General features: G+C 66.6%; 53 protein-coding genes (1 of these 53 cut by a window edge). 26 read left to right on the top strand and 27 right to left on the bottom strand.

Translation table 11 applies throughout. The annotated features are described in order from the left end of the window. The first annotated feature begins 228 nt into the window (after positions 1-228). The 5 genes from HMPREF3014_RS07175 (at position 229) to HMPREF3014_RS07155 (ending at position 7,925) form a co-directional block, all read left to right on the top strand. Positions 229-2,757: a type VI secretion system spike protein VgrG2a gene (locus HMPREF3014_RS07175; RefSeq protein ID WP_023087608.1), complete on the top strand. Its 2,529-nt coding sequence runs from the start codon at positions 229-231 to the stop codon at positions 2,755-2,757. Beyond that, entirely contained in the window at positions 2,754-4,463 is a 1,710-nt protein-coding gene (locus tag HMPREF3014_RS07170) for an esterase/lipase family protein (RefSeq protein ID WP_003159955.1), read from the top strand. The genes HMPREF3014_RS07175 and HMPREF3014_RS07170 overlap by 4 nt, the downstream gene beginning before the upstream one ends. Further along, positions 4,460-5,602, top strand: coding sequence for a T6SS immunity protein Tli4 family protein (locus tag HMPREF3014_RS07165; protein WP_031633397.1), 1,143 nt, complete (start codon positions 4,460-4,462; stop codon positions 5,600-5,602). Before HMPREF3014_RS07170 ends, HMPREF3014_RS07165 begins: the two co-directional genes overlap by 4 nt. 12 nt (positions 5,603-5,614) lie before the next feature. Beyond that, complete coding sequence (locus tag HMPREF3014_RS07160) at positions 5,615-5,875, top strand: PAAR domain-containing protein (RefSeq protein ID WP_003122926.1); 261 nt, start codon at positions 5,615-5,617, stop codon at positions 5,873-5,875. A 682-nt stretch (positions 5,876-6,557) separates the two neighbouring features. Then, positions 6,558-7,925, top strand: a complete 1,368-nt coding sequence (locus tag HMPREF3014_RS07155) for a nucleobase:cation symporter-2 family protein (RefSeq protein WP_003083208.1) — start codon at positions 6,558-6,560, stop codon at positions 7,923-7,925. Between the two features lie 91 nt (positions 7,926-8,016). Here the strand turns inward: HMPREF3014_RS07155 and HMPREF3014_RS07150 are convergent, their stop codons facing one another. Then, complete coding sequence (locus tag HMPREF3014_RS07150) at positions 8,017-8,346, bottom strand: low molecular weight protein tyrosine phosphatase family protein (protein ID WP_003087185.1); 330 nt, start codon at positions 8,344-8,346, stop codon at positions 8,017-8,019. A gap of 184 nt (positions 8,347-8,530) precedes the next feature. Next, positions 8,531-9,526, bottom strand: coding sequence for a GTP 3',8-cyclase MoaA (gene moaA / locus HMPREF3014_RS07145; protein WP_003083204.1), 996 nt, complete (start codon positions 9,524-9,526; stop codon positions 8,531-8,533). 234 nt (positions 9,527-9,760) lie between these two features. Here moaA and HMPREF3014_RS07140 point away from each other — a divergent pair, with 234 nt between their 5' ends. Beyond that, the gene (locus tag HMPREF3014_RS07140; RefSeq protein WP_003087183.1) at positions 9,761-10,411 is read left to right on the top strand and encodes a TetR/AcrR family transcriptional regulator; all 651 of its coding nucleotides are present in this window, start codon (positions 9,761-9,763) and stop codon (positions 10,409-10,411) included. Positions 10,412-10,478: 67 nt separating this feature from the next. Continuing rightward, positions 10,479-10,742: an SDR family oxidoreductase gene (locus HMPREF3014_RS35370; protein WP_223719866.1), complete on the top strand. Its 264-nt coding sequence runs from the start codon at positions 10,479-10,481 to the stop codon at positions 10,740-10,742. 42 nt (positions 10,743-10,784) lie between these two features. On the opposite strand, the gene HMPREF3014_RS07135 is transcribed toward HMPREF3014_RS35370, so the two are convergent. Continuing rightward, complete coding sequence (locus HMPREF3014_RS07135) at positions 10,785-11,216, bottom strand: GlcG/HbpS family heme-binding protein (RefSeq protein ID WP_003083199.1); 432 nt, start codon at positions 11,214-11,216, stop codon at positions 10,785-10,787. 328 nt (positions 11,217-11,544) lie between these two features. On the opposite strand from HMPREF3014_RS07135, the gene gcl reads away from it, so the two are divergent. From gcl to HMPREF3014_RS07085, 10 genes are all read left to right on the top strand, one after another. After that, entirely contained in the window at positions 11,545-13,320 is a 1,776-nt protein-coding gene (gcl, locus tag HMPREF3014_RS07130) for a glyoxylate carboligase (protein ID WP_003114301.1), read from the top strand. A gap of 95 nt (positions 13,321-13,415) precedes the next feature. Continuing rightward, entirely contained in the window at positions 13,416-14,198 is a 783-nt protein-coding gene (hyi, locus tag HMPREF3014_RS07125) for a hydroxypyruvate isomerase (RefSeq protein ID WP_003087181.1), read from the top strand. Between the two features lie 74 nt (positions 14,199-14,272). Continuing rightward, positions 14,273-15,163, top strand: a complete 891-nt coding sequence (locus tag HMPREF3014_RS07120; RefSeq protein WP_003087180.1) for a 2-hydroxy-3-oxopropionate reductase — start codon at positions 14,273-14,275, stop codon at positions 15,161-15,163. 296 nt (positions 15,164-15,459) lie between these two features. Beyond that, on the top strand, positions 15,460-16,725 hold the full coding sequence (locus HMPREF3014_RS07115; RefSeq protein WP_015503184.1) for a glycerate kinase type-2 family protein: 1,266 nt from the start codon (positions 15,460-15,462) through the stop codon (positions 16,723-16,725). A 1-nt stretch (position 16,726) separates the two neighbouring features. Beyond that, a complete protein-coding gene (gene pyk / locus HMPREF3014_RS07110; RefSeq protein WP_003159951.1) occupies positions 16,727-18,160 on the top strand; it encodes a pyruvate kinase in 1,434 nt (477 codons plus the stop codon). A gap of 366 nt (positions 18,161-18,526) precedes the next feature. Continuing rightward, positions 18,527-19,441, top strand: coding sequence for an urea transporter (locus tag HMPREF3014_RS07105; protein WP_023087610.1), 915 nt, complete (start codon positions 18,527-18,529; stop codon positions 19,439-19,441). Between the two features lie 65 nt (positions 19,442-19,506). Then, on the top strand, positions 19,507-20,358 hold the full coding sequence (locus tag HMPREF3014_RS07100) for an ion transporter (RefSeq protein ID WP_009876171.1): 852 nt from the start codon (positions 19,507-19,509) through the stop codon (positions 20,356-20,358). Further along, the gene (locus tag HMPREF3014_RS07095; RefSeq protein ID WP_003122930.1) at positions 20,345-20,971 is read left to right on the top strand and encodes an HD domain-containing protein; all 627 of its coding nucleotides are present in this window, start codon (positions 20,345-20,347) and stop codon (positions 20,969-20,971) included. Before HMPREF3014_RS07100 ends, HMPREF3014_RS07095 begins: the two co-directional genes overlap by 14 nt. Before the next feature lie 123 nt (positions 20,972-21,094). After that, positions 21,095-22,750, top strand: a complete 1,656-nt coding sequence (muiA, locus tag HMPREF3014_RS07090; protein ID WP_023087611.1) for a mucoidy inhibitor MuiA — start codon at positions 21,095-21,097, stop codon at positions 22,748-22,750. Between the two features lie 128 nt (positions 22,751-22,878). After that, positions 22,879-23,877: a sulfate ABC transporter substrate-binding protein gene (locus HMPREF3014_RS07085; RefSeq protein ID WP_003087175.1), complete on the top strand. Its 999-nt coding sequence runs from the start codon at positions 22,879-22,881 to the stop codon at positions 23,875-23,877. Positions 23,878-23,958: 81 nt separating this feature from the next. Here HMPREF3014_RS07085 and HMPREF3014_RS07080 read toward each other — a convergent pair whose 3' ends face one another. Beyond that, positions 23,959-24,315 carry a DUF1937 family protein gene (locus HMPREF3014_RS07080; RefSeq protein WP_003083172.1) on the bottom strand — a complete coding sequence of 119 codons (357 nt, stop codon included), beginning with the start codon at positions 24,313-24,315 and terminating at the stop codon, positions 23,959-23,961. A 59-nt stretch (positions 24,316-24,374) separates the two neighbouring features. Further along, on the bottom strand, positions 24,375-25,610 hold the full coding sequence (eutH, locus tag HMPREF3014_RS07075; RefSeq protein WP_003083171.1) for an ethanolamine utilization protein EutH: 1,236 nt from the start codon (positions 25,608-25,610) through the stop codon (positions 24,375-24,377). Between the two features lie 346 nt (positions 25,611-25,956). On the opposite strand from eutH, the gene HMPREF3014_RS07070 reads away from it, so the two are divergent. From HMPREF3014_RS07070 to HMPREF3014_RS07055, 4 genes are all read left to right on the top strand, one after another. Then, positions 25,957-26,733, top strand: a complete 777-nt coding sequence (locus tag HMPREF3014_RS07070; protein ID WP_003083169.1) for a DeoR/GlpR family DNA-binding transcription regulator — start codon at positions 25,957-25,959, stop codon at positions 26,731-26,733. A 184-nt stretch (positions 26,734-26,917) separates the two neighbouring features. Beyond that, positions 26,918-28,327 (top strand): NAD(P)/FAD-dependent oxidoreductase, encoded by a 1,410-nt coding sequence (locus HMPREF3014_RS07065; protein WP_023087612.1) that lies wholly within the window; start codon positions 26,918-26,920, stop codon positions 28,325-28,327. Further along, positions 28,314-29,552 (top strand): NAD(P)/FAD-dependent oxidoreductase, encoded by a 1,239-nt coding sequence (locus tag HMPREF3014_RS07060; protein WP_023087613.1) that lies wholly within the window; start codon positions 28,314-28,316, stop codon positions 29,550-29,552. The genes HMPREF3014_RS07065 and HMPREF3014_RS07060 overlap by 14 nt, the downstream gene beginning before the upstream one ends. Before the next feature lie 20 nt (positions 29,553-29,572). Continuing rightward, positions 29,573-30,988 (top strand): glycerol kinase, encoded by a 1,416-nt coding sequence (locus HMPREF3014_RS07055; protein ID WP_003114294.1) that lies wholly within the window; start codon positions 29,573-29,575, stop codon positions 30,986-30,988. Between the two features lie 7 nt (positions 30,989-30,995). On the opposite strand, the gene HMPREF3014_RS07050 is transcribed toward HMPREF3014_RS07055, so the two are convergent. Beyond that, positions 30,996-32,096 carry a DmpA family aminopeptidase gene (locus HMPREF3014_RS07050; protein ID WP_003145095.1) on the bottom strand — a complete coding sequence of 367 codons (1,101 nt, stop codon included), beginning with the start codon at positions 32,094-32,096 and terminating at the stop codon, positions 30,996-30,998. A 13-nt stretch (positions 32,097-32,109) separates the two neighbouring features. Then, positions 32,110-33,477: an APC family permease gene (locus HMPREF3014_RS07045; protein ID WP_003110692.1), complete on the bottom strand. Its 1,368-nt coding sequence runs from the start codon at positions 33,475-33,477 to the stop codon at positions 32,110-32,112. Between the two features lie 200 nt (positions 33,478-33,677). Here HMPREF3014_RS07045 and HMPREF3014_RS07040 point away from each other — a divergent pair, with 200 nt between their 5' ends. Then, the gene (locus HMPREF3014_RS07040) at positions 33,678-34,484 is read left to right on the top strand and encodes a helix-turn-helix transcriptional regulator (RefSeq protein WP_003083150.1); all 807 of its coding nucleotides are present in this window, start codon (positions 33,678-33,680) and stop codon (positions 34,482-34,484) included. Positions 34,485-34,487: 3 nt separating this feature from the next. On the opposite strand, the gene HMPREF3014_RS07035 is transcribed toward HMPREF3014_RS07040, so the two are convergent. The 10 genes from HMPREF3014_RS07035 to ccmA all read right to left on the bottom strand — a co-directional run bounded on the left by HMPREF3014_RS07035 (position 34,488) and on the right by ccmA (position 42,043). Beyond that, entirely contained in the window at positions 34,488-34,904 is a 417-nt protein-coding gene (locus HMPREF3014_RS07035) for a hypothetical protein (protein ID WP_003087156.1), read from the bottom strand. A 26-nt stretch (positions 34,905-34,930) separates the two neighbouring features. Continuing rightward, entirely contained in the window at positions 34,931-36,154 is a 1,224-nt protein-coding gene (ccmI, locus tag HMPREF3014_RS07030; RefSeq protein WP_003083145.1) for a c-type cytochrome biogenesis protein CcmI, read from the bottom strand. After that, positions 36,151-36,618: a cytochrome c maturation protein CcmH gene (ccmH, locus tag HMPREF3014_RS07025; RefSeq protein ID WP_003083144.1), complete on the bottom strand. Its 468-nt coding sequence runs from the start codon at positions 36,616-36,618 to the stop codon at positions 36,151-36,153. Before ccmH ends, ccmI begins: the two co-directional genes overlap by 4 nt. Next, positions 36,615-37,157 (bottom strand): thiol:disulfide interchange protein DsbE, encoded by a 543-nt coding sequence (gene dsbE, locus HMPREF3014_RS07020; protein ID WP_003083138.1) that lies wholly within the window; start codon positions 37,155-37,157, stop codon positions 36,615-36,617. Before dsbE ends, ccmH begins: the two co-directional genes overlap by 4 nt. Before the next feature lie 3 nt (positions 37,158-37,160). Next, a complete protein-coding gene (locus tag HMPREF3014_RS07015) occupies positions 37,161-39,134 on the bottom strand; it encodes a heme lyase CcmF/NrfE family subunit (protein ID WP_003107324.1) in 1,974 nt (657 codons plus the stop codon). Further along, positions 39,135-39,623, bottom strand: a complete 489-nt coding sequence (gene ccmE, locus HMPREF3014_RS07010) for a cytochrome c maturation protein CcmE (protein WP_003083137.1) — start codon at positions 39,621-39,623, stop codon at positions 39,135-39,137. It lies immediately after the preceding gene. Continuing rightward, positions 39,620-39,796 carry a heme exporter protein CcmD gene (ccmD, locus tag HMPREF3014_RS07005; protein WP_003083136.1) on the bottom strand — a complete coding sequence of 59 codons (177 nt, stop codon included), beginning with the start codon at positions 39,794-39,796 and terminating at the stop codon, positions 39,620-39,622. The genes ccmE and ccmD overlap by 4 nt, the downstream gene beginning before the upstream one ends. Further along, the gene (locus HMPREF3014_RS07000; RefSeq protein ID WP_003083135.1) at positions 39,793-40,551 is read right to left on the bottom strand and encodes a heme ABC transporter permease; all 759 of its coding nucleotides are present in this window, start codon (positions 40,549-40,551) and stop codon (positions 39,793-39,795) included. Before HMPREF3014_RS07000 ends, ccmD begins: the two co-directional genes overlap by 4 nt. Before the next feature lie 122 nt (positions 40,552-40,673). Next, positions 40,674-41,345, bottom strand: coding sequence for a heme exporter protein CcmB (ccmB, locus tag HMPREF3014_RS06995; protein WP_003083130.1), 672 nt, complete (start codon positions 41,343-41,345; stop codon positions 40,674-40,676). Next, on the bottom strand, positions 41,342-42,043 hold the full coding sequence (gene ccmA / locus HMPREF3014_RS06990; RefSeq protein ID WP_003083126.1) for a cytochrome c biogenesis heme-transporting ATPase CcmA: 702 nt from the start codon (positions 42,041-42,043) through the stop codon (positions 41,342-41,344). The genes ccmB and ccmA overlap by 4 nt, the downstream gene beginning before the upstream one ends. 285 nt (positions 42,044-42,328) lie before the next feature. Between ccmA and HMPREF3014_RS06985 the strand changes: the two genes are divergently transcribed. From HMPREF3014_RS06985 to HMPREF3014_RS06975, 3 genes are all read left to right on the top strand, one after another. After that, positions 42,329-43,807, top strand: a complete 1,479-nt coding sequence (locus HMPREF3014_RS06985) for a flagellar hook-length control protein FliK (RefSeq protein ID WP_003083123.1) — start codon at positions 42,329-42,331, stop codon at positions 43,805-43,807. Next, positions 43,804-44,139 carry an EscU/YscU/HrcU family type III secretion system export apparatus switch protein gene (locus tag HMPREF3014_RS06980; RefSeq protein ID WP_003083121.1) on the top strand — a complete coding sequence of 112 codons (336 nt, stop codon included), beginning with the start codon at positions 43,804-43,806 and terminating at the stop codon, positions 44,137-44,139. The genes HMPREF3014_RS06985 and HMPREF3014_RS06980 overlap by 4 nt, the downstream gene beginning before the upstream one ends. A gap of 92 nt (positions 44,140-44,231) precedes the next feature. Further along, positions 44,232-44,618 (top strand): hypothetical protein, encoded by a 387-nt coding sequence (locus tag HMPREF3014_RS06975; protein WP_023087614.1) that lies wholly within the window; start codon positions 44,232-44,234, stop codon positions 44,616-44,618. 44 nt (positions 44,619-44,662) lie between these two features. On the opposite strand, the gene HMPREF3014_RS06970 is transcribed toward HMPREF3014_RS06975, so the two are convergent. The 4 genes from HMPREF3014_RS06970 to HMPREF3014_RS06955 all read right to left on the bottom strand — a co-directional run bounded on the left by HMPREF3014_RS06970 (position 44,663) and on the right by HMPREF3014_RS06955 (position 47,794). Then, a complete protein-coding gene (locus HMPREF3014_RS06970) occupies positions 44,663-45,400 on the bottom strand; it encodes an SDR family oxidoreductase (protein ID WP_009876166.1) in 738 nt (245 codons plus the stop codon). 133 nt (positions 45,401-45,533) lie between these two features. Continuing rightward, complete coding sequence (locus tag HMPREF3014_RS06965) at positions 45,534-46,256, bottom strand: purine nucleoside phosphorylase YfiH/LACC1 family protein (RefSeq protein ID WP_003087130.1); 723 nt, start codon at positions 46,254-46,256, stop codon at positions 45,534-45,536. A 59-nt stretch (positions 46,257-46,315) separates the two neighbouring features. Beyond that, positions 46,316-46,732 (bottom strand): hypothetical protein, encoded by a 417-nt coding sequence (locus tag HMPREF3014_RS06960; protein ID WP_003087127.1) that lies wholly within the window; start codon positions 46,730-46,732, stop codon positions 46,316-46,318. Between the two features lie 90 nt (positions 46,733-46,822). Next, positions 46,823-47,794 (bottom strand): helix-turn-helix transcriptional regulator, encoded by a 972-nt coding sequence (locus HMPREF3014_RS06955; protein WP_003083105.1) that lies wholly within the window; start codon positions 47,792-47,794, stop codon positions 46,823-46,825. Between the two features lie 108 nt (positions 47,795-47,902). Here HMPREF3014_RS06955 and HMPREF3014_RS06950 point away from each other — a divergent pair, with 108 nt between their 5' ends. Then, positions 47,903-48,589: a glutathione S-transferase family protein gene (locus HMPREF3014_RS06950; protein ID WP_003083103.1), complete on the top strand. Its 687-nt coding sequence runs from the start codon at positions 47,903-47,905 to the stop codon at positions 48,587-48,589. A 33-nt stretch (positions 48,590-48,622) separates the two neighbouring features. Here the strand turns inward: HMPREF3014_RS06950 and HMPREF3014_RS06945 are convergent, their stop codons facing one another. From HMPREF3014_RS06945 to HMPREF3014_RS06920, 6 genes are all read right to left on the bottom strand, one after another. Beyond that, a complete protein-coding gene (locus HMPREF3014_RS06945; RefSeq protein WP_003083101.1) occupies positions 48,623-49,030 on the bottom strand; it encodes a DUF2802 domain-containing protein in 408 nt (135 codons plus the stop codon). Between the two features lie 30 nt (positions 49,031-49,060). Then, complete coding sequence (locus HMPREF3014_RS06940) at positions 49,061-49,540, bottom strand: chemotaxis protein CheW (RefSeq protein ID WP_003083098.1); 480 nt, start codon at positions 49,538-49,540, stop codon at positions 49,061-49,063. 45 nt (positions 49,541-49,585) lie between these two features. Continuing rightward, positions 49,586-50,476, bottom strand: a complete 891-nt coding sequence (locus HMPREF3014_RS06935) for a CheW domain-containing protein (RefSeq protein WP_003083094.1) — start codon at positions 50,474-50,476, stop codon at positions 49,586-49,588. A 91-nt stretch (positions 50,477-50,567) separates the two neighbouring features. Then, a complete protein-coding gene (locus tag HMPREF3014_RS06930) occupies positions 50,568-51,356 on the bottom strand; it encodes a ParA family protein (RefSeq protein ID WP_003083092.1) in 789 nt (262 codons plus the stop codon). A 94-nt stretch (positions 51,357-51,450) separates the two neighbouring features. Beyond that, positions 51,451-52,341, bottom strand: a complete 891-nt coding sequence (motD, locus tag HMPREF3014_RS06925; RefSeq protein ID WP_003083090.1) for a flagellar motor protein MotD — start codon at positions 52,339-52,341, stop codon at positions 51,451-51,453. A 12-nt stretch (positions 52,342-52,353) separates the two neighbouring features. After that, positions 52,354-52,866, bottom strand: the 3' portion of a protein-coding gene (locus HMPREF3014_RS06920; RefSeq protein ID WP_003083089.1) for a flagellar motor protein. Its footprint extends 228 nt past the window's final position; 513 of the gene's 741 nt are visible here — the last part of the coding sequence; the start codon falls outside the window, past its right edge; its stop codon occupies positions 52,354-52,356.

Raw genomic sequence — 52,866 nt, 5'->3', positions numbered from 1 at the left:
TCCGGCACCTCCGGCTCCGACGACTGGCGCTCGCCGGTGGCAGGGTGAGTTGACAGGCACACCGGTCGTACACCTGTGCGGCCGGTTCTCCGTCGAGCCGAAAATGTCCGCGACTTCGCGAAATCGACACAGAGCCAAAGACTTTCGGCGCCGGCTGAGCAAGAGTAACGTGGCTTGCTCCTCCAATGGATTGGAAAGGAACTGCCCACCCGGAACAGGGAACGATCCATGCGTCAAAGAGACCTGAAATTCACCTTCGTCGTCGGCGAAGGGAACCTTGCGTTCGATGTCGTCGAGTTCGAACTGGAAGAAGCGCTCTGCGAGCCTTTCCGCCTGAGCCTGAAGCTGGCCAGCGACAAGAACGCCATCGATTTCAAGCAGGTACTCGACCAGCCGGGCACCTTCACCCTCTGGCAGGACGGCCGTCCGGCCCGCTACGTCCATGGCATCGTCAGCCACTTCACCCAGGGCAGCTCGGGTTTTCGCCGGACCCGCTACGAACTGCTGCTGGAACCGCAGTTGGCGCGCCTGGAGCTGTGCTGCAACTGGCGGATCTTCCAGGAGAAGAGTGTTCCGGAGATTCTCCAGGCGCTGCTCAAGGAGCACCGGGTGCTCGACTACGAACAGCGTATCTACCACGAGCACCTGCCACGCGAATACTGCGTGCAGGCCGGCGACAGCGATCACTACCTGCACGACCGGCTGGCCTTCGAGGAAGGCCTGGTCTACTACTTCCGCTTCGACGAACACCGCCACACCCTGGTCTGCAGCGACCGGCTCTACGTCCAGGAGCGTATCGCCGGCGGCCCGGTACTGTTCAGCGCCCAGCCGGAGGGCGACAACCCGCAGCCGGTGCTTCATTCTTTCCGCTACAGCGAAAATGTTCGTACGGCTCGACAGACCCAGCGGGACTACAGCTTCAAGCGCCCGACCTACGACCAGGAGCATCATCTCGCTGGCGAGGCGCTCGAGCATCAGGACTCGTCCTACGAGCGCTACGACTACCCCGGTCGCTACAAGCGGAGCGGCGCGGGCCGGCCTTTCAGCGAAAGCCGCCTCAGAGGACATCGGCGCGATGCACGGGTGGCATCGGTCAGCGGCGACGACCCGCGGCTGATCCCGGGCCACGCCTTTGCCCTGGAAGGTCATCCGCGTGCCGACTTCAACGCCTGGTGGCGGCCGGTACGGGTGGTCCATCGCGGCACCCAGTATGCCGGCCAGGAGGAAGAGTCCGCCGACGCCCCTCTGGGGGTGAGCTACGACCTGCGCGCCGAACTGGTACCCGAGGACGTCGAATGGCGTCCCGCACCGCTACCTCGGCCACGTATCGATGGTCCGCAGATCGCGACGGTAGTCGGCCCGGCAGGGGAAGAGATCCATTGCGACGAGTGGGGACGGGTGAAAGTCCAGTTCCCCTGGGATCGCGAGGGACGTCACGATGAATTCAGTACCTGCTGGATACGGGTCGCGCAGAACTGGGCAGGTGCCGATTGGGGGCACATGGCGATCCCGCGGATTGGCCAGGAGGTGATCGTCGATTACCTGGACGGCGACTGCGACCAGCCGATCGTCACCGGGCGTACCTACCGGGCGACCAACCGGCCGCCCTACGCGCTGCCCGACCACAAGATCCTCAGCACCATCAAGAGCAAGGAGTACAAGGGCAGTCGGGCCAACGAGCTGCGCATCGACGACACCACGGCGCAGATCAGTGCGGCGCTGATGAGCGACCACGGTGCCAGCGCGCTGCACCTGGGCTACCTGACCCATCCTCGGCCCGAAGGCGGCAAGCCGCGCGGCGAGGGCTTCGAACTGCGCACCGACGAACATGGCGCGGTGCGTGCGGCCAAGGGGCTGCTGCTGAGCACCGAGGAGCAGCTCAGGGCCGGCGCCGGCCATCTCGACCGAGGCGTCGTGGTGCAGGTGCTGGAGGCGGCGCTGGAGCTGGCCCGCGAGCTGGGCGACTACGCCGGGGAGCACCAGGGCGTGGGGCACGACGCGGCGCCGCAGCAAACCCTCCAGGAAGCCGTGCGCGACCTCGGCCACGGTGCCAACGACGAGTCCGGCAAGAGCAACGGAGGCAAGCCGGCGATCGCCTTGAGCGGTCTGGCAGGGATCGCCGCGGCGACGCCGGCGAGCCTGATCCTGGCCGCCGGCGAGCACGTCGACAGCGTGGCCCGGCAGAACCAGCAGGTGACCGCCGGGCAGAAGGTGGTGATCAACGCCGGCAGCGACATCGGCCTGTTCGCCCAGGGCGGCGAGCTGCGCCAGATCACCCACCAGGGGCCGATGCTGCTGCAGGCGCAGAAGAACGACATCCGCCTGGAAGCCGAGCAGAGCGTGGAGGTCAGCGCCAGCCAGCAGCACGTGCTGGTCACCGCGAAGGAGCACATCACCCTGATGTGCGGCGGCGCCTACCTGACCCTCAAGGGCGGCAACATCGAGCTGGGCATGCCCGGCAACTTCGTGGTCAAGGCGGCGAAGCACAGTCATGTCGGTCCCGCTCATGCATCGACCAGCTTCAACGCCTGGGATTCGACACCGTTCGATGACCGGTATGTCCTGCGCGACGAAGCCACGCTGGAGCCGTTACCCAATATCGCCGTTGAAGTGATACGAGGCGATGGTGGTGTGGTGAAACTGATGACCGACAGCCAGGGCCGTTTACCCAAGCAACAACACCTGGCCATGGACCCGGTGCAGATACGCATCCTGGGCAAGGGCAGTCACAACAGCGACACGGAGTCCAACACATGAGCAGCGAACCGCTCGAGCCGAATCAGGATGTGATCATCCCTCGCTCTCGCGACAGGCTGGGACGGCCTGTCTACAAGGCGCAGTTGACCCGTACCGACAACCAGAGCGAAAAGGTGGCACTGGTTCGGCAGACCGCTCCCCTGCCGGTGATCTTCATTCCGGGGATCATGGGAACCAACCTGCGCAACAAGGCAGACAAGAGCAAGATCTGGAGGCCGCCGAACGGTCTCTGGCCCATGGATGACCTGTTTGCCTCAATCGGAGCGTTATGGACCTGGTATTGGCGAGATGCAAAGGCTCGTCAAAGATTGCTGAAAGCGGAGAGAGTGGAAGTCGATGACCAGGGTACGATCGATGTCGGTCAATCTGGTTTGTCCGAAGAAGCTGCCCGCCTGCGCGGCTGGGGCAAGGTCATGCGCAGTGCGTATAACCCGGTCATGGGATTAATGGAGAGGCGACTGGAAAACATCGTCAGCCGCCGGGAACTCCAGGCATGGTGGAATGACGAAGCCCTCTCTCCTCCTGCAGATCAGGGTGAGGAGCAGGGAAAGGTTGGGCCGATCGATGAAGAGGAATTGCTCAAGGCCAGCCGATACCAGTTCGACGTCTGGTGCGCCGGTTATAACTGGCTACAGTCCAACCGGCAGTCGGCGCTGGATGTACGCGACTACATCGAGAACACGGTGTTGCCTTTCTACCAGAAGGAGCATGGTCTCGATCCCGAGCAAGTGAGTCGTATGAAAGTCATTCTGGTCACCCACTCGATGGGAGGGCTGGTGGCGCGGGCCTTGACGCAGTTGCACGGCTATGAGCGCGTATTGGGGGTGGTACATGGCGTACAACCTGCGACGGGTTCCTCGACCATCTACCATCATATGCGCTGTGGCTATGAAGGTATCGCACAGGTCGTGCTGGGACGAAATGCCGGTGAAGTGACAGCCGTTGTCGCCAATTCGGCCGGCGCGCTGGAGTTGGCCCCTAGCGCCGAATACCGGGAAGGACGTCCCTGGCTGTTTCTGTGCGACGCGCAAGGCCAGGTACTCAAGGATATCGATGGAAAGCCTCGGGCTTATCCGCAGAATCAGGACCCTTATGAAGAGATATACAAGAGCTCTACGTGGTATGGATTGGTGCCTGAGCAAAATGCACAATATCTGGACATGTCAGACAAAAAAGAAAGTTTAAGAGTTGGCCCCCGTGATAACTTTGAAGACTTGATAGATAGCATTGCTAAGTTTCATGGTGAATTGTCAGCAGCAGGCTATCACTCAGAGACCTATGCCCATTACGGAGCTGACGATAGCCGCCATAGTTGGCGCGACCTGATCTGGAAGGGTGACCCTACCCCTCTGGAGACCCCTGGTGCCACACTCAACGACGATGAGAACGGCACTTACAACAGTTGGTTCCGTCGGGGCTTGCCCACCATAGTGCAGGGTCCGCTGGAGGCGGGAAATCCACTGGACGCTTCCGGCAGCGGAGGTGACGAAACGGTACCGACCGACTCCGGCCAGGCGCCTGCCCTGGCGGGCGTCAAGGCCAGCTTTCGGCATGGCAGCAAGGGCAAGGGACAGGCCAATACCAAACGGGGCTATGAGCACCAGGAGAGTTACAACGATGCTCGTGCTCAATGGGCAGCGCTATATGGGGTGATCAAAATCACCCAGTTGGCGGATTGGCATCCTAATGACAAAGGAGGGACATGATGCATCCCCGTCGGTTGCTTGCTGTACTTGGGTTGGTGGTCTTGACCAGCATGACCAGTTGCACTTCGTTTTCTTCTTCTCGGAGCTCTTCCATGGACAAGACCGGATGGATCACTCATTGCTTTGGTCGCTTTCTGATTGATCTGCCACCTGACGCGGTAGTCAATGCCGGATACTACCTATGGGGAGACAGAATTGAGTACTTAGATGATAAACCTACCGAACTGGCAGCCAGGGTTGATCGTCTTGAACAAGAGTGGAGGACTCAGAAGCATAAATCCAAAGGTAACATGTTTCTTCGTAAAATTGACTTTGGCAATGAATCAGTAGGCTTATTGTCTTGGTCTTCAGAGGTTGCCTCTAAAACCTATTTATTGGATACCTATGTTACATCTAAGCCTACGTGGCATGCCTATCGTTGGAAAGGGAAAGTTTCGGTAGACAGAGAGCAACGTGCTGTAGAGATGTCTAGGACTTTAGCTCGAAATCTACGCTCGCGCGCGCCCAAAGAAATCCCCAGCGGGCCGGGCTTTTGCATCGACCAAGCTTATATTGCAGGGGATAATTTTCAAGATGAAGAGTTTGGGGTTGGCGTTACGTTCCCCAACCACCCCGGCGTAGACTTCGAGTTTCGTTCCTTAACGGGGGCTGCGCAAAAAAAACTGCTTGAGCGCGTTGGTGGCCTCATGCAGGAATTGCTCTCCACGTTTGCAGGTATGGAAACATTAAGAAAAGGAAAGCATCCTGTCGGGAGCCTTCCCGGAGAGGAGTATCTGGTTGCGGGAAGCGATAAGGGACAGCGCGCCTACACATTCATGTGGGAGGTTCAAGGCAAGGAGGAATCGCTAACCGAGCCCCATCTTACTGCGGGACTGGCGGTACTGGAACGCAGCAATGAAAACGGTAAACCACCGCCCCCTGCCTTCAAATCGGATAAAGAAGCATTGGAACTGTGGGACACCATTGTCGATTCGATTCGCGTGCGCCCGACTTCTTCATCACCGCGAGGTGGAAATGCCGGTCCTTCCCCTGCTCCGAAACCCGCTACGCCTGGCGGCCAAACGCTCGGTGATGACTATGTCTACGAGGAATTCCTCTCCAGCCTGAAGCCCAAAGACAACTGGCTGGACGACCTATAGGAGCGACCCGCGATGGACATCATTCGCCTTGGCGACACCACCAGCCATGGAGGCACGGTGATTGAGGCGTTCGCCCAGACCGACCTCAACGGCAAGCCGATGGCCGGTGTAGGCCACCAAGTGGTTTGCCCCTTGTGCAAGGGAACCTTCCCCATTACCGAAGGTAGCGCCCTGCTGGATGTGAATGGGGTCCCGGTCGCGCTACATGGGATGAAAACAGCTTGTGGTGCCAGCCTGATTGCCAGTGGCCCGTTGGGCGCTGCCGAAAACTGAAAAAGGGGGACGTTCGATATGCCGAAAGACTTCGGCGACCTCCTTCGTGCCTCTCCTGTAGAACGCTCAGGAAAACTCCGCCGGCTTCTTGTCCAGCATGACCTGCCCCGAGCCTTGGCACGTTGGCCAGTCTGCCGTTGTGCACTCCAGCAAGCGCTGGCGGCATTCTCTTTGCTCGTTGAGCGTCTCCATTGCCGCCAGGATCTACTGGCGCTCAGATAGCCGGTTGCTCTCGCGCACGTCGCTGCTTGTAGTCGCCAATGCAAGCAGGCGTTCCGCAAAGACCCATGGCTGATCCCGGGCGACAGGGTTCAAGGCCTTGCTGCACCGTGCTTGTGCTCACTGAGGTAGGGGTCGCTGAAAACTCCCAGCGGCTAGAGCACGTCGGCTATCCGACCAATGTCGTACACCGCCGGGCGTCCCGGGGGTAGCCGGCGCCAGTTCTATGGATACAGTGGAAGCAGCTCTGGAAAGCCTGTAGTAGACCGATTGGTCAACTACAAAAAATTACTTTGTATACAAAAAATCGATTGAATCGAGCACACAACGGGGATATAAAACACCCCACCGCATCGCCCTGAAGCCTGGGGTGGATGTTCGGCCAGAAATACCCGGCCGCCGGAACCTGCCTTTTCCGGTGTCCGCCTGCGACTGACAACAATAAAAACGCCTGAGGTGTTGCATGTCCGTGGTAACTGATCGCCGCATCCCCGACTCGCCCGTAGACCAGCGCCTGCCGCTGACGCAGCTGCTGCTGGTGGGCTTCCAGCATGTGCTGCTGATGTACGGTGGCGCCGTCGCCGTGCCTCTGATCGTCGGCCAGGCGGCCGGCCTCTCGCGCGAGGAAATCGCCTTCCTGATCAACGCCGACCTGCTGGTCGCCGGCATCGCCACCCTGGTCCAGTCGCTGGGCATCGGCCCGATGGGCATCCGCATGCCGGTGATGATGGGCGCCAGCTTCGCCGCCGTCGGCAGCATGGTGGCGATGGCCGGGATGCCCGGCGTGGGCATCACCGGGATCTTCGGCGCGACCATCGCCGCCGGTTTCTTCGGCATGCTCATCGCCCCCTTCATGTCGCGCATCGTGCGTTTCTTCCCACCGCTGGTGACCGGCACGGTGATCACCTCGATCGGCATGTGCCTGTTCCCGGTGGCGATCAACTGGGCCGGCGGCGGCAAGGGCGCGGAAGACTTCGGCTCCCTGCACTTCCTGTTCCTCTCCAGCCTGGTGCTCTGCACCATCCTCCTGATCAACCGCTTCATGCGCGGCTTCTGGGTCAACATCTCGGTGCTGATGGGCATGGGCCTGGGCTACGCGATCGCCGGCGGCATGGGCATGGTCGACCTCGGTGGTCTGGCCGAGCGCCCCTGGTTCGACATCGTCACCCCGCTGCACTTCGGCGCGCCGACCTTCGACCTGGCGCCGATCCTGTCGATGTGCCTGGTGGTAGTGATCATCTTCGTCGAGTCCACCGGCATGTTCCTCGCCCTGGGCAAGATCACCGGCCGCGAGATCACCCCGACCGAACTGCGCCGCGGCCTGCTCTGCGACGCCGGCGCCTCGTTCTTCGCCGGTTTCCTGAACACCTTCACCCATTCCTCGTTCGCCCAGAACATCGGCCTGGTGCAGATGACCGGGGTGCGCAGCCGCTACGTCACGGTGGCCGCCGCCGGTTTCCTGATCCTCCTCAGCATGCTGCCCAAGGCCGCCTTCCTGGTCGCCTCGATCCCGCCGGCGGTACTCGGCGGCGCCGGCATCGCCATGTTCGGCATGGTCGCCGCCAGCGGCATCCAGATCCTCCACGAGGCCAACATCACCGACCGCCGCAACCAGTTGCTGGTGGCGGTAAGCATCGGCATGGGCATGGTGCCGGTGGTGCGCCCGGACTTCTTCGCCCGCCTGCCGGTCTGGATGGAGCCGATCACCCATAGCGGCATCGCCATGACCGCGATCTGGGCGGTGGTGCTGAACCTGCTGTTCAACATCCTCAGCCGCAACGACCGCAGCCACTTGTGCGGCAGCCACGCGCCGGCGCCCAAGCACTCCTGACTCCCTGGCGGACCGGCGACACTCCCGGTCCGCCCTTCCCTCGGGCCGGACTTCGTCCGGCTTCTTTTTTTCCGCTCGCGGTCCGCACCACTCAGTCCCGCCGAAGGAAAGGCCCCGCCTTGCGCTCCAGCAGATGCAGCAATTCCGCCTGCATGTAGGCGTAGTCGTCCGGGATATCCAGGCAGACCAGGCGCTTGCCTTTCATCGCCGCGGCGTGCCGGCGCAGCAGCGCCTGCCGGTGGCGGCGCTCCATGACGACGACCAGCGTCGCCCACTCCAGTTGCTCCCGCTCCAGGGGCGTCTCGGCGTCCGCCGCCAGCCCGGCGGAATCGGTCTCGACGCCCGGCCAGTCGGCGAACAGCCGTTCGGCGCTGGGACTACGCAGGCGGTTGCGGCTGCAGATGAACAGGACCCGGTGCATGGGAGGCTTTCCTTTGCTGGCGCGGCAGGCAGCATGACTTCTTCGCCGCGTTTCGGCGTTGCGCCGCGTCGCTTTTCCCGGGACGGGGCAGCGAGCGGTGCGTGCCGGAACACGGTCACCCGGGTGGCATGGGGGAGGAAGCGGCGGATGGCGCCGTTGGTGCCATCGTCCCAGGAGGATACCGTCAGCCGCCGGTCATGCTCATGAAACGCAGCACCTGGACCTGCTCCTGGGCGTCGAAGTGATGCCGCTCCGGCTTCAGGTTCAGCGCCGCCACCAGTGCCGCGCTCAGGCGCTCGCGGTCGCCGGGATGGCTGCGCAGCAGTTCGCGCAGGTCGAGCGCCCCCTCGTGGCCGAGGCAGAGCACCAGCTTGCCCTCGGCGGTGACGCGCACGCGGTTGCAGTCGCCGCAGAAATTATTGCTGTGAGGTGAGATGAAGCCGATCCGGCTGGGCTCGTCGCCGATCTGGTAATACCGCGACGGCCCGCCGCTGCGCGCCAGGCTCGGGGTCAGCGGCCAGCGGCGCTCGATGATCGCGCGGACTTCGTCGCTGGTGCAGAGGGTCAGTTCGCGACGGTGGCTGGTGATGCTGCCCAGCGGCATTTCCTCGATGAAACTGATGTCCAACTGGTTGGCCAGGGCGTACTCGACCAGGTCGAGGATCTCGTCGTCGTTGCGGCCCTTCTGTACCACGCAGTTCAGCTTGATCCGCTCGAAACCGGCTTCGCGCGCCGCCTGGATGCCGTCCAGCACCTGCTCCAGGCGATCGCTACGGGTGAAGGCGGCGAAGCGTTCGCGCTGCAGCGAGTCGAGGCTGACGTTGAGGCGGCGGACGCCGGCGGCCTTCAGCTCGGCGGCGCGCTCGCGCAGTTGCGAACCGTTGGTGGTGATCGCCAGGTCTTCCAGTTCCGCACGCTGCCCCAGGCGTGCCAGCAGGCCGGTGATGCCCTTGCGCACCAGCGGCTCGCCGCCGGTGATACGAATGCGCCGCACGCCGAGGCCGATGAAGGCGTCGGCCACCGCGTAAAGTTCCTCCAGGCTGAGGACCTGGTCGCGGGGAAGGAACTGCATGTCTTCGCTCATGCAGTAGGTGCAGCGGAAGTCGCAGCGATCCGTCACCGACAGGCGCAGGTAGGTGATGCGACGGCCGAAGGGATCGACCAGGCGGGAATCGGACATAGTGACTCGTTCTGTTCCGGGGGCTCGCCCGGCGCTCGGTGGGTGAGTGCGAGCGGGCGACTCGATACCCCTAACGAATACTCCAAATACCGGAAAATGTATAGGGCAAATGAACCGGCGGGTCAGGATTTCCCGGGCCTCCGCCTCGCTCGCACCTTGCTTGAGGGGCGCTCCGGGCGGGTGCTACCATCCTCGGCTTCCTGCCGCCGTTGCAGCAATGAAGAACAAGGACTGATGACCAGCATCCGCGAGCGCAACAAGCGCCTGATCCTCCGCGCCGCCAGCGAGGAATTCGCCGACAAGGGCTTCGCGGCGACCAAGACCAGCGACATCGCCGCCCGCGCCGGCCTGCCCAAGCCCAACGTCTACTACTACTTCCAGTCCAAGGAAAACCTCTATCGCTGCGTGCTGGAAAGCATCGTCGAGCCGCTGCTGCAAGCGTCGGCACCGTTCCGCGTGGAAGACGACCCGCTGCTCGCCCTGCCCGCCTACATCCGCTCGAAGATCCGCATCTCCCGCGAGCTGCCGCATGCCTCCAAGGTCTTCGCCAGCGAGATCATGCACGGCGCGCCGCACCTGCCGAAGGAATACCTCGACGAACTGAACGCCCAGGCCCAGCGCAACGTCACCTGCCTGCAGACCTGGATCGACCGTGGCCAGCTCGCCCCGGTGGACCCGCATCACCTGCTCTTCGCCATCTGGGCGGCGACCCAGACCTATGCCGACTTCGATTGGCAGATTTCCATCGTCACCGGCAAGGAACAGCTCAGCGACGCCGACTACGACGCTGCGGTGGAAACCATCACCCGCCTGGTCCTGAAAGGCTGCACGCCCGACGGGCAATCCGGCAAGAGCGCCGGCCGGCTTCGGCCGCTGCCGCTCTGACCCGCCCCAGCGCCGGCTTCGCACCGAGCGGCGTGACGCGGTATTCGACCCGCGGCGGCAGCTCCGCATACACCTCGCCTGGACGCTATCGGCGGAGTTGCTCGAGCGCGGTATCCGGGTCAACGCCCTGAGCCCGGGGCCGACCCGGACGCCAGCGCTGGACAAAGCCGCTACCGATCTCGAGGCCACCCAGGCGCTGAGGGAGAAGATTGGCCGGGACGCCTGGGGGAGCCGCTGGAGATCGCCAGTGCCGCGCTATTCCTGGCCTCGAACGAGCCCCGCTGCAGGTATGGCACGGAGAGCCTGGTGGATGGCGGCGTACGCCACCTGAAGAAGGGAGCGAAGGCCCGGTCCTGGTGAGCAGGCCGCAAGCTCAACCGGCGTCGGGCACCAGCCCGACCGCCAGCACGCCCTGGATCGCGCATTGCTCGTCGATATCCGACGTATCGCCGCTGATACCGACCGCGCCGACCACCTCTGCCTTGTCGTTGCGAATCAACACCCCGCCCGGCGCCGGAACCAGATTGCCATGGGCCAGGGTGTTCACCGCGGAAATGAACGAAGGCCGCTGCTGTGCATCCGCCGCCAGCAGCCGCGACGACTTGCCCAGGGCCACGGCGCCCCAGGCCTTGCCGATGGCGATCTGCGGTCGCAGCATGCTGGCGCCGTCCTCGCGCTGCAGCGCCACCAGGTGGCCGCCAGCATCGAGCACCGCGATGGTCAGGGGCGCGGTGGACAGCTCGCGCCCCACCGCCAGCGCCTGGCGGGTAATGCCCAGCGCGGTTTCCAGACTGATGGTGGTCATGGTCGTTCCTCTCGAGTTGTTAAGGCTAGAAATCGGGAAACCACCCGCTATGCGGGCGCGTTCGAAAATTTGTACCCAATCTAGTAGCCGACCGGCCCTACGAAAGCAACATTCCAGAACAATATGAACATAATTTTGTATACATTTTTTCAAACGCTGGTTTTATAAGCCAGCTAACAAAAATTGTAATTCATTGTTTTTATTATGGAAAAATTGATTTCAGCGACTTTTTCCAGCGTATACAACCCATCTTGACCTTGCGCTCCCCCTCTGCCTAGAATCGTTCCAACTTTTGTACACAATTAGTATAAGAACGAGGAACAAAACGATGGCCAGAATGAGAGCAATCGAAGCCGCCGTACTGGTGATGCGCCGCGAAGGCGTGGATACCGCGTTCGGCGTCCCCGGTGCCGCGATCAACCCCATGTACGCCGCGCTGAAGAAGATCGGCGGCATCGACCATGTCCTGGCCCGTCACGTCGAAGGCGCCTCGCACATGGCCGAGGGCTACACCCGTACCAAGGCCGGCAACATCGGCGTCTGCATCGGCACCTCCGGCCCTGCCGGCACCGACATGATCACCGGCCTCTACTCCGCCTCCGCCGACTCCATCCCGATTCTCTGCATTACCGGCCAGGCACCGCGCGCCCGCCTGCACAAGGAAGACTTCCAGGCGGTCGACATCTCCAGCATCGCCGCGCCGGTGGCCAAGTGGGCGACCACCGTGCTGGAACCGGCCCAGGTCCCCTATGTATTCCAGAAGGCCTTCCAGCTGATGCGCAGCGACCGGCCCGGCCCGGTACTGATCGACCTGCCGTTCGACGTACAGATGGCCGAGATCGAGTTCGACATCGACGCCTACGAGCCCCTCCCGGTGAGCAAGCCGAAGGCCACCCGGGTCCAGGCCGAGAAGGTCCTGGCCATGCTCGACGAAGCAGAGCGCCCGCTGCTGGTGGCCGGCGGCGGCATCTTCAACGCCGACGCCGCCGAGCGCTTCCGCGAATTCGCCGAGCTGACCGGCATCCCGGTGATCCCGACCCTGATGGGCTGGGGCGTAATCCCCGACGACCACCCGCAGATGGCCGGCATGGTCGGCCTGCAGACCTCGCACCGCTACGGCAACGCCACCCTGCTGGAATCCGACCTGGTGCTCGGCATCGGCAACCGCTGGGCCAACCGCCACACCGGCAGCGTCGAGGTCTATACCGAAGGTCGCCGCTTCATCCATGTCGACATCGAACCGACCCAGATCGGCCGGGTGTTCATGCCCGACCTGGGCATCGTCTCCGACGCCGGCGCCGCCCTCGACGCATTCCTCGAAGTGGCCCGCGAATGGAAGGCCGCCGGCAAGCTGAAGTCGCGCGCCGCCTGGCTGGAAAGCTGCCAGCAGCGCAAACGCACGCTGCAGCGCAAGACCCACTTCGACAACGTGCCGGTGAAACCGCAGCGCGTCTACGAAGAGATGAACGAGTTCTTCGGCAAGGATGCCTGCTACGTCAGCACCATCGGCCTGTCGCAGATCGCCGGCGCACAGTTCCTCCATGTCTACCAGCCGCGCCACTGGATCAACTGCGGCCAGGCCGGCCCGCTGGGCTGGACCATTCCCGCCGCGCTGGGGGTGGTCAAGGCCGACCCGAGCCGCCAGGTGGTGGCGCTCTCCGGCGACTACGACTTCCAGTTCATGATCGAGGAACTGGCGGTCGGCGCGCAGTTCAAGCTGCCCTATATCCACGTACTAGTGAACAACTCCTACCTGGGCCTGATCCGCCAGGCGCAGCGCGGCTTCGACATGGACTATTGCGTGCAGCTGGCCTTCGACAACATCAACGCCCCCGAGCTGGAAGGCTACGGCGTCGACCACGTCGCGGTGGTCGAGGGCCTGGGCTGCAAGGCGATCCGGGTGTTCGACCCGAACGAGATCGGCGCCGCCCTGGCCAAGGCCCGCGAACTGATGCAGCAGCACCAGGTGCCGGTGGTGGTCGAGGTGATCCTGGAGCGCATCACCAACATCTCCATGGGTACCGAGATCAACGCCATCAACGAGTTCGAGGAACTGGCCGAGAAAGGCGCCGACGCGCCGACCGCCATCTCGCTGCTCGACTGATCGCCGGCCTTTCCCGGAGGCGCGGACGGTGCGTGCGGCACCCCGCCCCCGGCGAAAGGCCTCCCGAACGTTTGACCGAACGATAGGAGCAAGACATGCCCCGTTTCTGCGCCAACCTGTCCATGCTGTTCACCGAGGTGGATTTCCTCGAACGCTTCGACGCCGCCGCCAAGGCCGGCTTCGCCGGCGTCGAGTACCTCTTCCCCTATGACGTCGAGGCCGAGGCGATCAAGGCCCGCCTGGAAGCCAACGGCCTGGAGCAGGTGCTGTTCAACCTGCCGGCCGGCGACTGGGCCAAGGGCGAGCGCGGCATCGCCTGCCACCCGGATCGGGTCCAGGAGTTCCGCGAGGGGGTCGACAAGGCCATCGCCTACGCCAGGGTGCTGGGCAACCGCCAGGTGAACTGCCTCGCCGGGATCCGGCCGCAGGGGCACGACTGCGCCAGCGTCGAGAAGACCTTCGTCGACAACCTGCGCTACGCCGCCGACAAGCTGGAAGCCGCAGGCATCCGCCTGGTCATGGAGATGATCAACACCCTCGACATCCCCGGCTTCTACCTGCAGAACACCCGCCAGGCCCTGGAGATCCGCGACAAGGTCGGCAGCGCCAACCTGTTCCTGCAATACGACATCTATCACATGCAGATCATGGAAGGCGACCTGGCCCGCACCCTGGAAAACCAGTTGGCGGCGATCAACCACGTGCAACTCGCCGACAACCCCGGCCGCCACGAACCGGGCACCGGCGAGATCAACTACCGCTTCCTCTTCGAGCACCTGGACCGCATCGGCTACCAGGGCTGGATCGGCTGCGAGTACAAGCCGGCCACCACCACCGAAGCCGGCCTCGGCTGGATGAAGACGCACAACGTCGTCTGATCCGCACCCACGAACAAGACGCTCCCGCCTCCCTGCGCGGAGCCACTCGACAGACAGAACCAGGAGACACTCTCATGGCCAAGATCGGATTCATCGGCACCGGAATCATGGGCAAGCCCATGGCGCAGAACCTGCAGAAGGCCGGCCACAGCCTGTTCCTTTCCACCCACCACGACGCCGCTCCGGCCGACCTGCTGGAGGCCGGCGCCATTGCCCTGGCCAACCCGAAGGAAGTGGCCCAGGAAGCCGAGTTCATCATCGTCATGGTGCCGGACACCCCGCAGGTCGAGGATGTGCTGTTCCGCAAGGACGGTATCGCCGAGGGCGTCGGCCCGAACAAGGTGGTGATCGACATGAGTTCGATCTCCCCCACCGCCACCAAGGGCTTCGCCGAGAAGATCAAGGCTACCGGCGCGCAGTACCTGGACGCCCCGGTCTCCGGCGGCGAGGTCGGCGCCAAGGCGGCGACCCTGAGCATCATGGTCGGCGGCTGCCCGAACACCTTCGAACGCGCCCTGCCGCTGTTCCAGGCGATGGGCAAGAACATCACCCGCGTCGGCGGCAACGGCGACGGCCAGACCGCCAAGGTGGCCAACCAGATCATCGTCGCGCTGAACATCCAGGCGGTCGCCGAGGCCCTGCTGTTCGCCGCCCGCAACGGCGCCGATCCGGCCAAGGTGCGCGAGGCGCTGATGGGTGGCTTCGCCTCCTCGCGGATCCTCGAGGTACACGGCGAACGCATGGTCAAGGGCACCTTCGACCCGGGCTTCCGCATCAGCCTGCACCAGAAGGACCTAAACCTGGCCCTGGCCGGCGCCCGCGAGCTGAACCTGAACCTACCCAACACCGCCAACGCCCAGCAGGTGTTCAGCACCTGCGCGGCCATCGGCGGCAGTAACTGGGACCACTCGGCGCTGATCAAGGGCCTGGAGCACATGGCCAACTTCTCGATCCGCGACGAGTGATCCGCAGTCCGCGCGGGCCGTCACCCCGCGCGGAGCGACGAACCCCTTTTCGAAGGGCTCGGGGAGAGGAACGGTCGGCGAACTCCGGTGTTCGCCGCCGCCCTCTTCCTTCCCCGCCCACAAGGCGGGGTAAAGGAAGCGAACGCCCGGCCGGGAGATTCACGGCCTCTGCGTCCGGGCGCCTCGCTTCCATTCCCCAGTTCCCGCCGGCGCGGGTGCTGCGGAATGGAAGCGTCGACGACGCTGCGACCGCCGGCCCGACCGGCGGCACGACAACAAGAAATTCGGAGCCTGTCATGAGTACCGATCCACGCGCCTTTCTCACCGAGCTGTTCAATACCGCGGTGGCAGCCGGCCATCCCTACCAGGTGCTGGCCGACCACCTGCCGGAAGATCGCAGCGGGCGCGCCATCGTCATCGGTGCCGGCAAGGCCGCCGGAGCCATGGCCGAAGTGGTGGAGAAGCACTGGCAGGGCGAGATCCAGGGCCTGGTAGTGGCGCCTTACCGCTACGGCGCGCAATGCAGTCGCATCGAGGTGGTGGAAGCCTCCCATCCGGTGCCCGACGACGCCGGCGAGCGCGTCGCCCGTCGCGTGCTGGAACTGATCAGCGGCCTGAACGAGAGCGACCGGGTGATCTTCCTTCTCTCCGGCGGCGGCTCCGCACTGCTTTCGCTGCCTGCCGAAGGCATCGGCCTGGCGGACAAGCAGGCGGTGAACAAGGCGCTGCTCAAGTCCGGCGCCGCCATCGGCGAGATGAACTGCGTGCGCAAGCACCTCTCGGCGATCAAGGGCGGTCGCCTGGCCAAGGCCTGCTGGCCGGCCAGCGTCTATACCTACGCGATTTCCGACGTTCCCGGCGACGAGGCCACGGTGATCGCCTCCGGCCCCAGCGTCGGCGACCCGACCACCTCCGCCGATGCCCTGGCGATCCTCAGGCGCTACGCCATCGACGTGCCGCAGAACGTCCTCGACTGGCTCGCCGACCCGCGCTCGGAAACCGTCAAGCCCGACGACCCGTGCCTGGCGCGCAGCCACTTCCAGTTGATCGCCACGCCACAGAACGCCCTCGACGCAGCAGCGGTGAAGTGCCGCGCGGCCGGCTTCTCGACGCTGATCCTCGGCGACCTGGAGGGCGAGGCGCGGGAAGTCGCCAAGGTCCACGCCGGCATCGCCCGGCAGATCCGCAAGCACGGCCAGCCGCTGGCGGCGCCCTGCGTGATCCTCTCCGGCGGCGAGACCACCGTCACCGTGCGCGGCAACGGTCGCGGCGGACGCAACGCCGAGTTCCTCCTCAGCCTCACCGCCGAGCTCAAGGGCGAACCGAACATCTGGGCCCTGGCCGGCGACACCGACGGCATCGACGGCTCGGAAGACAACGCCGGCGCGCTGATGACGCCCTGCTCCCATGCGCGCGGCGAAAAGGCCGGGCTGAAGATCCGCGACGAGCTCGACGACAACAACGGCTACGGCTATTTCCAGGCCCTCGGCGACCTGCTGGTGACCGGACCGACCCGCACCAACGTGAACGACTTCCGCGCCATTCTCATCCTCGAGTCCTGACATGACAGCCGACAAGAAAGCCAAGATCCTCGCCACCCTCGGCCCGGCCACCCGCAGCCGCGACGATATCCGTGCCCTGGTGGAGGCCGGCGCCAACCTGTTCCGCCTGAACTTCAGCCACGGCGACTACGCCGATCACGCGCAGCGCTTCGCCTGGGTGCGCGAGGTGGAAGCGGAGCTGAACTACCCGATCGGCGTGCTCATGGACCTGCAGGGTCCGAAGCTGCGAGTCGGCCGCTTCGCCGCCGGTGCCGTGCAATTGCAGCGTGGGCAGACCTTCACCCTCGACCTCAGCGACGCCCCCGGCGACGAGCGGCGGGTCAACCTGCCGCATCCGGAGATCATCCATGCCCTGGAACCGGGCATGAGCCTGCTGCTGGACGACGGCAAGATCCGCCTGGAAGTGGTCAACTGCCACAGCGACGCCATCGAGACCCGCGTGGCGGTGGGTGGCGAGCTGTCCGATCGCAAGGGCGTCAACGTGCCGGAAGCGGTGCTGCAACTCAGCCCGCTGACCGACAAGGACCGCCGCGACCTGGCCTTCGGCCTGGAACTGGGGGTCGACTGGGTGGCGCTGTCCTTCGTGCAACGCCCGGAGGACATCGACGAGGCCCGTGGGCTGATCGGCGACAAGGCCTTCCTCATGGCCAAGATCGAGAAGCCCAGCGCGGTGAGCGCCATCGAGGCGATCGCCGAGCGCGCCGACGCGATCATGGTGGCGCGCGGCGACCTCGGCGTAGAGGTGCCGGCGGAGAGCGTGCCGGGCATCCAGAAACGCATCGTCCAGGTCTGCCGCCAGCTCGGCAAGCCGGTGGTGGTGGCCACCCAGATGCTCGAGTCGATGCGCTTCTCCCCCGCCCCGACCCGCGCCGAGGTGACCGACGTAGCCACCGCGGTGGGCGCCGGCGCCGACGCGGTGATGCTCTCGGCGGAAACCGCTTCCGGACAATACCCTCGCGAGGCGGTAGAGATGATGGCGAAGATCGTCCGCCAGGTGGAGGCCGAGCCGGACTACCACGTCCAGCTCGAGGCCAACCGTCCGCAGCCCGACGCTACCGTCTCCGATGCGATCAGCTGCGCGATCCGCCGGGTCAGCCGGATCCTCCCGGTGGCGGTGCTGGTGAACTACACCGAGTCGGGCAACTCGACCCTGCGCGCCGCCCGCGAGCGGCCCAAGGCGCCGATCCTCAGCCTGACCCCGAACCTGCGCACCGCGCGGCGACTGACCGTGGCCTGGGGCGTGTATTCGGTGGTCAACGAGCAACTGGCGCACGTCGACGAGATCTGCTCGACCGCCCTCGACATCGCCCTGGCCCAGCGCATGGCGCGCCGCGGCGACACCGTGGTGGTCACCGCTGGCGTGCCGTTCGGTCGCCCCGGCTCGACCAACATGCTGCGCATCGAGACCGTGGCGCCGCCGCTGGGAGATCTCTGAAGCAACGAGTTCGGTCCGGCTCGCGCCGTCCCCCCGGGCATGCGGGTCGGGCCACCCTTGTCTCTCTCGGATGGATGGGGCCGGAAATACGGGGCCGCGTCTCCATCCATCCGGGAAAGACCTTCTTGTCGGACCATGGCCTCCCTCGCGCACTCCCATGCAGGCCATGGACATTCAAGGCCTCCGGTTCAACTCCTGCCGGAGGTCTTTTTTTCTTCTTGGAACGCCCTGCATGCATGACCCTCGCCTGGCCTTCTCGTCCGGGGTGCGTCGCCTCCGCGCCAGACCCTACAATGACCACCCCCGCCCCTCGCGCAGGCCTGGCATCTCCGTGCCTGCCGAGCGGCCCTTGCCGCACTGACCGCCATGCCCCTGCAATCTCTCCTCAATGCATCCCGAATCCTCCTGCGCGGCATCAGCCAGGTGTTCCTCCAGGGCGACCCACGCCTGGGCCTGGCCTGTCTGCTGGCGATCGCCGTCGGCGCGCCGCCGCTGCTCACCGGCGCCCTCCTTGGCGGCGCCCTCGGCCCGTTGCTGGCGCGCCTGTTGCACTGCGCCGACAGCGACATCGAGGCCGGGCTGTACGGCTACAACGCCGTGCTGATCGGCATGCTGCTGGCATTCCGCTTCGCCTGGTCGCCGGGGCTGGTGTCGCTGGTAGCGCTCGGCTGCCTGGCCAGCGTGGCGTTGCAGCGCCTGTTCCTGCATGGGCTGCGCCGACGCCGCTGGCTTCCGCCCTATACCCTGGGCTTCGTCCTCAACGGCTGGTGGCTGGCGCCCCTCGGCGCCTGGCTAGGCCTGGCCCCGGCGGCCCATGGCGGCTGCTTCAGCTGCGCCTGGAGCGGCACGGCGGAGCTGGCGGCGCTAACGCTGGGGATCGGCGAGATCATCTTCCTTGGTGAACCGCTGGCAGGGCTGCTGGTCTGGCTCGGCCTGCTGCTGGTCTCGCGTCCCTCCGCCGCCTGGGCCCTCGCCGGCGCCGCGGCCAGCCTGCCGCTGGCCTGGTTGCTGGGCTACGACTGGGCGAGCGCGCTCGCCGGGTTCTACGGCCTGAACGCCGCCCTTGCCGGGCTGGCCCTGGCCTTGCGCTACCGCAGCGTCTGGCCGCCACTGCTCGGCATGGGCCTGGCGGTGGCGCTGCAACCGCTGTTCGGCCTGCTCGGCCTGCCGGCGCTGACCGCACCGTTCATCCTCGCCTGCCTGCTTTGCATCGGCGGCGAGCGCCTGTACCTGCGCCTGGCCGGCAGCCTCGGCGCGCGCCTCGGCCGGCGACGCTCCTGAGCGGGGGAACGCTGGCGCCGGCGGGCTAGTCTGGTAAGGTGCCGCATCCATCATCAGGAGCCACGATGAGCGCACCCGACAGCTGGCGCGAACGCCTCTACATCGTCATCTTCCAGACCGACACCCGCGACGGCCGGCGCTTCGACAGCGCGCTGCTGCTGGTGATCCTGGCCAGCCTGCTGGTAGTGATGATCGACAGCATCGACGAAATCCACCAGGACTACGGCGACCTGCTGGCCTACATCGAATGGGGCTTCACCGGCATCTTCCTGGTGGAATACCTGCTGCGCCTGTACTGCTCGCCCAAGCCGCTGCGCTATGCCTTCAGCTTCTACGGCCTGGTCGACCTGCTGGCGATCCTCCCCGGCTTCCTCGCCCTGCTCTACCCCGACGCCCAGTACCTGCTGATCGTCCGGGTGATACGCATGCTGCGGATCTTCCGCGTGCTCAAGCTGCGCCAGTACCTGAGCCAGGCCAATTTCCTGCTCACCGCCCTGCGCGGCAGCAAGCAGAAGATCATCGTGTTCTTCCTCACCGTGATGACCCTGGTCACCGTGTTCGGCGCGCTGATGTACGTGGTCGAAGGCCCGGAGCACGGTTTCACCAGCATCCCCCGCGGCATCTACTGGGCGATCGTCACCCTGACCACGGTCGGCTTCGGCGACATCACCCCGAAGACCCCGCTCGGCCAGGCCATCGCCAGCCTGGTGATGCTCACCGGCTACTCGATCATCGCGGTGCCCACCGGGATCTTCACCGCCGAACTCGCCACCGCGATGCGCCAGGACCCGGCCAACCTGTTGCAGCGGGATTGCCCGGTGTGCCGCAAGGCGACCCACGAAGTGCAGGCGGCATTCTGCTGCCGCTGCGGCAACCCGTTGTTCCCTCGCGAGGAAGACAGCCATGGGAAGTCTTGACCGGCAGCGCTGGGACGCCCTCTGGCAGCGACTCGGCGGCAACCCGCCGGCGGATGCCTTCGACGCGCTGCTGGCGGCCTATGGCGGGGCCGACCGGCACTACCACAGCGATCGCCACATCCTCGCCTGCCTGGAGCACTTCGACCGCTGGCGCCAACTGGCGCTGCGGCCGGACCTGGTGGAGCTGGCGTTGTGGACCCACGACCTGGTCTACGACACCCAGCGCCAGGACAACGAGGCCGCCAGCGCCGCCAGCACCGAGCACTGGCTCGACCAGGCCGGGCTGGCGGCGCTGCGGCCGGCTCTGCGCGAACTGATCATGGCCACCTGTCACCAGGCGCCGCCGGGAGACGCCGACGCAGCCCTGGTGGTGGATATCGACCTCGCCATCCTCGCCGCGCCGGCGCCGGTCTACGCGCGCTACGAGGCGGACGTCCGCGCCGAATACGCCTGGGTGCCGGAACCGCTGTTCCGCGCCGGGCGCGGCAAGTTGCTGCGCCAGTTGCTGGAGCAACCGGCGCTGTACCACTGCGAACCGCTGCGGCAACGCTGGGAGGCCGCCGCCCGCGCCAACCTGCGCGGTGCCCTGGAGCGCCTGGAACAGCCGGCCTGAGCCGCACGGGAAAATTTCTTCGCGCCGCTTAACCCGTCTTTCGCCGCGCTTGCGTCTCAGGCAGCAGGAAGGGACCGCACGCACGGGTTCCTCGCCCCTCCATCCGCCCAAGGAAGAGATATCGTGAATCGACTCGCCGCCTCTCCGCTCCTGTTCGCCGGCCTGTTCGCCAGCGCTCCGTTGCTGGCCGCGCCACAAGCGGTCGACAGCCGCATCAGCGCCGTCACCGTCTACGCCGACCGTGCCGTGGTCACCCGCACCGCCCGCCTGCAATTGCCCAAGGGCCAGCATGAGATCGCCCTGGAGCAACTGCCCTTCCAGCTCGACGACACCAGCCTGCGCGCGTCCCTCGGCGCCAGCGCCGCCGCCACCCTGCTCGACGTCAGCAGCGCCGCGCAACGGGTCGAGCGCCCGGACGACAATCGTGTGCAGCAGCTCGACCAGCAACTGCGCGAGATAGACCGGCAACTACGGGAAATCCATGACCGCGGCAGCGTGCTCGAAGCGCAGAAGAAGTTCCTCGCCGACATCCAGAGCGGCAGCACCCAGCCCGGCAAGGATCGCCCCATGCCCGGCATCGACGAGCTGAAAAGCCTGCTGCAACTGACCGAAGGCAACCTCGAACGCCTGCTCGCCGAGCAGCGCCAGCTGGACGACCGCGCCGCCGAACTGGAACAGCGCAAGCAGCAGTTGCAGGAGCAGCGCGGCACCCTCAACGGCGACGGCAAGCGCTTCAAGCGCGCGGTCCTGCGGGTCGCCCTGGAGCAACCGGCACAGGTCGAGGTGAAGCTCGACTACACCCTGCGCGACGCCTCCTGGCAGCCGACCTACGACGCACGCCTGCGCGACGGCGCGAAGACCATCGAACTGACCTACCAGGGCCTGGTCCGGCAGAGCAGCGGCGAAGACTGGACCGACGTCGACCTGACACTCTCCACCGCCCGTCCGGCCCTGGGCGGCAACGTACCGCGGCTGAATCCCTGGATCGTCGACATCGACGCGCCCAACGCCTACTACGGTGCCGAGATGGCCATGCAGGACGTTCCGGCGCCGATGCCGCAAGCCGCTCCCATCGCCAGGACCTCGGCGAAGATGGCCATGCCGGCCCCGGCGCCGAAGCTGGCCGAGGCGCGGCTCGCCACCGCGGAGGTCAGCAGCGGCGCCGCCAGCGCCTCTTTCCACATCCCCGTGCCGGCGACCCTGAACAGCGACGGCAGCGCGCAGAAGGTCACCATCGCCCGCCTGGAAATGCCGGCCAAGCTGCGCTATCTGGCGGCCCCGGCCCTGCGCGAAACCGCCTACCTGGAGGCGGAGACCCGCAACGACAGCGACTACCCGCTGCTCCCCGGCACCCTGAATACCTTTCTCGGCAACAGCTTCGTCGCCAGCGGCCATCTGCGCGGGGTGATGCCCGGCGAGAGCTTCGAACTGGCACTGGGCGCCGACGAGGGCATCGGCATCGAACGCAAGCTGGTCAAGCGCTATACCGACAGCAGCGGCCTGATCGGCAACCGCACGCGGGTCAACTACGAATTCCGCATCGACGTGCGCAACAACCACAAGAACGCCGAACGCGTGCAGTTCGAGGACCAGTTGCCGGTCTCGCGCAACGAGCAGATCCATGTCACCTTGCTGGAACCCAAGGCGCAGGAAGTCAAGCGCGAGGACGACGGCAAGCTGAAGTGGGACTGGACCCTGCAACCCGGCGAGAAACGCAGCGCCACCCTGAAGTTCAGCGTGGAGTATCCCAAGGACCTGGCGGTCAGCGGCCTCGACTAGCGCTGGCCAAAGCGCCGGCCGCGGCATAGGCTCGAGCGGGTAATAAGCAAAGCAGTTTTTGATATTTACCCTGCATATAACCCGACGTTATAGTCGAGCCACTACAACATGCTCAAAGGAACTGCCCTGTGAAACGACTGTTCAGCGCCTCCCTGCTGGCCGCCGGCCTGGCGCTCGGCGGCGCCGCTCACGCCGCCCAGCCCCTGCTCAACGTCTCCTACGACGTGATGCGCGACTTCTACAAGGAATACAACCCGGCCTTCCAGAAATACTGGAAAGCGGAGAAAGGCGAGAACATCACCATCCAGATGTCCCATGGCGGTTCCAGCAAGCAGGCGCGCTCGGTGATCGACGGTCTGCCCGCCGACGTCATCACCATGAACCAGGCCACCGACATCGACGCCCTCGCCGACAACGGCGGCCTGGTGCCGAAGGACTGGGCGACCCGCCTGCCGAACAACAGCGCGCCGTTCACCTCGGCCACCGTGTTCATCGTTCGCAAGGGCAACCCCAAGGCCCTGAAGGACTGGCCGGACCTGCTCAAGGACGGCGTCCAGGTAGTGGTGCCGAACCCCAAGACCTCCGGCAATGGCCGCTACACCTATCTCTCCGCCTGGGGCTACGTGCTGAAGAACGGCGGTGACGAGAACAAGGCCAAGGAATTCGTCGGCAAGCTGTTCAAGCAGGTACCGGTGCTCGACACCGGCGGCCGCGCCGCCACCACTACCTTCATGCAGAACCAGATCGGCGACGTACTGGTGACCTTCGAGAACGAAGCCGAGATGATCGCCCGCGAATTCGGCCGAGGCGGCTTCGAGGTGGTCTACCCGAGCGTGTCCGCCGAGGCCGAGCCCCCCGTGGCGGTGGTCGACAAGGTGGTCGAGAAGAAAGGCAGCCGCGCCCAGGCCGAGGCCTACCTGAAGTACCTGTGGTCGGACGAGGGCCAGACCATCGCCGCCAACAACTACCTGCGCCCGCGCAACCCGGAGATCCTCGCCAAGTTCGCCGACCGCTTCCCGAAAGTCGACTTCTTCTCGGTGGAGAAGACCTTCGGCGACTGGCGCAGCGTGCAGAAGACCCACTTCATCGACGGCGGCGTATTCGACCAGATCTACAGCCCCAACTGATCCCTCGCCGCTTGACGAAAAAGCCGGAAGCGCTCGCGCTTCCGGCTTTTTCATTCGGCTTGCAGTTCAGCCACTGCCGCCTCAGCGAAACTCGTGCTCCACCTCGGACCAGAGGCTGACCCGCTGTCCGCCGGCCTCGAAGAACTCCATCTCGCGGCGGATGCCGGCGCTGTCTCGCCAGCCCGGCAGGTCGAGGACGATCAGCTCTTCCAGGTGATCCATGTAGAAGGCGTCCACCGGCGCCCACAACCTGCCGATCGCCGCGCGGTCGAGCTCGGCCAGGCACAGGTTGATCGGGTGGGACATGGAGACCTGGCTGAATACCACGTGGCCGGCGCGGACGATGGTCGCCGCGACCTCGTTGCAGGCACGGAAGCGCTGCTCGACCACCTCGGCGTCGGCATGGCTGTAGGGACAGGCTAGGAATATCTTGCGCATGGTTACCTCGTTGCGGAAAGCGACGCCGCGATGGCTCGCGGCGCTCGTCGGGGGATGTTTCAGGCTGCGTGCAGGGCGCTTTTTTCCGCCTCGTCATGCTCCTGCTCCTGCCGCGCATAGCGCTCGGCGGCAGGCACCGAGATGCGGATGGCGATGAATACCGCCAGCAGGCCGCCGAACAATTTGCCGAGCAGGATCGGCAGGATCAGCGTCGGCTGGAAGTTGGCGGTGAATGCCAGGTGATCGCCGATGGTGGCCTGGGCGCAGACGCCCAGGGCCACGCAAAGCACCTTGTCGCGAGCATTCATGTATTTGAACAGGTGGTAGGTGGCGATGATGTTCGCCAGTACCATGACAAAGGCGGTGGCGCCCGGCTGGGACAGCCCCAGGTAACGGCCGAGGACCGCCATCGGGCGCTTGCAGTAGCGCTGGAACAGGTAGCAGATGGGGAAGGTCCCGGCCAGCATGATGCCGATGTAGCCAGCGATCTCGATGGCGCGGAACAACTCTTTCTCGTCGGCGAACATCGGGTCGAAGCCCCAGCCGCCGAAGACCTTGGTGAAGACTCCGGTGAAGTGCTGGACGATGGAAAGCGCCAGGGCCATCTTGATGAACGCGTCCATCACCTTGCCGAATACCAGGAACCCGGTGACCATCGCCGTCGCCCGGTACTTCAGGCCGGCGGCCAGCAGGAAGCAGAAGACGAACAGCGGCGCCAGCAGCCGAAGCATGTCGAGGAAGTCCAGCGACAGGTAGTGCAGGGCCGGCGAACCGGTCGATACCAGTTCGCGCACCGGGATGTGGTTGAGGGTAATCAGCAGCAACGCCGCCAGCACCGCGAACGGAATGCTGATCAACCCGGCCATCGCCCCCAGCGCCAGGTACTTGTGGTCCTTGCGCTCGAGCATGGTCAGGCCGACCGGGATCAGGTAGACGATGGTCGCGCCGGAGGTGTAGCCCACCAGCATGGCAGTAATCCACATGTCGCGGTTGGCGGTCAGGGCATCGGCCAACTGGTAGCCGCCCATGTCCACCGCGATGATCGACAGCGCGGCGATGGATACGTCGGAACCGAGGGTCTGGAAGAACGGGCCGAGGGCATGGGAAATCGCCTTCGACAGATAGGGAATGGCTACCATGATGCCGGCCTGGGCGAGGAACACCGGACCGATGGCGTGGATGCCGTTGACGAACTCGCGGCCCAGACCGCTTTCCGGGCGCAGGATGGAAGCCAGCGCGCCAAGTACCGCACCCAGCATGATCAGGTAAATCACATAGTTTCCGAACTCGGCCATCTGCGTCGTTCTCCCCTCGGCAGGCTCCCGTAGCGGGATGCGTTCTTCTGGTTGTCTGGTCGGGAGGCCGGCCACGCCGGTCGCTCCGCCGAAGCGAACACTCGCATTTCGCGTGCCACAATTTGGTTTTCGTGTTGATTTGAAGGTTCGTTTTACCTAAATTGGTCACCCATACGGTCAAGTAGGCGGCCAATCCAAGAGCGTACCTGCCTTACGGACCTGTGGGATTTTCCGCCGGGCCTGCGCAAAGCCTCGCCCCGCCCCCTTCCGCCCAGCGCCGCCAGGCGCTACCGGGCGATTCACGGTAACAATCGCCGCACCAGGATGCGGCCCATGGGAGAACACGATGCGCCCCGAGGAACGCCGCCGCCACATTCTCGAATTGCTGCGCCAGCGCGAGCGGATCTCGGTGGACGAACTGGCGCGGACCCTTTCCACCTCTCAGGAAACCATTCGCCGCGACCTCGCCGCGCTGGCCGAACAAGGCCTGGTCAGCAAATTCCACGGAGGGGCCGCCCTGCCGCCCAGCGGCGAGCACGAGAACGCCTTCCAGACGCGAATGAACGAGCACGCCCAGGAAAAACGCGCAGTCGCCCGCTACGCCGCCGGCCTGTTCGGGCCCGGTGACAGCATCTTCATCGACACCGGCACCACCACCCTGCTGTTCGCCCGCGAACTGGCGCGCCAGAGCCATCTGACGGTGATCACCAACTCGCTGTTGATCGCCGGCAGCGTCGGCGCCTCCGGCAACCGTGCATTCATGATCGGCGGCGAGTACCGCCCGGAATCCGAACAGAACGTCGGCGCCCTGGCCATCGAGCAGATCGCCCGGTTCAACGCCGAGCATGCGGTGATCACCGTCGGCGCGCTAAACGGCGATGGCGCCATGGATTTTTCCATCGAGGAAGCCGAGATCGCCCGTGCCATGATCGCCCAGGCCCGCCAACTGACGGTTATCGCCGACTCCTCGAAGCTCGGCCGGCGCGCCCTGTTCCAGGTCTTCCCGCTGAGCCGGATCAACCGCCTGGTGGTCGACCGCAAGCCTACCGGGGAACTCTGGGAAGCCCTGCAACAGGCGCGGGTGGAAGTCCACGAAGCCCCCCTGCGCACCCCGCAGGCCTGACTCCCCTCGCGCGCAGCCCCGGAGACAGGCCGGGGCTGTGCCGGTGGCTGCCCGTCGATTAATCGATTGACTGTTTCTCTTTCAGTTGCCACATTAAAACAACAAATTTCACATAGAATTCTGTGTGAAAAATCAGTGTTACGGTCAAAAAGCAAACTGATACCAAAAGAAACAGGCAGAAACGATGACTGAGCCGCTTGCGACAAAGACCGCGATCTTCGACGTTGCAGTGATCGGCGCTGGCGTGGTGGGTTGCGCCATGGCCCGCCGCTTCGCCCTGGAAGGTGCGCGGGTGGTCCTGCTGGAAAAAAGCACCGACATCCTCTCCGGTGCCAGCAAGGGCAACAGCGCGATCCTCCATACCGGTTTCGACGCGCCGCCCGGCAGCATCGAACTGGTCTGCATGCAGGAGGGCTATCGCGAATACCGCGACATCCATGCGCGCCTCAACCTGCCGCTGCTGGAAACCGGCGCCCTGGTGGCGGCATGGAGCGACGAGGATCTGGCGCGCCTGCCGGCTATCGTCGAGCAGGCCCACGGCAACGGTGTCGATGACGTCCGCCAGGTCGGTCGCGACGAGGTCCTGGCGCTGGAGCCGCAGTTGGCCGGCAACGTGCTCGGCGCGGTGCGGGTCCCCGGGGAACATCTGGTCGACCCTTGGTCCGCGCCGCTCGCCTATCTGCAACAGGCGCTGGCCCATGGCGCCGAGGCCTGTTTCGACGTCGAAGTGCTGGACGGCGCCTTCGACGGCGGCGAATGGCTGTTGCATACCCGCCGCGGCGATCTGCGCGCGCGCCAGGTAATCAACTGCGCCGGACTCTTCGGTGACCAACTGGAACAGCGCCTGCTCGGCGCGGCGAGCTTCGCCATCCATCCGCGCAAGGGCCAGTTCGTGGTCTTCGACAAGGCCGCCGCGGCGCTGCTGCGGCACATCCTGCTACCGGTACCCAACGAGCGGACCAAGGGGGTGGTATTCACCCGTACTGTCTTCGGCAACCTGCTCGCCGGCCCCACCGCCGAGGAACAGGACGACCGCGAACAGGCACGGGTCGACAGCGACACCCTGCAGCGACTGATCGACGCCGCCGTCGAGCGGATCCCCGGCCTGCGCGGCATGCCGGTCACCGCCACCTACGCAGGATTGCGACCGGCCAGCGAAAAGAAGGAATACCGCATCCGCCAGGTCGACGGACGCAACTGGATCAGTGTCGGCGGCATCCGTTCCACCGGTCTCACCGCGGCGCTGGGCATCGCACGCCACGTCTATCGTCTCTACCAGGGCGAGCGCTTCCACGAAGCGGTTCGCGAGCCGCTCTGGCCGCAGGTACCGAACCTCGCCGAACACCTGCCGCGCGACTGGCAGCGTCCCGGCTACGACGAGATCGTCTGCCACTGCGAGATGGTCACCCGCCGGGAAATCCTCGCCGCCCTGGAAGGCCCGCTGCCAGCCGGCGACTTCGGCGGCCTGAAGCGTCGCACCCGCGCCTGCATGGGACGCTGCCAGGGTTTCTACTGCAACGCGCGGGTCGCCGAGCTGAGCGCCGGCCGCCTCGCCCAGCCCCTCGCCACCGGGAGTTGCCATGAGCATCACTGAACAGGTCGACGTCGCCATCGTCGGCAGCGGTCCCGCCGGATTGGCGGCCGCCATCGAACTACGCCGCCAGGGCGTCGCCCGGGTCTGCGTGCTGGAGCGCGACGGCGAGGCCGGCGGTATACCCCGGCATTGCGCGCATCCGCCGTTCGGCCTGCGCGAGCACGGCCGCCTGTTGACCGGCCCGGCCTACGCGCTGCGTAACGTCGAACAGGCTGAACGGGCCGGGGTGGATATCCGCCTGCGCCATAGCGTGGTCGCTCTCGCCGCCGCCGGTCTGCTGCAACTGGCCACCCCCGAAGGCCCGCGCAGTCTGCGCGCGACACGCGTGCTGCTGGCCACCGGCGCACGCGAGACGCCGCGCTCGGCGCGCCTGCTGGGCGGCGACCGGCCACTGGGCGTGATCAATACCGGCGCGCTGCAAGCCTATCTCTATCTGCAAGGCCTGAAGCCGTTCGAACGGCCGCTGATCGTCGGCACCGAGTTGGTCAGCCTGTCCGCCGTGATGAGTTGCCGGCGTGCCGGCATCCGCCCGGTGGCCATGCTCGAACGCAACGCACGGGCCACTGCGCGTTGGCCGCTATCGTTGTTTCCCAGGCTGTGCGGAGTACCGATGCACTTCTCCAGCGAGCTGCTGGAGATCGAAGGCCGCGGCCGGGTCGAGGCGGCGCGGGTACGCCTGGGCGACGGGCGGGTCGAACGGATCGCCTGCGACGGCATCCTCCTCAGCGGACGCTTCGTTCCCGAATCGAGCCTGGTCCGCCTCAGCCACCTGGAACTGGACCCGGCCAGCGGCGGCCCGCGCATCGATCAGTTCGGCCGCTGCTCCGACCCCACCTATTTCGCCGCCGGCAACCTGCTCCGGCCGATCGAGACCGCCGGCTGGTCGTTCCGCGAGGGACGAAGGATAGCCGGCCTGCTGGCCGCCGACCTGCGGGCCGAACTGCCGGTCGCCGCGCCCGGTATCGCCATCGATTGCAGCGGTCCGCTCAAGCTGTGCGTGCCGCAGCGGCTGCTGGCCGACCCGACACCCGGCCTGGCGCATCTGCAGCTACGCGTAAGCGAGGCCGCCAGCGGCCGCCTGCGGATACTGGCCGATGGTCGCCCGGTGTGGGAGCGCGCCCTGTCCTGCCTGCCGGAACGCCGCCTGCTGGTGCCGCTGGCCGCCCTGCGCCTACCGCCGGACACCCGACGCCTGGAAGTCGCCTTCCTCACCTCCGGCCACTGAACCCGCGAAGAGAACCGACCATGCGAATCGCCGCCCTCGACCAGGGAACCACCAGTACCCGCGTGCTGGTTGCCAGCCAGGACGGCAGCGCCGATATTCAGTTGGCGCTGCGTCACCAGCAACATCATCCGCAGTCCGGCTGGGTCGAGCACGATCCGCTGGAACTGCTGGCCAACCTGCAACGCTGCCTGGAGGCCAGCGGCCGGGTCGACGCCATCGGCCTCGCCAACCAGGGCGAAAGCTGCATGGCCTGGGACGCCCGCAGCGGCGAGCCGTTGTCGCCGCTGATCGTCTGGCAGGACAACCGCACCACCCCGCACATCGAGCGTCTACGCGCCAGCGGCGCCGAGGCGCTGGTCCTGGAACGCAGCGGCCTGCCGCTCGATGCCTATTTCTCGGCCAGCAAGCTGGGCTGGATCGTCGAGCACCTTCCTGCCGCTCGCCGGGCTTTGAAGGCAGGCCGCCTGCGCCTGGGAACCAGCGATGCCTGGTTTCTCGACCGCTTGTGCGGAACCTTCGCCACCGACGTCACCACCGCCTCGCGTACCGCATTGATGAACCTCGCCGAGGGCCGCTGGGACCCCGACCTGTGCGCCCTGTTCGGCGTGCCGATCGAGTGCCTGCCGGAAATCCGCGATACCGTCGGCCATTTCGGGGTGATCGGCAACACCCCGCTGACGGCCTCGGTGGTCGACCAGCAGGCCTCGCTCTACGGTCACGGCTGCCGCCAGCCCGGTGATGCGAAGATCACCTTCGGCACCGGCGCCTTCGCCCTGACTCTCAGCGGCGAGCGGATCATCCGCTCGCCGGAGACAGGCCTGCTCGCCACCATCGCCTGGCAGATCGATGGCAAACCGGTGTACGCCATGGACGGCGGGGTCTACGACGCCAGCGCCGCGGTCGAGTGGGCCGGGCGTCTCGGCCTGTTCAGCGACTTCTCGGAACTGGCCGGCTTCGACCGGCCGCCGGCCATCGAGCGCGGCCTGGCCTTCGTCCCGGCCCTGTCGGGACTCGCATGCCCGCACTGGGACCGCAGCGCCGGCGCGATGTGGCTGGGAATGGACGCCGGCACCCGCCGCGAGGACCTCTGCCAGGCCCTGCTCGAAGGCGTGGTGCTGCGCAGCGCCGAGGTGATCCAGGCGATGGACGGCTACCTGAAGGTCACCGACCGCCTGTCCATCGACGGCGGCCTGGCGCGCAGCCCCTACTTCGCCCAGTTCCTCGCCGACAGCCTGCAACGGCGCATCGTCACCCAGCGCTTCGACGAACTCACCGCCTTCGGTTGCGCCGCCCTTGCCGCACGTGGCCTCGGCCACGAACTGGCGGAGCCGCGCAACACTCGCACGGAGTTCCAGCCGCGGGTCGACGCCGGCACCGCCCGGCGCTGGCAGGTGCGTTTCAGCGAAGCGGTGGCGCGCACCCGCGGCTGGCGCTGAGCCGCTTTCAGCGTCCCGGCCAGCCGGTCTCGCGCAGCGCCGCCAGGAGCCTCTCCCCCTTCAGCGCCGGCACCAGCCGGCCGTCCTCGGTGCGCATGTCCTCGCCGGCCAGCAGCACGTTGACGATGGCTTCTTCCACCGCCTCCGCCGCCGCGGCGAACAGCGGCGAGATGTGGTCGTTGTTGAGCATCCGCAGCGGCGTGCTCTGCGGCAGGTCCTTGCGCGCATAGTCGGCTGGCGGCAGGTCCTGGTTGCCGGTGGCGAAAGCGAGGAACACGTCGCCGCTGGAGTCCTCGGTACCGCCGCCGGTGCGCGCGACGCCGATCGAGGCGCGCTGCGCCAGGCGCTGGCACTGGTGCGGCAACAGCGGCGCATCGGTGGCCAGGATCACCACGATGGAGCCCATACCCGGGGTGCCTTCCTCGCTGAACGGCGAGGGGATGTCGCCCAACCGGCGGCCGACAGGATAGCCGTCGACCCGCAGCTCGCGGCGCTGGCCGTGGTTGGCCTGGACCAGCGCGCCCACCGTCCAGCCGCCCTGCTCCGCCGGAAGCCGCCGCGATGCGCTACCGATGCCACCCTTGAACTCGTGACAGATCATCCCGGTACCGCCGCCCACCGAACCTTCGCGGACCGGTCCGGACTCGGCGCAGGCCAGCGCCTCGCCGACCTGGCGGGCGCCGACATGCTGGCCCCAGATATCGTTGAGCAGGCCGTCGAAGGTCTCCATCACCACCGGCATGCACCAGTACAGCCCGCTGTCGCCGAGTTCGGCGCGCTCCTCGGCGATCAGCGCGTCGCGCACCGCGCCGACGCTGTGGGTATTGGTGATGGCGATCGGGGTGGTCAGCAGGCCGGCTTCGCGGATCCACTCCAGGCCCGTGGCGTCGCCGTTGCCGTTGAGCACATGGCAGCCGGCGAAGCAGGGTTGCAGGCGCGCCGCACCGGCGCGCGGCTGGACCAGGGTGACGCCGGTGCGAACCTGCCTGCCGTCGATCCGCTGGTTCAGGGTGCTGTGGCCGACGCGCACGCCGGGAACGTCGGTGATCGCGTTGAACGGGCCGGGAGTGCCCAGGCCGAGGGTGATGCCAAGTTGTCGAGCGCGCATGCGGACTCCTGTTTCAAAGCTTCTGGAACGCCGGACTGAGCTTGCCGTAGGTGCAGTAGAGAATCACCGACACCGCCAGCAGTCCGACAATGATCATCACGTCCCTGGCCGAGGCCGCCAGGAACAGGTTGAGCAGCAGGTATCCCGCGCCGCTCACCGCCAGCAGCGCCGGCAGCGGCCACAGCGGCATCCGGTAGGGATGCTCGCGGTCGCGCCGCAGCACCCGGCTGAACAGCGCGCAGAGGGCGACGATCAGGTAGACCATGACGATCAGCAACACGGTGAACGAGGTCAGTTCGGCCAGGTTGGAGCTGAAGCTCAGCGCCGCCGAGGGAATGGCGAGGAACAGCGTGGCCAGCCAGGGCGATTCCCAGCGCGGATGGATACGGGTGAAGGCACGGTTCAACGCCGGCATCCAGAGCGCGTCGCGACCGCTGCTGAAGATCACCCGGGCGCTCTGGATGACGATGGCGACGATGGCGTTGAACACCGAGAGGAAGATCCCGGCGCTGACCAGGCGCGACAGCGTCTCGTTGCCATGGCTGTTCAACAGGTAGCCGATCGGGTCGGGGCTGGCGAGCATCGCCGGGAGCGACGGCGCGCCGATCAGCAGCGCGGCGAGCGGGACGATCTCGATCAGTACTACCAGCGCCAGCGACCAGAGCACCGCGCGATGCACGCTGTGACCGCCGTCCTTCATGTCCTCGGCGAGCAGCACCGCGCCGCCGAAACCGTTGTAGGAGAACAGCGCGGTACCGACCGCTCCGATCACCAATGCCCAGGGTGCGATCGCCAGCAGCCCGCCGTCGCCGACTACCTGCGGCTGCAGAAGGACGCTCGCCGGTTGCTGTGCATGGCCGAAACCGAGGCCGACGATCACCAGCAGCGCCGCCACTTCCAGCAGCAGGCAGGTACCCGTGACCCAGGCGTTGACGCGGATGTTGAGGATGCCCAGCAGGTAGCTGAAGGCAACGATCGCCAGGGCCACGGTCTGCGCATCGAAGTGGGTGCCGAGGGCAGCGTTCAGGTAAGTCGCCGCGCCGGTGGCGAGCACCGGCGGGATGAACAGCAGCATCGCCAGCACCGTGAGGAAGGTGGCGTAGCCGGCCAAGCCGCCGAACACCCGCTTGGCGTAGACATACTCGCCGCCGGCGGTGCTGTGCGCCCTGCCCAGCTCGGCATAGCACCAGGCGAACATCAGCGCCAGCACCCCGGCCAGGGCGAAGGCCCAGAAAGCGCCGGTGCCGGCCTGCTGGATGGCGAAGGGGGCGATGACGAAGACGGAACTGGCGGGAGTGACTGCGGAAACGGTGATGGCGACCACGTCGAACACGCCCAGCGTGGGTTTCAGCGCACTTTCGGGCGCGGGGGAAGAGCTCATGTCGTTGTCCTCTGATTGTTATTGAAGTTGAGGCAGTAACGGAGACTCGCGGCGGCCCCTTGCCGGGGCGCTGGTTATGGGCCGACTCTAGGAGCGCGGAACCGGCGGGCCAATCACCCTTTGGGGTTACGCCCCTTGACGCGGCGGGTGGAAAAGCCGCAAACCGGAGCCTGCGAAAACCCACCGTGGAGCGAATACGGATGCACACCCTGTTCCGGGACATCGGCATGCACGCCAGCCTGGGCCGCGCCATCGAACAGATCGGCGGCAACCGTTTCTGGAAGCAATTGATCCTGCTGCTGCGCCAGCACCTGCCGTTCGACAACGCCCTGGCGATCTTCTACCCCGCCAACGGCGTGCCGGTGGCCCTGGAGGAATACGACGCCGAACCGCACGCCGGGCCGGCCTCGATGCTCGCCTACCTGAACGGGCTGTACCTGCTCGACCCCTTCTACCAGGCTTGCCGGGAAGGCCTGGCCAGCGGCCTGTACCGCCTCGAGGAGATCGCCCCGGACCATTTCCGGCAGAGCGAGTACTACCTCAGCTACTTCCACGACAACGTTCTGGAGGACGAGGTGCAGTTCATCCTACAGGTGCCCGGCCAGGGCGCGCTGTCGCTGTCGCTGGGCATGCAGAGGATGTTCGCCGACGAGGAATGCGGGATGCTCGGCTTGCTCTCGAGCTGGGTCCTGGCGCTGATGCAGCAGCACTGGCAGCAACGCAGCCAGCGCCTGTTGCCGGCTGCACCGCAGGAAGAGATGGCCACGCAGATACGCGACGCCCTCAGCCACTTCGGCGCCAGCGTGCTATCGGAACGGGAACTGGAGATCGCCCGCCTGATCCTTCGCGGCTACTCGTCGAAGGCCATGGCCGAGCGCCTGGCGATCTCGCCGGAGACGATCAAGGTCCATCGGCGCCACCTGTACGCCAAGCTGGACATTTCCTCGCAACCGGAGCTGTTCTCGCTGTTCATCCAGTCGCTCGGGCACGACCCGGAGAACCCCTAGGGATCATGGATTGGCGTAGCGCCGGCTGAGACCGGGCGGGATGCCGCGAGCGTCGGTCTCGGTCCATGGACCCTGCGGGCTGGTGGACCAGAACCAGCCGCCGTCCCACCGGTAGTAGGTGCGCTGGCGGTAGTAGAGATCGCGCTCGCCACGGATCACGTAGACCCCCAGGCTGCCGTCCCAGACGCCCTTGCCGCCTGGCGGCGGGGCGAACTGCGGACGCGAGCGGCTGGGCTGCGCCGGAGTCTGCGGTTGCGGGGTGATGCGCGGCGGGGTGGCGCCGGGCGCGCTGGACGGACCGGGCTGCGGCTGGCTCTGCGGCGGCAGCGAGGCCGGCGGTTCGCTGGTCTGCGGCGGATGCACCACGCACCCGCCGAGACCGCCCAGGAGAATCGCCAGACCCAGATACTTCGCCTTCACCGCCGCACCTCCCCAACCGATTGTCGTTATGGCCGGGCCGCCTGGGGCTGGTCCGGGCCGTCGATGGTCAGCGCTTGCGCCGACGACTGGGCAGTAGACAACGGTTTGCCGCGTCCGATCCACTCGCCGGAGATGGCGTTGCCGGCGCGGGATACCCGTGCCACCAGCTCGACCTGCGGGAAACCGCTGAGCTTGAGCTGCGGCATCATGGCGTCGGCATCGCTCAGGCTGACCTCGGCCGGCAGGTCGGCGACGGTCAGGCGCTTCACTGCCAACGGCATCGGCGGGCCGCCGACGGCGCGGGCGAAGACGAACACGCTGTCGTCGGCCTTGACCTGGCCCTTCACCGCGTCGCTGATATCCACCTTCACCGTCAGGGTCACCCCGGCGGCAGCGGGCGCGGCCGGCGCCGGCGGAGTCTGCCCGGCCTCGGTCATGCGCTCGCGGGCGCGCTGGATGCCGCCCTGGATCGCCGAGCGTGCCGGGTCCTCGTTCGGCAACACCGACACCAGGCGCTCCCAGAAGCCGATGGCGTCGGCGTAGCGCTGCTCTTCGAAGGCGGCGATGCCGAGCAGGCCAAGGGTGGTCACTTCGGCCGGGTCGCCCTTCAGCGCCTCGTCGGCCAGGGCCTTGATCTGCGCGGTCATTTTCTTGCCACCGGAGAAATACAGTGCCTGCGCCCACTGGCCGAGCACTTCCGGCTGCCGCCCGCTGAGTTCGGCGGCGCGTTCGAAGGCCCGCGCTGCATCGGCGCCGCGTTCCTGGGTCATGTAGGTGCGACCGAGGAAGTACCAGCCCTGGGCGGAATCCGGCTGAGCCTGTACCGCGCGCTCCAGGCGCGCAGTCATCTCTTCCATGGAGTGCGGCGCCTGGGCGAATTCGCGGGCCAGCTCGACCTTGTCGCTGGCGCCCCAATGCAGGTACAGGCCGAGCGCGACCAACGGCACCAGCAGCGCCGCGACCAGCGGGACCGCCCGGCCCAGGCGCGAGCTACGCTCTTCGCCGCTGCCCTCGGTGTCGGCGAGCAGTTCGCGGGCAGCCTCGGCGCGGCCATTCTCCAGTTGCTCGGCGGTCAGCGTGCCGGCGGCCTGCTGGCCGGCCAGCTCGGCGATCCGCTCCTGATAAAGCGCGACGTTCAGGGCGGTACGGTCTTCCTCGGCCTGGGCGCGACGGCCACGCAGCAGCGGAATCAGCAGGAATGCCAGGGCCGCCAGCAGCAGCAGGCCGGCAGCGAGCCAGAAATCGATCATTTGTCGTTCTTCAGCAGGTTGGCGAGGCGCGCTTGCTCCTCGGCGGACAGGGTGGTTTGCACCTTGGCAGCGGTGCGCCGGCGGCGCAGGACGATCACGCCGATCACCAGCACGCCGAACAGCAGCAAGGCGCCCGGACCGAACCAGAGCAGCCAGGTACGCTCGTTGACCGGCGGCTTGTAGCGAACGAAATCACCGTAGCGGGCAACCATGTAGTCGACGATCTCGCCGTCGCTCTTGCCCTGCTGCAACTGGCCGTAGATCTGCTTGCGCAGGTCGGCGGCGATCGGTGCGTTGGAGTCGGCGATGTCCTGGTTCTGGCACTTCGGGCAGCGCAGTTCCTGGGTCAGGTTGCGGAAGCGTTCGCGCTCGGCGTCGCTGGCGAACTCGTAGGTGTCGATGGCGGCCCGGGCCACGCCGCAGAGGGCGAGACCGAGCATCGCGGTGGCGAGGAAACGCTTCATCGGGCCTCCGGCTCGTCCAGCAGTTGCTGGTACAGCGGCGCCAGTTGCTCGCGCCAGACTTTCTGGTCGACCACCCCGACGATCTTGTGGCGGATGATGCCCTGTTTGTCGATCAGGTAGGTTTCCGGCGCACCGTACACGCCCAGGTCCAGGCCCAGGGTGCCGTCGGCGTCGCTGATGCTCAGCAGGTAGGGATTGTGCAGCTCGTTCAGCCACTTGATGGCGGCGGCGTTGTCGTCCTTGTAGTTGATCCCGTAGATCACCACGCCCTGCTCGGCCAGTCGGGTCAGTTCCGGGTGCTCGACCCGGCACGACGGGCACCAGGTGCCCCAGACGTTGACCAGCGCCGGCTTGCCCTTGAGGTCGGCCTCGGTCAGGCGCCGGGCCGGGTCCTGCACGCTGGGTAGGTCGAAGGCCGGGAACGGCTTGCCGATCAGCGCCGAGGGCAGCTCGCTGGGGTCCAGCCAGAGGCCGCGGAAGAGGAACACCGCGACGATCAGGAAGATCCCCAGCGGCAGCAGCAGAATCGCTCGTTTCAAGACTCAGGCTCCCTGACCGGCGAGGCCCAGGGCCTCGCGCACACGTGTTTTCACCTTCACCCGGTAGCGCCGGTCGAGCGCCGCCAGGGCGCCGCCGAGGCCCATCAGCAGGCCACCGAACCAGATCCAGCGGACGAACGGCTTGACGTGCACGCGCACCGCCCAGGCACCGTTCTCCAGCGGCTCGCCGAGCGCCACGTAGAGGTCGCGGGTAAAGCCGGCATCGATCCCTGCCTCGGTCATCATCGAACTCTGCACGGTGTACAGGCGCTTCTCCGGATGCAGGGTGGCGATCTCCTTGCCGTCGCGGCTGACGTGGATGCTGCCCTTGTCCGAGGTGTAGTTCGGCCCTTCGTGGTGCTTCGCGCCGTCGAAGAGGAAGTGGTAGCCGCCCAGTTCGACGGTGTCGCCGGGCGACATGCGCAGGTCACGCTGGGCGCTGTACTGGCTGCTGAGGACGATGCCGATGGCGCACACGGCGATGCCCAGGTGCGCCAGTTGCATGCCCCAGTAGCTGCGGGTCAGGCTGCGGGCGCCGGCCAGCACGCCCTTGTGCCGGGTCTTGTCGAGGAAGTCGCGGAAACCGGCCAGGACCACCCAGGCGGACAGCAGGAACACCGCCAGCACCGCCCAGTTGAAATCGCCGAAGTACATCGAACCGGCCGCCGCCAGGACCGCGCTGGCCACCAGCACCGGGGTCAGCATGCCGAGCAGCCAGCGGCTCGGGGTGTCCTTCCAGCGCACCAGCACGCCGACCGCCAGCGCCGCCATCAGCGCCGCCATCAGCGGCAGGAACATGGCGTTGAAGTACGGCGGGCCGACCGACAGCTTGGCGCCGCTGAGGGCATCGAGCAGCAGCGGGTAGAGGGTCCCGAGGAGGATCATCGAGGCCGCCACCACCAGCACCAGGTTGTTCAGCAGCAGCAGGGTCTCGCGCGACCACAGGGCGAAGCCGACCTGGCTCTTGACCACCGGCGCGCGCAGGGCGAACAGGGTCAGCGAGCCGCCGACCACCAGCAGCAGGAAGGCGAGGATGAACACCCCGCGTTCCGGGTCGGAGGCGAAGGCGTGCACCGAGGTGAGCACGCCGGAGCGGACCAGGAAGGTGCCCAGCAGGCTCAGGGAGAAAGCGGCGATCGCCAGAAGCACGGTCCAGCTCTTGAACACGCCGCGCTTCTCGGTCACCGCCAGCGAGTGGATCAGTGCAGTGCCGACCAGCCAGGGCATGAAGGAGGCGTTTTCCACCGGATCCCAGAACCACCAGCCCCCCCAGCCCAGCTCGTAGTAGGCCCACCAGGAGCCGAGCACGATGCCGATACCGAGGAAGGCCCAGGCTACCAGGGTCCAGGGCCGCGACCAGCGCGCCCAGGCGGCGTCCAGGCGGCCGCCGAGCAGTGCGGCGATGGCGAAGGCGAAGGCCACCGAGAATCCGACGTAACCCATGTAGAGCATCGGCGGGTGGACGATCAGGCCGACGTCCTGCAGCAGCGGGTTGAGGTCGTTGCCGTCCATCGGGGTCTGCGGCAGCAGGCGGCTGAACGGGTTGGAGGTGATGATCAGGAACAGCAGGAAGCCGGTGCTGATCATGCCCATCACCGCCAGCACGCGGGCCAGCATGACCTCCGGCAGTTGCCGGGAGAAGATCGACACGGCGAAGGTCCAGCCACCGAGGATCAGCGCCCAGAGCAGCAGCGAACCTTCGTGGGCGCCCCAGACGGCGCTGAACTTGTAGTACCAGGGCAGCGCGCTGTTGGAGTTGCCGGCCACGTAGGCCACCGAGAAGTCGTCGCGCAGGAAGGCCCAGGTCAGGCAGCCGAAGGCGAAGGCGAGGAAGGCGAACTGCCCCCAGGCCGCCGGGCGCGCCAGGCTCATCCACTGACGGTCGCCGCGCCAGGCGCCGACCAGCGGCAGGCTCGACTGCACCAGGGCCAGGCAGAGGGCGAGGATCAGGGCCAGGTGGCCGAGTTCGGGGATCATCTACTTGCCCTCCTGGTTGTACGAGGTCTCGCCGGCGGCCTTGCCGTTCTCGTAGTGCTTCAGTTGGCCGCTGTCCTTGAGCGCCTTGGTGACTTCCGGCGGCATGTAGTTCTCGTCGTGCTTGGCCAGCACTTCATCGGCCACCAGCACGCCGTCGCCGCCCAGCTTGCCGAGGGCGACGATGCCCTGCCCCTCGCGGAACAGGTCGGGAAGGATGCCATGGTAGGCGATGGTCACTTCCTTGGCGCCGTCGGTGACCACGAAACGCACGTTCAGCGAATCCTCGCTGCGTTGCAGAGAACCCTTTTCCACCAGGCCGCCGGCGCGTATGCGGGTGTCGGTCGGCGCTTCGCCGTTGGCGATCTGGGTCGGGGTGTAGAACAGGTTGATGTTCTGTTGCAGGGCCGACAGCGCCAGGCCCACCGCGGCGCCGACGCCCACCACGATGGCGAGGACGATGATCAGACGTTTCTTGCGGACCGGATTCACTGCTGGGCCTCCCGGCGCAGACGACGCGCCTCTTCTTGCAGGTAGCGGCGCCGGGCCAGCAGCGGCTCGGCGACATTGATCGCCAGCACCAGCAGGCTGATGCCGTAGGCCGACCAGACGTAGGGACCGTGATGGCCCATGGCGAGGAAGTCGCCGAACGATTCGAAGCTCATCGTGCCTTCTCCACCAGGGCCTTCACCTCGGCTTTCGCCCAGGCGGTGCGGGACTCGCGCTTGAGCACTTCCAGGCGCATGCGCACCAGCAGCATGGCCGCGAAGAAGCAATAGAAGCCGAGGACCATGATCAGCAACGGCAACCACATCTCCACCGGCATCGCCGGTTTCTCGGTGATGGTGAAGGTGGCCGGCTGGTGCAGAGTGTTCCACCACTCCACCGAGTACTTGATGATCGGGATGTTCACCACGCCGACGATGGCCAGTACGGCACAGGCCTTGGCCGCGCTGTCGCGGTTACTGATCGCCTGGCCGAGGGCGATGATGCCGAAATAGAGGAAAAGCAGGATCAGCATCGCCGTCAGGCGCGCGTCCCAGACCCACCAGGCGCCCCAGGTCGGCTTGCCCCATACGGCCCCGGTAAGCAGCGCGACGAAGGTCATCCAGGCGCCGATGGGAGCGGCGCACTGCACCGCCACGTCGGCGATCTTCATCTTCCAGATCAGCCCGACGGCACCGGCCACGGCCAGCATGACGTAGCAGGACTGGGCGAGGAAGGCCGCCGGCACATGGATATAGATGATGCGGAAGCTATTGCCCTGCTGGTAGTCCGGCGGCGCGAAGGCCAGCCCCCAGACGCAGCCGGTGACGATCAGCAGCGCCGCCGCCACGGCGAACCAGGGCAGCCAGCGGCCGCTGATCTCGTAGAACCACTTGGGCGACCCAAGCTTGTGAAACCATGTCCAATTCATCATCAGGCTCTGTTTACAGGGCTCTTTGGAAATACCGGGCAGACCTTCCGCTGCCAGCCCGGGTCAAGCGTGGGCGGCACAGCCGCCCGGTACCGCACGCCCGCCGATGCCTTCGGCGGGCGGACTCACTCGCCTACGCTGATCTTCAGGCCGGCAGCGATGGCGAATGGCGTGAGTGTCAATGCTAGCGCCGTCAGGCTCGCCAGCCACAATAAATGTCCGCTGCTGGGCAGTCCCTGCAGCGAAGCCTGCAGCGCCCCGCTACCGAGAATCAGCACCGGGATGTACAGCGGCAGGATCAGCAGCGCCAGCAACAGGCCGCCGCGCTTGAGGCCCACGGTCAAGGCCGCGCCGACGGCGCCGAGCAAGCTCAGCACCGGCGTACCGAGCAACAGGGAAAGCAGCAGCACCGGTATGCAACGGGCCGGCAGGCCCAGCATCAGCGCGAACAGCGGCGACATCAGGACCAGGGCCAGCCCGGAAAACAGCCAGTGTGCCAGCACCTTGGCCAGCACCAGAAGAGCCAGGGGGTGCGGCGAAAGGACCCACTGCTCCAGAGAACCGTCCTCGAAATCGCTGCGGAACAGCCCTTCCAGCGAGAGCAGCACGGCCAATAGCGCCGCCACCCAGACCAGGCCGGGCGACAAGGTTTGTAGCAATTGGCTCTCCGGCCCGACCGCCAGGGGGAACAGGGCGATGACGATGGCGAAGAACACCAGCGGATTGGCCAGCTCCGCCGGTCGGCGGAACAGCAGGCGCGCCTCGCGCGCCAGGAGCAGGCTGAAGACGTTGCTCATGCCGGGTCGCCCAGCGCCGGCTCGACCGTCGCGCCGCTGGCCGCCTTGAGCGCACCGAGGTCCAGCTCGCGGTAGCCGGCGGGCATCTGCTGCAGGCTGTGGTGGGTGGTCAGCACCACCATCCCGCCGCGCTGGCAATGCCCGGCCAGGTGCGTTTCCAGTTGCGCCACCCCCTGTTTGTCGAGGGCGGTGAAGGGTTCATCGAGGATCCACAAGGGCGGTGCGTCCAGGTACAGGCGGGCCAGCGCCACGCGGCGTTGCTGGCCGGCGGAAAGGGTGTGGCAGGGAACGTCCTCGAAGCCACGCAGGCCGACGTCGGCCAGGGCCTGCCAGATCGCCTCGCGGCTGGCCGGCTGGTGCAGCGCGCAGAGCCAGGTGAGGTTCTCCTCGGCGCTGAGCAGGCCCTTGATTCCCGCGGCGTGGCCGATCCACAGCAGGCTGCGGGCCAGTTCGCCGCGCTGTTCGGCGAGCGGCCGGCCGTTCAGGCGGACTTCCCCGGCGGTCGGCTGCATCAGTCCGGACAGCAGGCGCAGCAGGCTGGTCTTGCCGCTGCCGTTGGGACCCACCACCTGCAACATCTCGCCGGCGGCCAGGCGCAGGTCGAGGCGCTCGAACAGCATGCGCCAGTCGCGCTCGCAGGCGAGCCCGACGGTTTCCAGCAAGGGGCTGGCTGTGGGGACTTCAGCAGGATCGGACATCGAACAACATCGCCAAGCGTCTCTCCTCGTCGCGGCGCCGGAGGCCTTCACGGAACAGACCCTAAAGTCGGGATAAACACGGCCGCTATACTGGTGACGACGCGGCCAGCCTGTTTGACAGGCGCGGCATTATACACGCCCTTCCCCAGCCTCCGCAGGGTCGTTTAAGACAGGTTGTTACCCATGCCAGCCGAGATAGGCGCTTCCCCGCCACTACCCCCGGTCTCCGCCCCACGCCCGCTGCCGCCGGCGCAATCGCAGGGCAACGCCCAGGCCGACGCCGAGATGACCCTGAAGCTGGTGCAGACCCTGGCCGGCCTGCTGGGCGAAGGCGAGTCGGGCAAGGCCGAGGTGCTCGCGGTCAAGGAAGGCCTGGCGAACAATTTCCAGGTCCTGCTCAAGCTGACCCTGGCGAACAGCGGGCAGAGCCTGGTGGAAGTGCAGAGCAATCGGCCGCTGGTGCCGGGCAACCTGCTCAACGTCAGCGCCACCAGCAACACCAGCGTGGTTGCAACCCTGCTCGACAGCATGGCCGGCGCTGGCCCGCTGAGCAGCCTCGACCTGGAGCAACTGCCGCCCGGCACCCTGCTCCAGGGCAAGGTCCTGTCCAGCACCGCGCTGCCGGCGGACAAGGCCCAGCAGGTGGTCTACCGGGTCCTGCTGAACCTGCTCAACACGCCGCTCGCCGGCAGCAAGCTGAGCCTCGACTCGCCCCAGGCGCTGCCGGTCGGCAGCCTGCTCACGGCGCTGGTGAAAAACAGCCAGCAGATCGACTTCCTGCCGCTCAGCGGACGCCTCGACCAGCTTGCGCTGGGCCAGCAACTGGCCGGGCAGAGCGCCCGCCAGGCTTCCCTGGAAGGCCTGTTCGCCGCCCTGCAGGGGCTGAACGGCCGCAACGACCTGCCGGACAGCCTGCGCCAGGCCGTGGAGCGCCTCTTCGCCGGCCTGCCGGAGGCGCAGAAGATGGGCGATTCCAAGCTGCTCGGCCAGGCCCTGCAGCAGAGCGGCCTGTTCCTCGAGGCGCGCCTGATGCAGGGCGCCACCGATCATCTCGGCCAGGACCTGAAGGCCAACCTGTTGCGCCTGTTCGCCCAGCTGTCGCCGCTGCCGCCGACCGGCGCCCAGGCGCCGGGCATGTTCGCCGGCAACACGGCGAACCTGGCCCAGGCGCTGCCGGCCTTTGTCCGCAACGCCCTGGGCAACCTGGGACAGAGCGCCAACAAGACCCAGGCACTGAACTTTCCCCTGCCGAGCAAGGTTCTCCAACTGTTCGACGAGGACATGGAACTGGAGTCGCTGCTGCGCCTTGCCGCCGCGGCGATCTCCCGCCTGCAGACCCATCAGTTGTCGAGCCTGGCGCAGACCAGCACCCTGCCGGATGGCACCCAACTGGCGACCTGGCAGATGGAGGTGCCCATGCGCCATCAGCACTCGGTGGTACCGTTGCAGGTGAAGTTCCAGGAAGAACAGCGCAAGACCGGCGAAGAGGCCCGCGAAAGCCTCTGGCGCGTCGAACTGGCCTTCGACCTGGAGCCGCTGGGACCGCTGCACGCCCAGGCGACCCTGCTACGCGGCAGCCTGTCCAGCCAGCTTTGGGCCGAGCGAGACGCGACCGCACGGCTGGTCGAGCATGAACTCGGCCACCTGCGCCAACGCCTGCGCGACGCCGGCCTGACCGTTGGCGAGATCACCTGCCAACGCGGCCGCCCGCCCCAGGGCCCGCGAGCGACCATCGAACAACGCTGGGTAGACGAAACCGCATGAACAGAAAGCAGTCACCCGCCCCGCGCCAGGCCATCGCCCTGAGCTACGACGGCCAGGCCGCGCCGACCCTTTCCGCCAAGGGCGACGCCGAACTGGCCGAGGCGATCCTGGCCATCGCCCGCGACTACGAGGTACCGATCTACGAGAACGCCGAGCTGGTCCGCCTGCTCGCCCGCCTGGAACTCGGCGACGCCATTCCGGAAGCGCTGTATCGCACCATCGCTGAGATCATCGCCTTCGCCTGGCACCTGAAAGGCAAGTGTCCCGAGGGATTCGCGCCGGACGCCGCGGATGGCAACCAGATGCTGCTACTCGGCGGTCCCGGCGACTGAGCGGACCCGCCACACGTCGAAACCGAAGCGCCGGAACCGGAATCCGCAAGAGCGGTCCCAGCACAGTCCACCTGCCACTTCCCAGGCCTCCCATGCCCTCGCCAAGCCCCCTCCTCCTCGCCGCCCTGCTGCTTATCGCCAGCCATGTCCAGGCCGCCCCGGCCATCCTCGGCGACGAGGAAAAGGATGCAATCATCGATCGGCACCGGCTGACTCCGGAGTTCCGCATCAATCGGCAAGCCAAGGTACGCCATCACGAAGGAACCATCGACCGCGTGGTCCTGCTTCAGGATAGGGACCGCTTCACCTACCGAAGCTACCTTCGCGACGACCAGAAGGAGCCTGCCACCTTCTGGATCCTGGAGTTCGACGCACGCAGCGGGAAACAGCTGAGCGAACGCCAGACCGATGAGGACGACTATTGGCGTAGACGCGACGCCGACTCGCAACGGGCCGACAGCGGCGAAAGGAACCGATAGATAGCGCAGCCGAAACCTTCGACGCGTCGTCCCGGTACAGCGGCTCAGGCGAAACCGCCGTTGACCCGCAGCACTTGGGAGTTGACCCAGGCCCCGTCCGGCCCGGCGAGGAAGGACACCGCCGCGGCGATCTCGTCCGGCTCGCCGAGGCGCTCCAGCGGCGCCAGCCTGGCGATCTGGTCGATCTGTTCGGCGCTCTTGCCGTTGAAGAACAGCTCGGTGGCCACCGGGCCGGGCGCCACCGCGTTGACCCTGATGTCCTGGCCGCGCAACTCGTTGGCCAGCACGTGCACCAGCCCCTCGACCCCGGACTTGGACGCGATGTACGGACCGTAGCTGGGCAGCGCCCGGGCGATCACGCTGGTGGACAGGGCGATGATCCGTCCGCCGCGCTCGACATGCCGGGCAGCCAGGCCAAGCACGATGAAGGCGCCGCGCAGGTTGGTGCGGATCACCCGGTCGAAGCCCTCCAGGTCGCCATCGGCGATCTTCAGGTAGGGCATCGTGCCGGCGCTGTTGACCACCACGTCGATGCGGCCGAAGGCGCCCCTGGTGGCTTCGAACAGCTTGTCCATGTCCTCCGCGCTGGCCACGTCGCCCTGCACGGCGATGGCCGCGCCGCCGGCGGCGACGATTTCGGCCACGACCTCGTCGGCCATGGTCTGGTTGCCGGCATAGTTGACCGCGACCGCGAAACCGTCGGCGGCCAACCGCCGGGCAATGGCGCGACCGATGCCGCGGGAGGCGCCGGTGACGATGGCGGCTTGGGTGATGTCAGGCATGCTGGGACTCTCCTGGAATGAGCGTGGCGACAGCCACGCATCGACAAGAAAAGTCTAGAAGCCGGCTATTGGCGGATAAACAGCCGACAACCGTCATGACTATCCAGGATTTCCGGACAATACCGATACGCGGTCACGGCTTGCGCGCGATCCAGGCGTACTGCTGGCGCTTCTCCTCGCCCAGGCGCTGGCGTCGGCGATGACTGGCGAACGCATCGCCGGAACAGTAAGTGCAGACGGCGCTGGCTTCGATCTGCGCCGGCCCGACGCCGGCGGCCTGGAACAACTGGCGACAGAAGGCCACCAGGTCCAGCCAGGCGCCCTGCTCCGCCTGCCTTGGCTCGGGCGGAGCGAACCGGGGCGGCCGCTCGGGGAGCGGACGACGCTGGCTCCAGGGCGGCGCCGCGCCCTCCCAGAGGCGGCCGTGGCCGACCTGCAACGCCTCGATGAACCCGGCACTCACCTCGTAGCAGCAGGCTTTGATCCCGGGACCGATGGCGACCCGGATGTCCGCGCTGGCGACGCCGCGCGCATTGAAGCGCGCCACCGCCGCGCCGACGATACCGGCGACGAGCCCCTGCCAGCCGCCATGCAGGGCGGCCACCACCCGACCGTCGCGGCTGCTCATGAGAATCGGCAGGCAGTCCGCGGTGACCACCGCGACCGCCAACGGCCCTTCGCTGAAGACGCCGTCGGCGGCATGCCGTCCCGATTCCGACAGCGAGCGCGCGTCGACGATCTCGGCGCCATGCACCTGCCGGCAATGGAATATCCGCTCGGAGAGTGCCTGGCCGGCTTGCTGGAAGCCATGCTCGATGCCTTCGATCGCCTTGAGGATGTCGGCCTGGACGGTCATGCGCTGTCTCGCCATGGAAGGTTGGAAAACGACCTTACCGCATCTTCCCGGGAGCCGCCTCAGGCGATACCGCGCAGGAGGTCGGGACAGCCGCGATCACGCTTGATCAACGCGGCCAGGGCGACCTGGCCCAAAGGCCGGTCGGACACCGCGCCGATGCTCAGGCCATGGCCTCTGCTCCACTCGAACAACAGGCGCTTCTCGCGGCAATCAAGCTCGCCCACCAGCAGGAAGCGCCGGATGCTGCCGCTGCGTCCCAGCATCGCCAGCGTGCCCTTGCAGCCCTGGTCCAGGCGGAATCCGTCGTAGAGGAAATAGTCGTACGGGTAACCCTGGTCCAGGGAGCGCCGCAGCTCCCGTCGGTCCAGGCACAGGCTCAGGTGGAAGTAGCCGCAGCGGTTGAACAGCGCTCCGTACCTGAGCAGACGGCCGGGGTTGGCGCACAGCACCATGGCGCGCAGGGGTATTGCAGGCATCCTTGTGGCCTCCTGGAAACGTGCTGGTTGACCAGGACCGATTCTAGAAAGCGGCAGCCGCGCGATTAATAGGACTTTTCCTCTAAATGCCTACCTGTGATCCGAAGCTTCCTCCTGGCCCAGGTTACGCAGGACACGCTCGGCCTGGCGCCTCAACGGCTCGCGCAACTCCAGCGGCTGCCTGACCTCGAAGTCGAACGGCAGGCCGCACAGGCGCCGGGCGAACCAGTCCAGGTCGTCGGTGCTGGCGCGCAACAGCGTACCGCCATCGACCTCGGCGAGCAGACCGAGGGGCTCGCCGAGCACCGCGACCACCTGCTCCCTCGCCGCCCGCATCAGGATTTCCACCGGGTAGGCGCGCGGCATCCGGGCGAAGCTCTCCCGCAGGTGGCGGAGGGTATCGAAATCCGCCGGTCGCTCGAAGCGCTCCGCCAGCATGCGCGGCGCGTCCAGGCGATCGAGACGGAACGAGCGCAACGCCTGGCGCAGGTGGCAGAAACCGCTGACGTACCAGCAGCCGTTGCGATAGGCCAGGCCGTAGGGATCGAGTTGGCGGAGGGTTTCGGCGCCCTGCGGGTCGCGATAGCGGAACTCGACCCGCGCACGGACCTGGGCGGCTTCGGCGAGGGTCGCCAGCGCCGCCACACTGGTTCCCGCCCGGGCGCGGGCCAGGTCCAGGCTGGCGGTCTCGCGGAGCGCCACGAGGCGCCGCCGCAGCGCAACGGGCATCACCCTGCTCAGCTTGGCCTGCGCACTTTCCAGGGCCAGCTCGCTTTCGCCCAGGCCGAGACTGCGCACCGCCAGCAGGCCGAGGGACACGGCCAGGGTTTCCTCCGCGCTGAACATCAGCGGCGGGAGCTTGAAACCGGCCACCAGGCGGTAACCGCCATGGCGTCCGCGCTCCGCCGAGATGGGAATGCCCAGCTCCTCGAGGGCGACGATATAGCGACGCAGCGTCCGTCCATCCACCTCCAGGCGCCTGGCCAGCTCGCTACCGCTGAGCTGGCCGTGGCTCTGCAGCAGTTCGAGCAGGGCGAGCACGCGCACCGTGGGCTTGGACATTTTTCGATCCGCCGGAAAAAACAGGACCGAATATAGCCTATATCCCCTCTACCCTGCGTTCAGCCCGGTTGCGATGCGCAACGTGCGTTACCTGAACGGAGATGGAAAATGGAACCTGTACTGTTTTATGGCGTACCCCACGGCTGTTCCTTCGGCTCGATCGTGGCCCTCGAGTGGCTCGGCCGCCCCTATCGCCTGTGTCGGATCGAGATGCCGCTGGAGACCGGCGAGCGCACCTACGTGCGCCTGAACCCGGCTCGCCAGACGCCCACCCTGCTCCTGGAGGACGGCCGCGCGCTCAGCGAAAGCCTGGCCATTCTCCAGCACCTGGCGGCGCGCGACCTGTGCAGGAAGCTCGGTTATCCGCAGGGCAGCGCCGAGTTCGACGAACTGAACTTCGCCCTCGCCCTCCTGCATACCGAATGCCATTCGGCCTGGGGAGCCCTGTTCTATCTGGAGGACGCCGACGCAACCACGACGGCAAGGGCGCTGACGCGCGCGGCGCGAGCCTATGGCCGGATCGACAAGCTGCTCGGCGACCGCAAGTGGCTGGCCGGCGAAGGGCCGAGCGTGGCCGACGCCTACCTCGCGGGTACCGCTCGCTGGGGACGGGAGCTGGGCTACTTCGACCTGCAACACGACTTTCCGCGCCTGCATCGACACCTGGAGAAGCTGGAGCAGGACCCGGCGGTGCGCTTCGCCCATGCCATCGAGGATCGCCTGCCGGCGCAGAGCTGCGGGGAGTTCAGGGGAGAGGTGACACTGGCAGAAGTGGCGAGCCGCCTGCTCGCCTGAAAAGCGCCAGCGCCAGCGCCGGGCCGGCGACCGTCACTTGCCCTTGGCTTCGTGCAGGCGCGCCACCAGCTCGGCCTCGGCCTGCGACAGACCGCAGGCCTGGGTCAGGTCTTCGGCGCTGGCGCCGAGCCCGACCAGGCGTGCGGCCTGGCTGAACGACAGCGTGGTCGGATCGCGCTGCTCCAGGCGCGCGACCCGGTCGGGAAGCGGCGCGAGTTGCTTGCCGAGGTCCTGCAAGGCCTCGCCCATGCGCACGTTGACCTGCTGGTAGGACTCGATGCGCTTGCTCAGCTCCTTGAGCCGGCGCTCGCGCGCGGCGCCCTCCTCCGCCTGCTGCGCCAGCGCAGCTTGCAGGCGGCGCAATTCACGGCGCAGCCACAGGCACGCCGCCGCCAGGCCGAGGCAGGCGGCGAGCGCCAGTGCCAGCGCGACGACCTCCATCTCAGCAGGCCCTCGTGTCGGTAGAACGCATCAGATGCTGCCCAGCTCCGACCATTCTTCCTCGGTCATCATCTTGTCCAGCTCGACCAGGATCAGCAGCTCGCCGTTCTTGTTGCAGACACCCTGGATGAACTTGGCCGACTCTTCGTTGCCGACGTTCGGCGCGGTCTCGATTTCCGACTGCTTCAGGTAGACCACCTCGGCGACGCTGTCGACCAGGATGCCGACCACCTGCTTGTCCGCCTCGATAATGACGATCCGCGTGTTGTCGCTGACCGGCGCAGGGTCCAGGCCGAAGCGCTGGCGGGTGTCGATCACCGTGACCACGTTGCCGCGCAGGTTGATGATGCCCAGCACGTAGCTCGGCGCGCCCGGCACCGGGGCGATCTCGGTGTAGCGCAGCACCTCCTGGACCTGCATCACATTGATGCCGTAGCTCTCGTTGTCCAGGCGGAAGGTGACCCACTGCAGGATCGGATCTTCGGCGCTTTGCGCGGTGGCTTTGCTCATTCCCCTAACCTCTCGAAAACCGCCGCAAGTGGCGGAAGCTGTCTATCAATGGTCGCCGTGCAGGCGCTTGACGGCGCCGCTGGCGATCAGTTCGGCGAGCGCCGCCACATCCAGCAGCGCACACATGTGTTCGATGACCGTGCCGGCCAGCCAGGGGCGCTGGCTACGCTGGCTGCGCCATTTCACCTCGGCCGGGTCGAGGCGGATCGAGCGGCTCACCTGGTGCACCGCCAGCCCCCACTCGTAGCCCTGGACCGAGATCACGTACTTGAGGCCGTCGCGATAGTCGTCGCGGTAGCGTTCGGGCATCACCCAGCGTGCGGTGTCCAACACCTTCAGGTTGCCCGCCTGCGACGGCAGGATGCCGAGGAACCAGTCGGGCTGGCCGAACAACGGGGTCAGTTCCTGGTTCTCCAGCGGATAGATCGAGCCGAGGCACACCAGCGGCACCGCCAGGGTCAGCCCGGCGACGTCGAACAGCAGGCACTCGAAGGGCTCCGCCGCCCAGGCCGGACGACCGTCGTCGAGCAGCGGCAGGTCGAGCAGCGGCGGCTCGCCGACGCTCGCCGGGGCGCTCGGCACGCGCAACTCGATGACTTCGTGGGGCCGTGGCTCGACCGGCAGCTCGCGCAACGTCGTCGGTTCGTCGAGCAGGGCCGCCGGCGCCGGCGGAACCAGGCGCGCATCGCGGACCTGCTCCTCGAGCACCGCGGCCTCGAACTCGTCGAACCCGTGGTCGACCGGCAGCGTTTCCAGCGCCGGGGCCGGTGTCGCCACTTCGGCGACCGCCAGCGCGACAGGCTTCAACGGCGCGGGCGCAGGCGCTGGCGGCGTCTCGACGAGAGGTTCCAGGTCCTCGAAAGTGGCCTCCTGGAGCAACGCATCCAGGTAGGACTGCAAGGCCAGTTGCGAACGGGTGGCGGTGGCGGCGCTCATGTGGGTATTCCGCGACAGGGGTCTACAACGGTTATCGGCCGCACTCCGGTGCGGCTTGAATGCGCCTGTCGGCGCGGCGACCGGCGCGCCATCAGGCCACCCGGGTGGCCGGCTGCTGCGCCAGCAGATGCTTGAGCAAGGCGCGGTAGGCGATCACCCCGCGACTCTTGCCGTCGTGCTGCGACGGCGTGACCCCGGCCCGGCTGGCATCGCGCAGGCGGGTATCGATGGGAATGAACGCCTGCCACAGGTTGTCCGGGTAGTTCTCGTTGAGAATCCGCAGCGTGCTCAGCGAAGCCTGGGTCCGCCGATCGAACAGCGTAGGTACGATGGTATAGGGCAACGCCTGTTTGCGCGACCGGTTGATCATCGCCAGGGTGTTGACCATCCGCTCCAGCCCTTTCACCGCGAGGAACTCGGTCTGCACCGGGATCACCAGGTGCTGGCTGGCGGCCAGGGCGTTGACCATCAGCACGCCGAGCAGCGGCGGGCTGTCGATGATCGCATGGTCGAAATCCTGCCAGAGCTGCGCCAGGCTCTTCGAGACCACTAGGCCGAGACCGCTCTTGCCCGGCGACTGGCGCTCCAGGGTGGCCAGCGCGGTACTCGACGGCAGCAGGGAAATGCGTTCGTTGCTGGTGCTGCGCAGCAGCGAGGCCGGCAGCCCCTCGGGGACGTTGCCCTGGTGCAGGAACAGGTCGAAGGCGCTGTGCTCGAGGGTGTCCGGGTCATAGCCGAAATAGCTGGTCATCGAGCCGTGGGGGTCCAGGTCGACCACGACCACGCGCTTGCCGGCATCCGCCAACAGGCCGGCCAGGGCGATGGACGAGGTGGTCTTGCCGACCCCTCCTTTCTGATTGGCGACTGCCCAGACTTTCATTGCTCTACTCTTCCTGGCATGGGTCTACCCGGTTGGGGCCGCGCTAATGGCCAGTTCGGCCCCGGCGCCCGTACGCAAACCATGGTTCGCGCGCTCATGGCGAAGGCGACGGGGAATTGACGGTTGCCGGCGCGGGCGCCGGCGTACCGCCAGTATCTGCAGCTTGCGTGCCAGCTGCCGAGCCTGCGTGGCGGAGCGCCGAATCCGGTTGCGCCTTGCCGCTGCCGACCCCGCTGACGCTGCGTCGCACCTCCAGGTTGCGCGAGATCACCAGCACCACCCGGCGATTCTTCGCCCGCCCCTCGGCGCTGGCATTGTCCGCCACCGGCTGAAATTCACCATAGCCCACCGCAGCCATCCGCGACGGCTCGACCCCATCGTTGCCGAGCAGGCGGACGATGCTCGCCGCCCGCGCCGCCGACAGTTCCCAGTTGGTGGGATAGCGCGGGCTATGGATCGGCACGTCGTCGGTGAAGCCCTCGACATGGATCGGGTTCTTGTAGGGCGCCAGGATCTTGGCGACCTTCTCGACGATATCGAAGGCGGCATCGTTGGGCAGCGCATCGCCGCTGGGAAACAGCAGGCTGGAATTGAGAGTGATCTCGATCCACAGCTCGTTGCCGCGCACGCTCAACTGGTCGGAGGCGATCAAGTCGCCGAAGGCATCGCGCACGCTGTCGGCGATCCGCTCCAGCGAGTCGGCGCTGGCCGCGTTGTCGCTGGGCTGCTCCTCGACGCTGGTGCGCTCCGGCTCGGTGGTGCGCGGCCGCTCGTCGCCGATGGGAATCGGCTTCAACGAGCGGTCGGGCTGGTTGAACACGCCGGTGAGGGTCTCCGAGAGGATCTTGTACTTGCCCTCGTTGATCGAGGAAATCGAATACATCACCACGAAGAAGGCGAACAGCAGGGTGATGAAGTCGGCATAGGAAACCAGCCAGCGTTCGTGGTTCTCGTGTTCCTCCTGGTGGCGACGGCGGCGCTGCATGCTCGGCTCCGGTCAGTCCATGAAGCCTTGCAGCTTCAACTCGATGGAACGCGGGTTCTCGCCCTCGGCGATGGACAGCAGGCCCTCCAGGAGCATCTCGCGGTAGCGCGACTGGCGCAGTACCAGGGTTTTCAGCTTGTTGCCGATCGGCAGCAGGAGCAGGTTGGCGAAGCCGACGCCATAGATGGTGGCGACGAAGGCCACGGCGATGCCGCTGCCGAGCTGCGCCGGGTTGGCCAGGTTGCCCATCACATGGATCAAGCCCATTACCGCGCCGATGATGCCGATGGTCGGCGCATAGCCGCCCATGCTCTCGAACACCTTGGCGGCCTGCAGGTCGCGACTTTCCTGGGTGAACAGGTCGACCTCGAGGATGCTGCGGATGACTTCCGGCTCGGCGCCGTCCACCAGCAGTTGCAGGCCCTTGCGCGCATAGGGATCGGGCTCCGCATCGGCGATGCTCTCCAGGCCGAGCAGGCCTTCCTTGCGCGCGGTCATGCTCCAGGAGACGATCCGGTCGATTCC

Source organism: Pseudomonas sp. HMSC065H01 (genome assembly GCF_001815235.1).
In the GTDB taxonomy this organism is placed as follows: domain Bacteria; phylum Pseudomonadota; class Gammaproteobacteria; order Pseudomonadales; family Pseudomonadaceae; genus Pseudomonas; species Pseudomonas aeruginosa.
The sequence above is the reverse complement of the archived record's forward strand: the minus strand, read 5'-3'. Positions and strand labels throughout refer to the sequence as shown.

Excerpts from the sequence above, each read along its gene's own strand:
- ccmB (WP_003083130.1), bottom strand. The coding sequence starts at position 41,345 with ATGAGCAACGTCTTCAGCCTGCTCCTGGCGCGCGAGGCGCGCCTGCTG.
- HMPREF3014_RS06940 (WP_003083098.1), bottom strand. The coding sequence starts at position 49,540 with ATGAGCAAAGCCACCGCGCAAAGCGCCGAAGATCCGATCCTGCAGTGG.
- HMPREF3014_RS07040 (WP_003083150.1), top strand. The coding sequence starts at position 33,678 with ATGCACACCCTGTTCCGGGACATCGGCATGCACGCCAGCCTGGGCCGC.
- gcl (WP_003114301.1), top strand. The coding sequence starts at position 11,545 with ATGGCCAGAATGAGAGCAATCGAAGCCGCCGTACTGGTGATGCGCCGC.
- HMPREF3014_RS06935 (WP_003083094.1), bottom strand. The coding sequence starts at position 50,476 with ATGAGCGCCGCCACCGCCACCCGTTCGCAACTGGCCTTGCAGTCCTAC.
- HMPREF3014_RS07080 (WP_003083172.1), bottom strand. The coding sequence starts at position 24,315 with ATGCGCAAGATATTCCTAGCCTGTCCCTACAGCCATGCCGACGCCGAG.
- HMPREF3014_RS07155 (WP_003083208.1), top strand. The coding sequence starts at position 6,558 with ATGTCCGTGGTAACTGATCGCCGCATCCCCGACTCGCCCGTAGACCAG.
- HMPREF3014_RS06970 (WP_009876166.1), bottom strand. The coding sequence starts at position 45,400 with ATGCCTGACATCACCCAAGCCGCCATCGTCACCGGCGCCTCCCGCGGC.
- HMPREF3014_RS07135 (WP_003083199.1), bottom strand. The coding sequence starts at position 11,216 with ATGACCACCATCAGTCTGGAAACCGCGCTGGGCATTACCCGCCAGGCG.
- HMPREF3014_RS07170 (WP_003159955.1), top strand. The coding sequence starts at position 2,754 with ATGAGCAGCGAACCGCTCGAGCCGAATCAGGATGTGATCATCCCTCGC.
- HMPREF3014_RS07175 (WP_023087608.1), top strand. The coding sequence starts at position 229 with ATGCGTCAAAGAGACCTGAAATTCACCTTCGTCGTCGGCGAAGGGAAC.
- HMPREF3014_RS07120 (WP_003087180.1), top strand. The coding sequence starts at position 14,273 with ATGGCCAAGATCGGATTCATCGGCACCGGAATCATGGGCAAGCCCATG.
- HMPREF3014_RS06955 (WP_003083105.1), bottom strand. The coding sequence starts at position 47,794 with ATGTCCAAGCCCACGGTGCGCGTGCTCGCCCTGCTCGAACTGCTGCAG.
- ccmI (WP_003083145.1), bottom strand. The coding sequence starts at position 36,154 with ATGATCGATTTCTGGCTCGCTGCCGGCCTGCTGCTGCTGGCGGCCCTG.
- ccmD (WP_003083136.1), bottom strand. The coding sequence starts at position 39,796 with ATGAGCTTCGAATCGTTCGGCGACTTCCTCGCCATGGGCCATCACGGT.
- HMPREF3014_RS07045 (WP_003110692.1), bottom strand. The coding sequence starts at position 33,477 with ATGAGCTCTTCCCCCGCGCCCGAAAGTGCGCTGAAACCCACGCTGGGC.
- HMPREF3014_RS06945 (WP_003083101.1), bottom strand. The coding sequence starts at position 49,030 with ATGGAGGTCGTCGCGCTGGCACTGGCGCTCGCCGCCTGCCTCGGCCTG.
- eutH (WP_003083171.1), bottom strand. The coding sequence starts at position 25,610 with ATGGCCGAGTTCGGAAACTATGTGATTTACCTGATCATGCTGGGTGCG.
- HMPREF3014_RS06980 (WP_003083121.1), top strand. The coding sequence starts at position 43,804 with ATGAACAGAAAGCAGTCACCCGCCCCGCGCCAGGCCATCGCCCTGAGC.
- motD (WP_003083090.1), bottom strand. The coding sequence starts at position 52,341 with ATGCAGCGCCGCCGTCGCCACCAGGAGGAACACGAGAACCACGAACGC.
- HMPREF3014_RS07150 (WP_003087185.1), bottom strand. The coding sequence starts at position 8,346 with ATGCACCGGGTCCTGTTCATCTGCAGCCGCAACCGCCTGCGTAGTCCC.
- HMPREF3014_RS07165 (WP_031633397.1), top strand. The coding sequence starts at position 4,460 with ATGATGCATCCCCGTCGGTTGCTTGCTGTACTTGGGTTGGTGGTCTTG.
- ccmA (WP_003083126.1), bottom strand. The coding sequence starts at position 42,043 with ATGTCCGATCCTGCTGAAGTCCCCACAGCCAGCCCCTTGCTGGAAACC.
- HMPREF3014_RS06965 (WP_003087130.1), bottom strand. The coding sequence starts at position 46,256 with ATGACCGTCCAGGCCGACATCCTCAAGGCGATCGAAGGCATCGAGCAT.
- HMPREF3014_RS07060 (WP_023087613.1), top strand. The coding sequence starts at position 28,314 with ATGAGCATCACTGAACAGGTCGACGTCGCCATCGTCGGCAGCGGTCCC.
- HMPREF3014_RS07140 (WP_003087183.1), top strand. The coding sequence starts at position 9,761 with ATGACCAGCATCCGCGAGCGCAACAAGCGCCTGATCCTCCGCGCCGCC.
- HMPREF3014_RS07070 (WP_003083169.1), top strand. The coding sequence starts at position 25,957 with ATGCGCCCCGAGGAACGCCGCCGCCACATTCTCGAATTGCTGCGCCAG.
- HMPREF3014_RS07000 (WP_003083135.1), bottom strand. The coding sequence starts at position 40,551 with ATGATGAATTGGACATGGTTTCACAAGCTTGGGTCGCCCAAGTGGTTC.
- HMPREF3014_RS07015 (WP_003107324.1), bottom strand. The coding sequence starts at position 39,134 with ATGATCCCCGAACTCGGCCACCTGGCCCTGATCCTCGCCCTCTGCCTG.
- HMPREF3014_RS06950 (WP_003083103.1), top strand. The coding sequence starts at position 47,903 with ATGGAACCTGTACTGTTTTATGGCGTACCCCACGGCTGTTCCTTCGGC.
- HMPREF3014_RS07115 (WP_015503184.1), top strand. The coding sequence starts at position 15,460 with ATGAGTACCGATCCACGCGCCTTTCTCACCGAGCTGTTCAATACCGCG.
- HMPREF3014_RS07055 (WP_003114294.1), top strand. The coding sequence starts at position 29,573 with ATGCGAATCGCCGCCCTCGACCAGGGAACCACCAGTACCCGCGTGCTG.
- HMPREF3014_RS06985 (WP_003083123.1), top strand. The coding sequence starts at position 42,329 with ATGACCCTGAAGCTGGTGCAGACCCTGGCCGGCCTGCTGGGCGAAGGC.
- hyi (WP_003087181.1), top strand. The coding sequence starts at position 13,416 with ATGCCCCGTTTCTGCGCCAACCTGTCCATGCTGTTCACCGAGGTGGAT.
- HMPREF3014_RS07100 (WP_009876171.1), top strand. The coding sequence starts at position 19,507 with ATGAGCGCACCCGACAGCTGGCGCGAACGCCTCTACATCGTCATCTTC.
- HMPREF3014_RS07095 (WP_003122930.1), top strand. The coding sequence starts at position 20,345 with ATGGGAAGTCTTGACCGGCAGCGCTGGGACGCCCTCTGGCAGCGACTC.
- HMPREF3014_RS07105 (WP_023087610.1), top strand. The coding sequence starts at position 18,527 with ATGCCCCTGCAATCTCTCCTCAATGCATCCCGAATCCTCCTGCGCGGC.
- HMPREF3014_RS07065 (WP_023087612.1), top strand. The coding sequence starts at position 26,918 with ATGACTGAGCCGCTTGCGACAAAGACCGCGATCTTCGACGTTGCAGTG.
- HMPREF3014_RS06960 (WP_003087127.1), bottom strand. The coding sequence starts at position 46,732 with ATGCCTGCAATACCCCTGCGCGCCATGGTGCTGTGCGCCAACCCCGGC.
- HMPREF3014_RS06930 (WP_003083092.1), bottom strand. The coding sequence starts at position 51,356 with ATGAAAGTCTGGGCAGTCGCCAATCAGAAAGGAGGGGTCGGCAAGACC.
- ccmH (WP_003083144.1), bottom strand. The coding sequence starts at position 36,618 with ATGAAGCGTTTCCTCGCCACCGCGATGCTCGGTCTCGCCCTCTGCGGC.
- HMPREF3014_RS07050 (WP_003145095.1), bottom strand. The coding sequence starts at position 32,096 with ATGCGCGCTCGACAACTTGGCATCACCCTCGGCCTGGGCACTCCCGGC.
- moaA (WP_003083204.1), bottom strand. The coding sequence starts at position 9,526 with ATGTCCGATTCCCGCCTGGTCGATCCCTTCGGCCGTCGCATCACCTAC.
- HMPREF3014_RS06975 (WP_023087614.1), top strand. The coding sequence starts at position 44,232 with ATGCCCTCGCCAAGCCCCCTCCTCCTCGCCGCCCTGCTGCTTATCGCC.
- pyk (WP_003159951.1), top strand. The coding sequence starts at position 16,727 with ATGACAGCCGACAAGAAAGCCAAGATCCTCGCCACCCTCGGCCCGGCC.
- HMPREF3014_RS07160 (WP_003122926.1), top strand. The coding sequence starts at position 5,615 with ATGGACATCATTCGCCTTGGCGACACCACCAGCCATGGAGGCACGGTG.